Source organism: Aeromonas sp. TECH754, assembly GCF_056279295.1.
In genome coordinates this window covers 1151726-1209396 of record NZ_JBWBRA010000001.1, presented here as the reverse complement: position 1 = coordinate 1209396, position 57671 = coordinate 1151726, and the positions used below count along the sequence as shown (strand labels likewise).

The window sequence follows — 57671 nt, the reverse complement described above, 5'->3', positions numbered from 1 at the left end:
TGCTGATAAGCGGCCCCGGCAAGTACCCGGACTACAACTTCTATCGCATGAGCGGTATGGCTATCGACGGCAAGCCGAAAGGGGATGCCGAGAACGAAGCCAAGCCCATCGATGTCAAGAGCCTGCTGCCCTAGGAGTCAATCATGGAACTGGCATTTTATGCCGCGGCCCTGGTCGCCATTTACAGCACGCTGCGGGTGATAAGCACCAGCAACCCGATGCACGCGCTGCTCAATCTCATCATCTCGCTCATCGCCGTGGCCATGATCTTCTTCTGCCTTGGCGCCTCCTTCGCGGGTGCCCTGCAGGTGATCGTCTACGCCGGCGCCATCATGGTGCTGTTCGTGTTCGTGGTGATGATGCTGAACCTAGGCTCGGCCCAGGATCAGGAACGCAACTGGCTCACCCCCACTACCTGGGGCGGACCAGCCTTGCTCTCCCTCATCCTGCTCGCCTTCCTGGCCTACGGCATCCTCGGCGTCACCGGGGGTGAACTCGGTCTGACCGACGTCAGTGCCAAGGAAGTCGGCATCGCCCTGTTCGGCCCCTATGTGCTGGCGGTGGAGCTCGCCTCCATCCTGCTGCTGGCGGGCCTGGTCACCGCCTATCACCTCGGCCGTGAGGACAAGAACGGAGAAGTGCTCTCCGTGCCCAAAACCGCCGTGCGCCCATCTCAAGAAGGAGGTCAGCAATGAGTGGCATTCCCATGGTGAGTCATGACGCCTTGTTGCTGGCCGCCTGCACCACCTTCACTCTCATCCGGCAAGGAGGTCAGTCATGAGTGGAATTCCAATGGAACACGGCTTGCTGCTGGCCGCCATCCTGTTCTGTATCGGCCTGTGCGGTCTGTTAATTCGCCGTAACTTGCTGTTTATCCTCATGAGTATCGAAATCATGATGAATGCGTCCGCGCTGGCGTTCGTGGTGGCTGGCAGCCGCTGGGCCCAGGCTGACGGCCAGATCATGTACATACTGGTGATTTCTCTGGCGGCAGCGGAAGCCAGCATTGGCCTGGCCCTGTTACTGCTGCTCTATCGTCGTTACCACACCCTCAGCGTGGACACTGTGAGCGAGATGCGCGGATGAGCCTCCTATTCCTGACTTTCCTGTTCCCGCTGCTGGGATGGCTGGTACTGGCCTTCTCCATCGGCCGCTTCGGCGAGCGCACCTCGGCGCTCATCGGCGTCGGCAGCATAGGCCTGTCGGCCCTGACCACCCTCTGGGTTGGCATCGACTTCCTCGGCAATATGCCCCAGGGTGGCGTCTACACCCAGACCCTGTGGCAATGGATGGCGGTGGGTGAATTCACCCCCAGCTTCCGCCTGGCGCTGGACGGCCTGTCGCTGACCATGTTGGGAGTAGTGACCGGGGTGGGTTTCTTCATCCACCTGTTCGCCTCCTGGTACATGCGTGGGGAAGAGGGCTATTCGCGCTTCTTCACCTACACCAACCTGTTCATCGCCAGCATGGTGTTCCTGGTGCTGGCCGATGACCTGCTGTTCGTCTACCTCGGCTGGGAAGGCGTGGGCCTGTGCAGCTACCTGCTGATCGGCTTCTACTACCGCAACCCCGCCAACGGGGCGGCTGCCCTCAAGGCGTTCGTGGTGACCCGGGTCGGTGACGTCTTCCTCGCCATCGGTCTGTTCGTCCTGTACCGGGAGCTAGGTACCCTCAACATCCACGAGTTGCTGGTACGTGCGCCGGCGATGTTTGCAGAGGGCTCCCCTGCCCTGTCGTTCGCCTGCCTGATGCTGCTCGGTGGCGCGGTCGGTAAATCCGCCCAGCTGCCGCTGCAGACCTGGCTGGCTGACGCCATGGCGGGTCCGACCCCGGTCTCTGCCTTGATCCACGCGGCCACCATGGTGACCGCAGGTGTCTACCTCATCGCCCGGACCCACGGCCTGTTCCTGCTGGCCCCCGAGATCCTGCATCTGGTGGCGCTGGTCGGTGCCATCACCCTGGTGCTGGCGGGCTTCGCGGCCCTGGTACAAACCGACATCAAGCGGATCCTGGCCTACTCCACCATGAGCCAGATTGGCTACATGTTCCTGGCCCTCGGGGTCGGTGCCTGGGATGGGGCCATCTTCCACCTGATGACCCACGCCTTCTTCAAGGCGCTGTTGTTCCTCTCCGCCGGTGCCGTCATCGTCGCGACCCACCACGAGCAGAACATCTTCAAGATGGGGGGCCTGCGCAAGAGCCTGCCGCTGGTCTATGCCTGCTTCCTGGTCGGGGGCTCGGCACTGGCCGCGCTGCCGCTGGTGACCGCCGGTTTCTACAGCAAGGACGCCATCCTCTGGCAGGTGCAGGCCAGTGGCCAGAACACCCTGCTGTGGGCCGGTCTGGTGGGTGCCTTCCTGACCTCCCTCTACACCTTCCGCCTGATCTTCATCGCCTTCCACGGCAAGCCGCAAACCGAGGCCCATGCCGGTCACGGCCTGGCGCACAAGCTGCCGCTGCTGGTGCTGCTGGTGCTCTCCACCGCCATCGGCGCCTGGATCACGCCGCCACTGGCGGGCGTGCTGCCGGCGGGCCCCGGCGATCACATCGAAGAGGGCCGTCACAGCCTGGAGATCCTGTCCGGCCTCATCGCCGTGGCAGGGATAGCGCTCGCCGCCTTCCTGTTCCTTGGCGAGCGTCGCCTGGCAAGAAGCATCGCCGAGAGCGCCCCTGGCCGTCTGCTCAGCACCCTCTGGTTCAACGCCTGGGGCTTTGACTGGTTGTATGACCAACTCTGGGTCAAACCCTACCTGCTGGTGACCCGCTTGCTTGGCAAGGACCCGCTGGACTGGATGATGAACCTGCCCGCCGTACTGGCATACAGTGGCCATCAGCTGCTGGCCTGGACTGTCACCGGCAAGTTGCGCTGGTACGCAGCCTCCATGGGGATGGGCGCCGTCCTGATCCTGGCGTTGCTGCTGCTCGGTTGATCTCGATGCGGCCCCTGAATTCACTGCAGGCCTGCGGGCCTGCACAGCGACTAGAACCTATGAGAGAGCTGATATCGTGACCTTACTCTGGATCTTGTTAATTCCGTTTATCGGCGGCGTGATCTGCTGGCAGATGGAGCGCCTCGGTGGACAGTTCGTCCGCTGGGTAGCCCTGCTGTCCATGAGCGCCTGCCTGTTGCTCTCCGGCGCCATCTGGCTCGGTGGCGATTTCTCCCTTGCCAATCCCGGCATCCCCGTCTGGGCGGCCGAGTGGCAATTGCCCTGGATCCCGCGCTTTGGCATCTCACTGCACCTGGCGGTGGACGGCCTCTCCCTGCTGATGGTGATGCTCACCAGCTTCATCGGCGTGCTGGCCATCCTCTGTTCCTGGAAAGAAATCGTGCAGCGCATCGGCTTCTTCCACCTGAACCTGCTGTGGATCCTGGGCGGCGTGCTTGGCGTCTTCATGGCGGTGGATCTGTTCCTGTTCTTCTTCTTCTGGGAGATGATGCTGGTGCCGATGTACTTCCTGATCGCGCTCTGGGGTCACTCCGTCACCGACGGTAAATCCCGTATCAACGCGGCCACCAAGTTCTTCATCTACACCCAGGCGAGCGGCCTCATCATGCTGGTCGCCATCCTGGGGCTGGTGCTGACTCACCACGCTGCCACCGGCGTCTTCACCTTCAACTACCTGGATCTGCTCAACACCCCGATGAGCACCACGGTGCAGTGGTTGCTGATGCTGGGCTTCTTCATCGCCTTCGCGGTCAAGATGCCGCTGGTGCCGCTGCACGGCTGGCTGCCGGATGCCCACAGTCAGGCACCGACCGCGGGTTCCGTGGATCTGGCGGGCATCTTGCTCAAGACCGCCGCCTATGGCCTGCTGCGCTTCACCCTGCCGCTGTTCCCCGAGGCGTCCGCCCAGTTCGCGCCCTATGCCATGGGGCTGGGTCTGTTCGGTATCGTCTACGGCGCCCTGCTGGCCTTTGCCCAGACCGACATCAAGCGACTGGTGGCCTACACCAGCATCTCCCACATGGGCTTCGTGATGATCGCCATCTACTCGGGTAGCGAGCTGGCCTTGCAGGGCGCCGTGGTGCAGATGATCGCCCACGGTCTCTCCGCCGCCGGCCTGTTCATCCTGTGCGGCCAGCTCTACGAGCGTCTGCACACCCGGGATCTGCGCCAGATGGGCGGCCTGTGGGGACGCCTGCGCTACCTGCCAGGGGTGATGCTGTTCTTCTCGGTCGCCTCATTGGGGATGCCGGGCACCGGCAACTTCATCGGCGAGTTCCTGATCCTCATCGGCAGCTTCCAGGTGGCCCCCATCATGACCGTCATCGCTACCTTCGGGCTGGTGTTGGCCTCGGTCTACTCCCTCATCATGTTGCAACGTGCCTGCTTCGGAGCCCCCAAGGATGACAAAATCCTCAAGGGGCTGGACGGTCGCGAGCTGGCCATGATGCTGACCATCGCCGGCCTGCTGGTACTGCTCGGGCTCTATCCCCAGCCGGTACTGGATACCGCCAGCAGCAGCCTGTTGAGCGTGTTGCACTGGTATGCGCTGCCGAGCACAGGAGCACTGTAATGATCTTCTCTCTCTCTCAACGGCTGGCCCTGCTGCCTTCCTTGTCCACTCACGATAGGGGCACTGCAATGGCATCGTCTTCCTCTCAACGACTGGCCCTGTTGCCCTCCTTGTCCACGACAGGAGCACTGTCATGACGTTTACTGCCGCTCAACTATTGGCCCTGCTGCCGCTGTTGCTGACCACAGGGGCCATGGTGGCCCTGATGCTGGCCATCGCCTGGAAACGCTGCGATGACACCGCCTTCGTGGTGACCATCACCGGCCTGAACCTGGCCCTCTTCTCCCTGCCCATCGTCATGGCGCAGGGGGATCAGGGCGTCACTCCCCTGCTGCAAGTGGACGCTTACGCCGTCTTCTACATGGGGCTGGTGCTCATCGGTGCCCTGGCGACCTGTACCTTCGGTCGCTCCTGGCTCAAGGGCTATCCGGACAACCGGGAAGAGTTCTACCTGCTGCTGCTGATCGCCACCGCCGGTGGCCTGGTACTGGCTGGCTCCCGCCACCTCGCCTCCCTGTTCATCGGGATCGAGATGCTGACCCTGCCGATGTTCGGCCTGGTGGGTTACGCCTACCGCGAACGCCATTCCCTGGAAGCCAGCATCAAGTACATGGTGCTCTCCGCCGCCGCCACCGCCTTCCTGCTGTTTGGCATGGCGCTGCTCTACGCCCAGGCCGGCAGCCTGAGCTTCAGCGATCTCGGTCTGACCCTGGCCCAGAGCCCGGCTCACCATCCGCTGCTGATGGGCGGTCTGGGTCTGATGCTGGTCGGCTTCGCCTTCAAGCTCTCCCTGGCGCCGTTCCACCTCTGGACCCCGGACGTGTACGAAGGGGCCCCGGCGCCGGTCGCCACCTTCCTCGCCACCGTCAGCAAGATCGCGGTGTTCTGCGTGCTGCTGCGCTTCTATCTGGCGGTCCCTGCCACCAGCGACCCCACGTTCCACTGGCTGCTGGCGGCCATTGCGGTCGTGTCCATCGTCGTCGGTAACCTGCTGGCGCTGATCCAGACCAACATCAAGCGGATGATGGGTTACTCCTCCATCTCCCACTTCGGCTATCTGCTGGCAGTGGTGGTGGCGAGCCGCCTCGGCCAGATGCCGGTGGAAGCGGCCGGCGTCTACCTGCTGATGTACCTGTTCACCAGCCTGGGCGCCTTCGGCGTCATCAGCATGATGTCCAGCCCCTATCGCGGCAAGGATGCGGACTCCCTGCACAGCTACCGCGGTCTGTTCTGGCACAGGCCCTACCTGACCGCCGTCATGACGGTGATGATGTTGTCCCTCGCGGGCATCCCCATGACCCTGGGCTTCATCGGCAAGTTCTACCTCATCGGCGTCACCGTCGATGCCAAGCTGTGGTGGCTCTCCGGCGCCATCGTGCTCGGCAGTGCACTGGGGCTTTACTACTACCTGCGGGTCATGGTCACCCTCTACCTGCGCGAGCCCGGCATGCAGCTGCGCGATGCCAAGGCCGACTGGGCCTTCTCCTCCGGGGGACTGGTGGTGCTGCTCTCCGCCATCCTGGTGGTGGCGCTGGGTATCTATCCCCAGCCGGTCATCAGCCTGGTGCAGGGCTTCCAGCACGTTGTTCTGCAATAAGCGCTGCGTTAACGCGCAGGCGCGCAATAAAAAACCGGCCGATTGGCCGGTTTTTTATTAGGGCAACGAGTGCAACCGCGCCTGACTATTTTATCCGGGTATTATTGACCCAACATTTATATCCGGATATAAATATCTCCTCGTCTTCTTTTTCTGCACCCTGAGGCATCACTATGACCCCCCTTCTCTATACGGCATTTGACGGCCATCGCCGCATCGCATCCGGCCCCCTGCCAGAGGTCGCCCTGGCGGTGAGGCAGGCAAACGACGCAGGCGCCAACGGCCCCGTCCTGATCTTCGACGACGCCAGCGGTCGCTCGGTGGACATCGACATGCGAGGATCCGACGAAGAGCTGGTTGCACGGTTGACACCACCGAGTCGCGAACCGGTCACCTCTCCCCCAGAGGCCAGTCAGACCGAAGAGAGCAGCGAGGCAATGGCGCCACGGGGGCGTGGTCGCCCCAAACTGGGCGTCATACCCCGGGAGGTCACTCTGCTGCCCCGTCATTGGGAATGGCTGGCGTCACAGCCTGGCGGCGCCTCAGTGGTGCTGCGCAAGCTGGTTGAGGAGGCGCGGCGTGCCAGCGCGGAGAAGGACAGGTGTCGCCGGGCACAAGAGCGTGCCTACCACTTCATGTCGGCGCTGGCGGGAGACCTGCCAGGCTTTGAAGAGGCGGCCCGTGCGCTCTTCGCAAACGATCTGCCACGCCTGCGCGCATTGATGGCCCCCTGGCCAGAGGATGTGCGCAACCACGGGCTCAGACTCGCCTGCGGGGAGGGTCAATCAACAGCTTGAGGCAAAGACGGCCATGCCCCACCGATGCCGCCCATGAACTGAATAAAAAAAACCGGCCACGTGGGCCGGTTTTTCATTGCCGCAGACTCTGTGCCGGGGATTAACCCAGTCGCACGCGGGCGTTGCGGAACATCCGCATCCAGGCGCCGTCCTCGCCCCAGTTGTCCGGGTGCCAGGAGTTCGCCACGGTGCGGAACACCCGCTCCGGGTGCGGCATCATGATGGTGGCGCGACCATCGATGGTGGTCACGGCCGTGATGCCGTCCGGTGCGCCGTTCGGGTTGGCCGGGTACTGCTCGGTTACCTGACCGCGGTTGTCGACGAAACGCAGCCCCACCAGACCGCTGGCTTGCAGCGCGCTCAAGTGAGCGGCGTCACGCACCTCGACTCGCCCTTCGCCGTGAGAGACGGCGATGGGCATGACAGACCCTTCCATGCCGGCGAAGAAGGCGGAGGGCGACTCCTGCACCTGCACCAGGCTGAAGCGCGCCTCGAAGCGCTCGGAGCGGTTGCGCACGAAACGTGGCCAGAGATCGGCTCCCGGGATCAAGTCGCGCAGGTTGGACATCATCTGGCAACCGTTGCAGACGCCGAGCGACAGGGTGTCGCCACGCGCGAAGAAGCGCTGGAACTGCTCGCGGGCGCCGTCGTTGAACAGGATGGACTTGGCCCAGCCCTCGCCCGCCCCCAGCACGTCACCGTAGGAGAAACCGCCGCAGGCAACCAGGGTCTGGAACTGGTTGAGCTCGATGCGGCCGGACAGGATGTCGCTCATGTGCACGTCCACCGCGCTGAAGCCGGCACGATCGAACGCCGCGGCCATCTCCACGTGGGAGTTGACCCCCTGCTCGCGCAGCACCGCCAGTCGTGGTGATACACCCCGGGCTATGTAGGGCGCGGCCACGTCTTCACTCGGGTTGAAGCTCAAGGTTGCGTGCAGACCCGGATCGGTCGCATCCTGGCGGGCAGCGTGCTCGCTGTCGGCGCACTCGGGGTTGTCACGCAAACGCTGCATCTGCCAGCTGGTCTCGCCCCAAATGGTGCGCAGGGCGGTGCGGCTGGCGCGATAGACTTCTGTACCTGCACGCTGCAGGGTAATGAGATCCCCCTCACGCACAGTCCCCAGCACGTGGGAGCAGGCCGCCAGGCCGTGACCGGCCAGCAGGGTCAGCACCGCTTCTTTGTCGTCGCGGCGAACCTGAATGACGGCACCCAGCTCCTCGTTGAACAGCGCCGGCAGCAACTCGCCGCCGATGCGATCGAGCTGGATATCGAGGCCGCAGTGACCGGCGAACGCCATCTCGGTCAGGGTGACGAAGAGGCCACCGTCGGATCTGTCGTGGTAGGCGATGAGTTTTCTGTCCGCCACCAGCGTCTGGACGGCGTTGAAGAAGCCCTTGAGCTGTACCGGATTGTCGAGATCCGGTGCGCTGTCGCCGAGCTGGCGATAGACCTGGGCCAGGGCCGAGGCGCCGAGGCGCTGCTTGCCGTTACCCAGATCGATGAGGATAAGGTCGGTCTCACCGAGATCGGTACGCAGCTGCGGGGTGACGGTGTTGCGCACATCCTCCACCCGGGCAAAGGCGGTGATCAGCAGGGAAAGCGGCGAGGTGACGCTGCGCTCCTCACCCTCTTGTTGCCAGCGGGTCTTCATGGACATGGAGTCCTTGCCGACCGGAATGGTGATGCCAAGGGCCGGGCAGAGCTCCTCGCCCACCGCCTTGACCGCCTCATAGAGGCCGGCATCTTCACCAGGGTGACCGGCGGCGGCCATCCAGTTGGCGGAGAGCTTGACCCGCTTGAGGGAACCGATGTGAGCCGGTGCCAGGTTGGTCAGGGCCTCTGCCACCGCCATGCGGGCGGAGGCGGCGTGGGAGAGCAGCGCCACCGGGGTGCGTTCACCCAAAGACATGGCCTCGCCGTGGTAGCCATCATAGGTGGCCGCGGTGACGGCGCAATCCGCCACCGGGATCTGCCAGGGGCCGACCATCTGGTCGCGGTTGACCAAGCCGGTCACGCTGCGATCGCCGATGGTGATGAGGAAGGACTTCTCCGCCACCGTCGGCAGGCGCAGCACCCGCTCGGCCGCCTCGCTCAAGGTGATGCCGTCGAATGCAAGAGGCTTGCCCTGGGCCGGCAGGCTGGCGACATCGCGGTGCATCTTGGGCGCCTTGCCGAGCAGCACGTCCAGCGGCAGATCGATGGGCTGATTGTCAAAATGCGCATCGCTGAGGGTCAGATGCTTCTCTTCGGTGGCGGTGCCGATGACGGCATAGGGAGCGCGTTCACGCTCGCACAGCGCCTTGAACTGCGGCAGCTTGTCCTGAGCCACCGCCAGCACGTAGCGCTCCTGGGATTCGTTGCACCAGATCTCCAGCGGGCTCATGCCCGGCTCGTCGCACTGGATGGCACGTAAGGAGAACTTGCCGCCACGCTCGCCGTCGTTGACCAGCTCGGGCATCGCGTTGGAGAGGCCACCGGCGCCCACGTCGTGGATGAAGACGATGGGGTTGTCGTCCCCCAGCTGCCAGCAGCGGTCGATCACCTCCTGACAGCGGCGCTCCATCTCGGGGTTGTCCCGCTGCACCGAGGCGAAGTCCAGATCCTCGGCGGACTGGCCGGACGTCATGGAAGATGCCGCGCCGCCACCGAGGCCGATGTTCATGGCCGGGCCACCCAGCACGATGAGGGCGGCTCCGACCGGGATCTCCCCCTTCTGGACGTGCTCGGTGCGGATGTTGCCGATGCCGCCCGCCAGCATGATGGGCTTGTGATAGCCGCGCACCTCGACGCCGTTGTGGCTCGGCACCTGCTCTTCGAAGGTGCGGAAGTAACCGAGAATGGCCGGACGACCGAATTCGTTGTTGAAGGCGGCGCCGCCGAGCGGCCCCTCCTGCATGATGTCAAAGGCGCTGACTATGCGGCTCGGCTTGCCGAAATCCTGCTCCCAGGGCTGCTCGAAGCCGGGGATCCGCAGGTTGGAGACGGAGAAGCCCACCAACCCCGCCTTGGGCTTGGCACCACGACCGGTCGCGCCCTCGTCACGAATTTCGCCGCCGGAGCCGGTGGCCGCCCCCGGGAAGGGGGAGATGGCGGTCGGGTGGTTGTGGGTCTCCACCTTCATCAGGATGTCGACCCGCTCCTGGTGATACTGATACTCGCCATTGGCGGGGCTCGGGAAGAAGCGGCCCCCCTCGCTGCCTTCCATCACGGCGGCGTTGTCTTTATAGGCAGACAGGACATGGTCTGGCGTCTGCACGAAGGTGTTCTTGATCATCTTGAACAGCGACTTGTGTTGCTGTTCGCCGTCTATGGTCCAGTCGGCGTTGAAAATCTTGTGACGGCAGTGCTCGGAGTTCGCCTGGGCAAACATGTAGAGCTCGATGTCATTCGGGTTGCGGCCAAGCTTGGTGAAATTCGCCACCAGATAGTCGATTTCGTCCTCGGCCAGGGCCAGACCCAGGCTGATGTTGGCGGAGGCCAGGGCGGCGCGCCCACCACCCAGCACATCGACCTGAGTGAAGGGGCGCGGCGTTTGATGGGCAAACAGCGTGCTGGCCTGACTCATCTCGTCAAACACCACCTCCATCATGCGATCGTGCAACAGGGCGGCGATCTCGGCACGCTGGGCCGCACTCAGGCTGGCCTTGGGCTCGACATAGTAGGCAACGCCGCGCTCCAGCCGCTTGACCTGGTTCAGGCCGCAGTTGTGGGCGATGTCGGTTGCTTTGGAAGACCAGGGGGAGATAGTGCCAGGACGGGGGGTAACGAGAAACAGCTGACCGCTGGGGGTGTGTTCCGGGATTGTCGGGCCGTAGCGCAAGAGCTGGCCCAAGGTCGCTCGCTCCGGTGGCGACAAGGGGCTTGCAAGCTCGGCGAAGTGCACATATTCGGCATAGACGCTCTCTATCTCTACTCCTCTCTGCGCACAGCTTTGCAGCAGCTTGTGGACACGAAACTCAGACAGTGCAGGGGCACCACGCAAGATTTCCATATACCTTTCTCACCAAGTTTTAGAGTGTGGGGGGATTTGAGACGCGCGTATTATAGGGATCAGGCCGATAACGGACAAACGTTTTTCTCATCGAGCGCGATGTGACTCCCTCCACACTCTCTGGTATAAAGGAGCCTCTTTTTTGACAAGTGCCGATTTTTTCAACAAGGGTACTCACCTACTTGCGCTGCATTTTTCGACTGTTCATCGGGATGCTGTTGACGCTGGCCCTCGCCGGTTGTGACTTCTATTCCCCCTCCAGCCAGCTGGAGCAGATCCGCCAGCGTGGCGAGATCCGGGTTGGCACCCTCTATGGCCCTACCTCCTATTACCAGCGTGACGACGCCCCCCAGGGGTTCGACTACGAGCTGGCGAAAGACTACGCCGACTGGCTGGGGGTCAAGCTGACCATAGTCCCCACCTACAGCACCGCCGAACTGGTGGAGCTGCTGGAGAAGAAGAAGCTGGATATCGCGGCTGCCGCCATCGTGGTCACACCGGAGCGGCGCAAGCTGTTTCGCTTCGGCCCTGGCTTCTACCAGGTCTCCCCCAAGCTGGTCTATCGCAACGGCTCCCCCAAACCCAAGGATATTGGCGATCTGAAGGGCTCCATCGTGGTACCCGCCGGCTCCACCGGTGAAGATCTGATGAAGGAGCTCAGCAAGCAGAACCCCAATCTGAACTGGAGCGTCAACCGGGACGCGGACGTGGAGGAGCTGCTCAAGCAGGTCGTCGACGGCAAGGTGGACTACACGGTGGTACAAGATACCGTGCTGGCCCGCACCCAGCGTTACTATCCCGAGCTCACCGAGGGGCTGACGCTGGCCAAGAAGCAGGCCGTGGCCTGGGCCATGACCAAGCTGCCCGATGACAGCCTCTACGCCAGCATCATCGACTTCTTCGGCCAACGCTTCATGGATGGCTCCATCGCCAAGCTGGACGAAAAATACTTCGGCCATGTGCAAAACTTCGACTTCGTCGATACCCGCACCTTCCTGCAGCGGGCCAAGAGCCTGCTGCCCAAGTATCAGGAGCTGTTCCAGACCCACGCCAAGGAGATCGACTGGCGTCTGCTGGCCGCCATCAGCTATCAGGAATCCCACTGGGACCCACAGGCGAAATCCTACACCGGGGTACGCGGCATGATGATGCTGACCGAGCCCACCGCCAAGGCGATGGGGGTCAGCAACCGGCTGCACCCGGAGGAGAGCATCAAGGGCGGTGCCCGCTATCTGCAGGAGATGATGGAGAAGGTGCCGGACTCGGTGCCGGATGACGAGAAGGTGTGGTTTGCTCTCACCGCCTATAACATCGGCTACGGCCACATGATGGATGCCCGCCGCCTGACCAAGGCGCTTGGCAAGAATCCCGATGCCTGGAGCGACGTGAAGGAGGTGCTGCCGCTGCTGCAACAGTCGCGCTGGCATCGCAAGGTGCGCTACGGCTACGCCCGGGGCGGCGAGGCGCGCAACTACGTCAACAACGTGCGCCAGTACTACCAGAGTCTGCTCTGGCTCGACAACGAGCAGCGCAAGGCCCATCGCCGGGAAGAGCTGGACGAGGATGACAACAGCGACCCAGCCTTGCCGGTCGCCAGTACCGGGCAGCCCACCATCATCGCCGAGGTGGTCAAGCAGATCATTCCCTAAACCCTGCCCGGGTTTGTTTTCGAGGGGGAGTATCTGTTACCATCCCATCAGACCTGTGCCTGCTTGAGAGGTGCTTATCGCAATATATTCATCACCTTGCGATACCGATGGAAGAATGCACCGCCACACTCTCGACAGCGCCAGGATGACCAGGGAGGAAACAAGATGAGAACACGCAGAAGAGCTACCTTGACCAGGAAGAGCAAGTGCGCCTGGAGCCCCAGACGCAAGCTCAAGCTGGCCGACATGAAACGCAAGATCTGGCGCAGAAACCGCTCCTACAGCTTGCTGATTGCAGAGCACACAGAATAAACCCGGCCAAGGCCGGGTTTTTTTAATGCCTCATTGCGCCGCCAGCGGCGTCACCTCGAACGCCACCGTACGCTTGGAGACCAGGCTGTTGCAGTGGTTGCAAAAATAATCCACCGCGCCGCAGGCCCGCAGCCGCTCCAGCTCCTGCTGGCAAGTCGGGCACCGGGCGCGGATCCGGTAGTGCGCACCACAATGGCCACAGCTCGTCTCGGCACTGCGGCCGTCAAGGTTGGCCTCGCAGGCCGGACAGATCAGAGAACTCATCTCCGTACTCCTCTCAAAGTGAATGTGCTCAAGGTGGGCCCTGAGCAGACCCCCCTCTCCCCCTTCATTGGACAACACGCCCAAAGCAAAACGGCTGCCGCAGGGGCAGCCGTTCGGGCTTATTTCTTGGTTTTGTTTCTCGCCTTGAGCAGGCGATCCCGTTGCCGCTCCTGGCTCAGGGTCAGGGTATTCTTCCTGCCCTCGAACGGGTTGGCTGACTCCTGGAACTCGACCCGGATCGGGGTACCCATGATCTTCAACGACTTGCGGAAGTAGTTCATGAGGTAGCGCTTGTAGGAATCCGGCAGATCGTTCAACTGGTTACCGTGGATCACGATGCGCGGCGGATTGTAGCCACCGGCGTGAGCGTACTTCAGCTTGACCCGGCGACCGTTCACCATGGGCGGCTGGTGATCTTCCTGGGCCATCTGCATGATGCGGGTCAGCATGGCGGTACTGGTCCGACGGGTGGCGGACTGGTACGCCTCCTGGATGGACTCGAACAGGTGGCCAACGCCGCTGCCGTGCAGGGCGGAGATGAAGTGCACCCGAGCGAAGTCGATGAAACCGAGGCGACGGTCCAGCTCGTTCTTCACGTCCTCTTTGATCTTCTGATCCAGGCCATCCCACTTGTTCACTACCAGCACCACGGAACGGCCGGAGTTGAGCACGAAGCCGAGGATGCTGAGATCCTGATCGGTGATGGTCTCGCGGGCGTCGATCACCAGCAGACAGACGTTGGCATCTTCGATGGCCTTGAGGGTCTTGATGACGGAGAACTTCTCCACCGTCTCGTGCACCTTGCCGCGGCGACGCACGCCGGCGGTGTCGATGATCACGTACTTCTGCTCGTCACGCTCCATCGGGATATAGACGGAGTCGCGAGTGGTACCCGGCATGTCATAGACGATGACGCGGTCTTCACCCAGCATTCGGTTGGTCAGGGTCGACTTGCCGACGTTGGGACGACCGACGATGGCGAACTTGATGGGCAAGTCGGCGAACGGCGTCTCCTTGGTGTCTTCGCGGGTATCCAGATCACCGGCAGCCACCATGCGCAGCAAGGCTTCTTCGTCGAAGTCCTCATCCAGTTCGTGCTGGGCATCGTCTTCGGTGCCAGCGGCCGCTTCGACCAGCTCTTCCAGGTGGGGTGCCAGGGCCAGCTCCAGCAGGCTCAATACACCACGGCCGTGGGCCGCCGCGATCTGGTAAACCTCGCCCAGCGCCAGTGCATAGAACTCGGACACGGCGGAATCGCCGTCGATGCCGTCGGTCTTATTGGCAACCAGGAATACTTTCTTGTGGGTCTTGCGCAAGTGCTCGGCGATGGCCTGATCCGCGGCAGTCAAACCGGCACGGGCATCCACCATGAACAGCACCACATCGGCTTCTTCAATGGCCAGCAGGGATTGCTCGGCCATCTTCAGCTCGATCCCCTCTTCGCTGCCATCGATACCGCCGGTATCGACCACGATAAATTCCAGCTCGCCCAACTTCGCCTGGCCGTATTTGCGATCCCGGGTCAGGCCGGGGAAATCGGCGACCAAGGCATCCCGGGTACGGGTCAGGCGGTTAAACAGGGTGGATTTCCCCACGTTGGGGCGGCCCACCAGGGCTACTACAGGAGTCATAAAAGCCTCATTCTCAAGACGACAAAGGCTCCGGGTCCGAAGACCAGGAGCCGGATATTCACATTGAAGGGTGATCAGGGACGCGCGAGCGCGTACAACTTGCCACCACGGCTCTGCACATACAGGGTGTCACCGTCCACCAGAGGGGCGGCGTAGAGACCACTGCTGTCGAGCTGCTGCATGGACTTGATGGTACCATCGGTACGATCCAGCCAATACAGGTAACCTTCCACATCGCCGACCACCACATAGTCGCCAAGGACGACGGGGGCAGTCACCGACCGGTTTTCCAGCTGGGTGTTGGACCACAGCTCCAGGCCGTTACGACGGTCCACCGCAAACAAGTGACCACGGCTGTCGGTCAGTACGATGGCGTTACCGGTCACTGCCATGTCGCGATAGCCGGAATACTTGCGCTTCCACACCTCGTCGCCGGTCATCAGTTTGCGGGCCATCAACTGGCCATTGTAGGCGATGGCATAGAGCTCATCGCCGGCGATGAGCGGAGTCGCATCCACGTCCACCATGCGATCCAGCTCGGTCGCACCGCGCGGATCCGCCACCTTGGACTGGCGCACGGGTTGACCGTTGCTCAGCAAGGCGATACCCACCTTGCCATCGGCACGACCGTAGATCACGGCGCCGTTGGTGATGACGGGTGCACCGGCACTGCGCAGAGTCAGCGGCGGCTGTTCTTCGCTGAGGGACCACTGTTGCTTACCCTCGTCGGTATCGAGCGCGATCAGTCGGCCCGAGGTGGTCAGCACCACCACCCGGCCATCCTCGACCGCGGGGCTCGCTACCACTTCACCGGGCACCGTGGTCTGCCACAGCACTTCCCCGTTTGCCTCGTTCAGGGCGTAAACCACCCCGTTCTCGGAACCGAGGAACAACTTGCCGTAACGGGACACCAGGCCACCGGAGAGGCGGGCGCTGCGTTTGTCGGCGTTGACCGGCAGGTCAGCCAGATCCACGCTCCACAGCACCTTGCCATTGGCACGATCGAAGGCCGTCACATCGCCATCACGGGCGGCGGCATAGACGTGGTCCTCTTCCACCACCGGCTGCAGCTGGGAGTAGAAGTCACCGATGCCATCGCCGACGGAGGAGGACCAGCGGGTGTCGGCACTGAAGCTGGAGGTGACCACCGGCAGCGGCGCCATCGGGGTCAGATCCTCTTCCGAGCTGAACAGGGAGCAGCCCTGCAAGGCCAGGGCGACGGCAGCCCCGAGCGCCATTCGCTTGTAGCTGTTACGCATCCGGTGCCTCATTTGCAGTCACGGCTGGCAGCGCCAGATCGTCCATCTTCAGCTTGAGTTCGCTGCTCGCCTGCAGACCGCCGGCATCGGCCGCCGCCTGGTAGGCATCGCGCGCCTCTTCCGGCTTGCCCTGCTTGAGCAGCACATCACCCCGGGCTTCGGCAACCTGGGCCTTGAAGGCCTCGTTGTTGATCTTGCCAAGCTGAGCCAGAGCCTCGTCGGCCTTGCCCAGATCGTTGAGCACCCGGGCCAGACGCAGGGCGGCGATGGGACGAATGCTCTCATCCCCGTTGGCGGCAACCTGGGTCAGTTGCTCGGCAGCCAGATCCAGTTTGTTGGCCTTGACCGCGGCCGCGGCCAGCTGCAGGGCGGCCAGCTCGGCGTAGGAGTCACCCTGATGAGCGCTGATGAAGCTCTTGGCCTGCTCCAGCGCAGCGTCATCGCCCTTGGCAAGCTGTGCTGTCATCTCGTTGTAAGCCTGAGAGGCCGTTTCCTGGCCAACCTGCTGCTGCTCGTTGTAATAGCGCCAGCCAAAGAGGCCGACCAGACCGATCACAGTCCCTGCAAGCACCGAGGTCCCGTTCTCTTTCCACCAGCTCTTGATGACCTCAACCTGTTGTTCTTCGGTGGTATAAACTTCCACAGCTTACTCTCCTTTAGCTGCCAGCAGGGCGATGGCGGCATCGACCGCGAGGGTCTGTTGCTCGGCCTGGCCACGCAAATATTTGAGGGTGATCTCCCCGTTTTGCACCTCGGTCTCACCGAGGATCAGGGCAATGGCCGCGCCGCTCTTGTCGGCACGCTTAAGTTGTTTCTTGAAGTTGCCGCCACCGCAGTGACTCATCAGGCGCATGTCAGGCAGCGCATCACGCAGCCGCTCGGCCAGCTGGAAGCCGGCTTGCTCAGTCCCCTCGCCCACCATGCACAGGTAGACATCCACCGCCGGGCGGATATCGGCATTGAGCTCCAGGGTTTCGAGCATCAGCACCAGTCGCTCCATGCCCATGGCGAAGCCTACCGCCGGGGTCGGTTGACCGCCGAGCTGCTCCACCAGACCATCGTAACGACCACCGGCGCAGACAGTGCCCTGGGCACCCAGGCTGCTGGTGACCCACTCGAACACGGTGAGGTTGTAGTAATCGAGACCACGAACCAGCCGCTCGTTCACCTCGAACTGGATGCCGGCGGAGGTGAGCAGACGCTTGAGCCCCTCGAAGTGAGCCAGGCTCTCCTCCCCTAGGTGATCGAACAGACGCGGCGCATTGACCAGGATGGCCTGCACCTTCTCGTCCTTGGAGTCGAGCACCCGCAGCGGGTTGCTGACCATGCGGCGTTGGCTCTCTTCGTCCAGCTGATCCTTGTACTGCTCCAGGTAGGCCACCAGCGCATCGCGGTAGGCGGCACGCTCGGCGCTCTGGCCCAGGGTGTTGAGCTGCAGGGTCACGTGATCGCTGATGCCGAACAAACGCCACAAGCGATGAGTCAGCATGATGAGCTCGGCGTCGATGTCCGGCCCGTTGATGCCAAACAGCTCGACCCCGAACTGATGGAACTGGCGGTAACGGCCCTTCTGGGGACGCTCGTGACGGAACATGGGACCCATGTACCACATCCGGCGTTCCTGGTTGTAGAGCAGACCGTGCTCGATGCCGGCACGCACGCAGCTGGCGGTGCCTTCGGGGCGCAGGCTCAGACTGTCGCCGTTGCGATCGTCGAAGCTGTACATCTCTTTTTCGACCACGTCGGTCACTTCACCGATGGCACGTTTGAACAGATGGGTCTGCTCGACGATCGGCATGCGGATTTCGCTGTAGCCATAGCTGGCCACGACCTGGCGCAGGATCTGTTCCACTTTCTGCCATACCGGGCTCTGCTCCGGCAGGCAATCATTCATACCGCGAATTGCTTGGATCTGTTTTGCCACGTTGATACTCGAGAAAAAGACGTGAAATTTGGCCGCATTATAGGGATTTTCGGCCCCAAGGTAAAATCAGGGTGACCGGATGCGGGATGTAAAATCAACTACCTAAAGCCGGGGCCACGCTCGTGGCCCCGCTGTGATCCCATGTTTGGCGATTCAACCCTTGTCCAGCGCGATCTGGTTGGCCGGATCCAGCATGGCCGCCCGGGCGCGTATACGGCGCTCCAGGATCGGAATGAGATCCTTGTTGTCGAGCCGGTCGACCCGCTGGCCACCCTCGTAGAAGGCGCTCTTGTTGGCCGCCCCCGCCAGTCCCAAATCCGAAACCAGCGCCTCGCCCGGGCCATTGACCACGCAGCCGATGATGGAGACATCCATCGGCGTGATGATGTCTTCCAGCCGCTCTTCCAGCGCATTGACGGTGCTGATCACGTCGAACTCCTGACGGGAACAGGAGGGACAGGCAATGAAGTTGATGCCGCGGGCGCGAATGCGCAGGGATTTGAGGATATCGAAGCCCACCTTCACCTCTTCCACCGGATCGGCGGCGAGGGAAATGCGCAGGGTGTCGCCTATGCCGTCGGCCAGCAACATACCGAGGCCAATCGCCGACTTCACCGCGCCGGCGCGAAAGCCGCCCGCCTCAGTGATGCCGAGGTGCAGTGGCTGCTCGATCTGCTTGGCCAGCAGGCGATAGGCGCCGACGGCGAGGAAGACGTCGGATGCCTTGACGCTCACCTTGAAGTTCTCGAAGTTGAGACGGTCCAGATAATCCACGTGGCGCATGGCCGACTCGAGCAAGGCCTCAGGCGTCGGCTCACCGTATTTTTCCTGGATGTCCCGCTCCAGCGAGCCGCCGTTGACACCGATGCGGATCGGGATGTTGTAGTGACGGGCGCAGTCGACCACGGCACGAACCCGCTCCTCGTTGCCGATGTTGCCCGGGTTGATGCGCAGGCAGTCGGCACCGTACTCGGCCACTTTCAGGGCGATGCGGTAGTCAAAGTGGATGTCGGCAACGATGGGAATGCGGGTCTGCTGCTTGATGAGCTTGAAGGCTTCGGCCGCCTCCATGGTCGGCACCGAGACCCGGACTATGTCCGCCCCCACCCGCTCGATCCGCTGGATCTGCTCGACGGTAGCGGCCACGTCCGTGGTCTTGGTGTTGGTCATGGTCTGCACCGTGATGGGGGCATCGCCCCCAACCGGTACATTGCCGACCATGATCTGCCTGGATTTGCGACGAACAATTGGGGATTCGTGTGCGGACATGGCGGACAGATTACTCCTGCGGCAGTGAGAAGCGAGCAGTCCGGCCGTTGTTGTAACGGCTCATGTCGAAGGACTTGCCCTGGTATTCGAGGTTGACCGCCATGGGCGCACCAACGGTGAATTTGAGTGGCTCGGGTCCTTCCAGCACAAGTACATCGTTCGCCTTCTTCAGACCGCTGAACAGGGTCTTGCCGTTGGCATCCTTGATATCCAGCCAGCAGTCGGCGGTGAAGCTCAACTTGAGCTGATGCACCTTGGTTGACTCGGTGGCGGCAGTATCGACCGGCGCAGTCGCGACGGCGGCAGAGGCATCGCCCGCCACGGCAGCACTGACGGCAGGCAGCGGTTGTGCGGTCGAAACAGACTCGCTCACTACTGGCTCGAGCGCAGTGGCTGCGGCATCGGAAACAATGGGCAGCACCGGATCGGCGACGTCCACAGCCGGCGCGGCATTGGCAGCGGCGAGGCCGTCGGTCGGACTCATCTCGGTTGCCGCGAGGGCTTCTTCACCGGCGGAGCGACGCGCGGTGCTCTGCCACCACCAGGCGATGGAGAGGGCGATCAGCACCAGGATCACCAGCCAGGTCACGACCTTGAGACGACTGTCGTTGGCTTGCTGGCGTGAGCGGCGGGAGAAGCTCTGCATGTCGATGTTGTCGGGCGGCGTCAATCCCAGCTTGTCGTAAGCGGCGAGAATGGTCTCCTCGGGGATACCGACCAGCTTGGCATAGGTACGCAAATACCCGCGAATGAAGGTGTGGGACGTATTCTTGTCGTAGGTATCCGCTTCAATCGCGGCGATCAGAGTCAGACGAAGGTGAATGCGGGACGCAACCTGCTCGCGTGTCCAGCCGAGCTGCTCACGGGCGTTACGCAGCAGTTGGCCTGGGCCCACTGCCTGGGAGTCGTCTTGGAAATCGTGTGGCTGTTCAGTAGTCATTGGCTAAGTAACGCTTGGCTTGTTGCGAAGTGGGATATTGCCTTACCAGCTCTGTCCCGAATTGGTGTAATAGTGCCGGCTTGTCCATGGCTTGCGCCAGCCGTAGCCTCAACCAGAGGCTATCCTCATTCTCGTCTGCCACCTCGGCATAACGAACGAGGTAGGACTGCACATCAGGCAGCTTGCCATCTTTCATGGAAAGCTCGGCCATGTCCAGCAATAACCTTGGGTTGCGGGGATTATACCCCAAGGCCAGACGATAGTACTCGTTGGCCTTGTCATTTCTGTGATTTTGCAGCGAACAGAGCGCCGCATTCTCGTAGGTATCGGCGATCTTGACGTAATTGGGCTGGCTGACGGCCTGCAGGAACGCCTTGTCCGCTTCGTCGAAGCGGCCCCGGTTGCAGAGGAAGGCGCCGTAGTTGTTCATTGCGTCAGCATTGGTCGGATCTATCTCCAGCGCTTTCTGGTAGTTCGCTTCGGACGCCTTGAAATCCCCTACGTGCTGATAGAAGTAGGCGAAGCCAATATAGACTTGGGAATTGCTCGGATCGTACTTCAGGGCACGGTCAAGATTGAACTTGGCCTGCTCGGCATTGCCCTGCCGCAGATATTGAAGACCCAGATCGAGGCGGGTTTGGGCAGCCGCCTCGAGGTCGGGTCCCACTTCACGCTGAGTCGAATTCTGACCCGCGTAAGTGGTCTCGGTAACACAGCCTGGCAGCGCACAAAGCGCCGCCACCACGATCAATGTATGTGTATTCATTCCCTGACTATACAATGGCTTAGCACGTTAAACCATTTTGACGGAAATCCCGTCTTGTTGCATCCGTTTTTTCATGGTGCGCTTGGTGCGATCGATCACCTCCCCCACCAGCTGACCACAGGCCGCATCGATGTCTTCGCCACGGGTTTTGCGGACGATGACGGTGAAGCCGTACTCCATCAGCACCTTGGAGAAACGGTCGATGCGACTGTTGCTCGGCTTGCCGAAGGGGTTGCCCGGGAAGGGGTTGAACGGGATCAGGTTGATCTTGCACGGGGTGTCTTTGAGCACCTTGGCCAGCTCGTGAGCCTGCTGCATGTCGTCATTGATATGATCGAGCAGCACATATTCCACGGTCACCCGGCCGCCGTTGGCATTGGACTTGGCGAGATAACGACGCACACCGGCGAGGAACTCCTCGATGTTGTATTTGTCGTTGATCGGCATGATCTCGGAGCGCAGCTTGTCGTTCGGTGCGTGCAGGGAGATGGCCAGCGCCACGTCAATCTGATCACCCAGCATGTCCAGCGCAGGGACCACACCAGAGGTGGAGAGGGTGACCCGGCGCTTGGAGATGCTGAAACCGAAGTCATCCATCATCAGGCTCATGGCCGGAACCACGTTGGCCAGGTTGAGCAACGGCTCGCCCATGCCCATCATTACCACGTTGGTGATGGGACGCTTGCCACCGACAACCTTGGCGGCACGCCAGACCTGACCGATGATCTCGGACACTTTCAGGTTGCGGTTGAAGCCTTGCTGCGCCGTCGAGCAGAAGGTGCAGGCCAGCGCACAGCCGACCTGGGACGAAACGCACAGGGTGGCACGATCCGCTTCCGGGATGTAGACGGTCTCCACTTCCTGATCACCCACCTGCAGGGCCCACTTGATGGTGCCATCAGAGGAACGCTGCTCGCGGCTGATCTCCGGGGCACGGATCTCGGCGATCTCCTTGAGACGCTCACGCAACGCCTTGTTGACGTTGCTCATCTGATCGAAGTCATCACAACCGTTGTGGTAGATCCACTTCATTATCTGATCTGCCCGGAATGGCTTCTCGCCCAATTCGACGAAGAAGGCACGCATGGCATCCCGATCGAGATCCAGCAGGTTGGTTTTTGTTGCGCTCATCAGGGGCCTCGGCTCACACACTTCATAAATTTATTGGCTGACCTACGTCAGGGGGCGGCATTGTACAAATAATGGGTCTGCCTTTCCACCTGGAGAATAAGGGGAGATAGGCCAAAAGACCAAAAAACAAAAGGGAGCCGAGGCTCCCTTGATGATCACCGGGTGAAAATCAGCCGCGCGGGCAGATCTCGTCGTCGGAGAAGAAGTAGGCAATCTCGCGGGCGGCGGAGGCCGGGGCGTCGGAGCCATGCACGGCGTTGCGATCGATGCTCTCGGCGTAGCAGGCACGCAGGGTACCGGCCAGGGCTTCTTTCGGATTGGTGGCGCCCATGATTTCGCGATGACGGCGAATGGCCTCTTCCCCTTCCAGCACCTGTACCATGACGGGGCCTGAGGTCATGAAGGAGACCAGACCGTCATAGAACGGCTTGCCCTGGTGCTCGGCGTAAAAGCCGGCGGCCTGTTCGCTGCTCAGGTGCAGCATCTTGGCGGCGATCACTTTCAGACCGGCGCTTTCGAAGCGACCGTAGATGGCACCGATCAGGTTCTTGCTGACAGCATCCGGCTTGACGATAGAGAAGGTACGTTCGATAGCCATTGAGTTCTTTCCTTAACTACAGAGTTTTATTGTAGGAATCCATGTTCGGCGGCGATTATACGTAAACAAAAACCGAAATAACACACAAAAAAGCAACTTTTTATTAAACAAAAACATCCTTGAAACAACATGGTGACTCATCTTGTCCCATGACTGCAGGAAAAAACGTGCGCTTGTGCACGATAGCAGTCCTAACCCCTTAAAACTCCACCTATTGCTCATTTATCCAGCACCATGAAAAAGGGCACCCGCAGGTGCCCTCGTCGCTCAGCGCGTCTCCGCCAACAGGGTGTGCGCTATGGTGCGCATCCCCAGAGTGTTGGCACCCGGTGCCCAGAGGTTGTCGCCGTTCTCGCTGAAGCAGGCGGCCAGATCGACGTGCAGCCAGCCCTGCCCCTCGTTGGCAACGAAACGGGAGAGGAAGCCCGCCGCGTTAGAGGCACCGCCCGGACCACCGCCCGGTACGGGGCGGCTGTTGGCGGTGTCGGCGTAGTGGGACGGGCACTGCTGACGATGCCAGGGCTCCAGCGGCAGGGGCCAGGCGGCCTCCTGCTCGGCATCCGCATAGGCCATGGCGCGGCTCACCAGCCCCTTGTCCAGCCCGAACAACGCGTTGTAACGCCCTCCCAGCGCCATCACGGCCGCTCCGGTGAGGGTCGCGGCGTCGATGACCAGCGGCGCCCCGGATTCGCCGGCGAGCTGCAGGCCGTCGGCCAGCACCAGCCGGCCCTCGGCGTCGGTGTTGACGATCTCGACCGTGGTACCGTTCTTGTAGGTGAGGATGTCACCCAGCTTGTAGGCATGGCCGGAGACCAGGTTCTCGGCGCAGCAGAGGATGAGCTTCACCCGCTTGTCGAGGCCACGCAGTATGGCCAGCGCCAATGCCCCGGTCACGATGGCGGCGCCCCCCATGTCATGCTTCATGGTAAGCATGCCCTGGGAGGTCTTCATGGAGTAGCCACCGGAGTCGAAGGTGATCCCCTTGCCCACCAGAGCGGCGGCCACCGGTGCTCTCGGATCCCGGCTCGGATTGAAGTCCAGCTCCAGCATCACCGGCTCGCGATCGCTGCCACGGCCGACCTGATAGAGGCCGACCCAGCCCGCCTGCTGCAACGCCTCCCCCTTGAGGATGCGGTGGCTGATCCTGTCCGGCGCCAGCTCGGTGATGAAGGCGGCGGCCTCCACCGCCAAGTCCAGCGGACCCAGCTGCTCCGGGGTGGCATTGGTCATCTCGCGTACCCAGCGGCCGCACAGCCAGCGCGCCTCCAGCTCCTCCCTGTCCTCTTCCGATGAGGTGGCCCACTGCAGCTCGACCTCGGCCTTGGGGGTCTGCAAGCCCTGGGCGAAGGCCCACTGCTGCTCGCGCTCCCAGTGTCCACACAGGGCCACCTTCTGGATCCCCTGCCCGCACAGGCGACGCGCCGCCTGCTGGATGTCCAGCAAGGGGCTGGCGGTGACCAGGTGGATCACCATGCCATCGGGGCGATGGGACAGCAGCGCCCCCTCGCCCCACTCGGGCGCGGCAAATTCTCGGCTCAGCCAGACGTTCATACCGCCACCTCCTGCAACCAGCGGGCGATGGTACGAAGACCATGGCCCTTGGCACCGGTCGCCCAGAGATCATTGCCGGATTTTTGGTAGGAAGCCGCCAGATCCAGGTGTACCCAGCCCTTGCCCTCATCGCGCACGAAGCGCGACAGGAAGGCGGCGGCCGTGGTGGCACCGGCGGTCCCTTCGGCAGAGGCAACGTTGCCCAGCTCGGCGAAGGCCGAGGTGAGCTGGCCCGCATGCCAGGATTCCAGCGGCAGCGGCCAGGCCTTCTCGTTTTCCGCCTTGGCGGCGGCCAGAGCGCGCGCTTGCTCGGTTTCATCGAGGGCAAACACGGCGTTGTAGTCGCGGCCGAGCGCCATCTTGGCGGCGCCGGTCAGGGTGGCGGCATCGAGGATGTAAGCGGCGCCGCTTTCGCTCGCGGCCAGCAGGCCGTCGGCCAGCACCAGGCGGCCTTCCGCATCGGTGTTCTGGATCTCGACCGAGATGCCGTTTTTGTAGGTGAGGATGTCACCGAGCTTGAAGGCGTGGCCGGAGACCAGGTTCTCGGCGCAGCAGAGGATGAGCTTCACTCGCTTGTTAAGGCCACGGCTGATGGCCAACGCCAAGGCACCGGTCACCATGGCGGCGCCCCCCATGTCGGACTTCATCGGCAGCATGTTGTCAGAGGACTTCATGGAGTAGCCACCGGAGTCGAAGGTGATGCCCTTGCCCACCAGGGCCGCGACCACAGGGGCGTTGCTGTCCCCGGTCGGATTGTAATCGAGCTCCAGCAGCACGGGTTCCCGCTCGCTGCCCCGGCCCACCGACCAGATCCCGATGTGGCCCGCTTCGCGCAGCGCCTCGCCGGCGGTGATGCGGGCAGTCACCTGCTCCCCCGCCAGACCGCGAATGAGCAGCAAGGCGGATTCCGCCAGGCTCATGGGGTAAATCTCTTCCGGGCAACCGTTGGTCACCTCGCGCACCCAGCGGCTCGCCTTCTGCAGCGCATCCAGCTCGCGGGCATCCGCGGCACTCTGCTCGCCGAACTCCAGCTCGCGCTGCCCCTTGGCGGCATAGAAGCCCTGGGCGAAGGCGTAGCGGCGCTCCAGATCCCAGCCCTCGCCGTCCAGCTTGACGCGCTTGATGCCGCTGGATTCGAGCCGACGCGCGGCGCGCTGGATGGCGCGCAGGGCATCTTGCTCCTGGCGAACGAGGCCCAGGTGGATCAGCGCCTGTTCACCACTGAAACTGAGCAGGGCCCCTTCGCCCCAATGGGCGGCGGCTGCCTGGGTGGATAACAATACCTTCATCATCTCAGCCATCTTCTCTTGCTTCCTTTTTTATGGGCTCTTTTCATTAACAAACACGGGAATGACGAATACAAAAAAGGCCGTCCCCCGAGGGGTCGGCCTTCACCATATCATCACTGCACCGCTGGATGCTGCACGTGCAATTCACTCATGTGTAATTACCGCACCATCAATGCCGTTCGGAGGCGAGGTTGATGGTGTACTTGGGCAGCTCCACCACCAGATCCTCGTCCGCCAGACGGGCCTGGCAGCTCAAGCGGGATTCCGGCTCGAGCCCCCATGCCTTGTCCAGCATGTCATCTTCCAGCTCGTCGCTCGGCTCGAGGGAGTCGAAGCCTTCACGCACCACGCAGTGGCAGGTGGTGCAGGCACAGGACTTCTCGCAGGCGTGCTCGATCTCGATGCCGTTGCGCAGCGCGATATCCAGAATGGTCTCACCGCTGGCGCCCTCGAGGGCGGCGCCATCCGGACAGAGTTCGGGGTGAGGCAGAATGATCAGTTTTGGCATATTACACCTTGTTGACGTTTTGACCGGTCAGCACCTTGCGAATGGAGGCATCCATGCGACGGGCCGCAAACTCGCCACTGACGGCATCCGCCGCCTCGATGGCATCTTTGATTTGATTGGTGGTACCTGCGGCGCGCATGGCCAGCAGATGGGCAATGGCGGCATCTATCTCGGCGCGCTCGGCGACGCTCAGCAGCGCCTCGCCATCGGCGGCCAGGGCGGCATTGAGGCTCTCAACCACGCGATCGGCCTCGACCTGTTGCTCCGCCAGCATGCGGGCCTCCATGTCTTGCTGGGCATTGGCGATGGAGGCACTCAACATGCTTAGAATGTCCTCTTCCGCCAACCCATAAGAGGGTTTTATCTGGATTTCGGCCTGCACACCGGAGGATTTTTCCATGGCACTGACCGACAACAGACCGTCCGCATCCACCTGGAAGGTGACGCGAATGTGAGCGGCACCGGCCGCCATGGGCGGAATACCGGTCAGGGTGAAGCGCGCGAGGGAGCGGCAATCCGCCACCAGCTCGCGTTCCCCCTGCACCACGTGGATCGCCATCGCGGTCTGGCCATCCTTGAAGGTGGTGAACTCCTGGGCGCGGGCCACCGGGATGGTGGTATTGCGCGGGATCACCTTCTCGGCGAGGCCGCCCATGGTCTCGAGCCCCAGCGATAACGGAATGACGTCCAGCAGCAGCATCTCGGCATCGGGCTTGTTGCCCACCAGGATGTCGGCCTGGATGGCGGCGCCGATGGCCACCACCTTGTCCGGGTCGATGCTGGTGAGCGGGGTGCGCTGGAAGAACTCGCCCACCAGCTCGCGTACCAGCGGCACCCGGGTGGAGCCACCGACCATCACCACTTCCAGCACGTCCAGCTGCTCCAGCCCCGCATCGCGCAGAGCGCGGCGGCAGGCCAGCAGGGTGCGCTTGACCAGAGGCGTAATGAGCGCGTCAAACTGGGCACGGGTCACCTCCCCCTGCCAACCGGCGAAGGTGCAAGTCACGCATTCGGCGTCGGTCAGACCGTGCTTGACGGCAGCCGCCGCGTCCAGCAATTCGCGCTGGGTACGGGCATCAAGCTGGCCATTCAGACCGGCTTGCGCCTTGATCCAGTCCGCCAACAGGTGATCGAAGTCATCGCCGCCGAGCGCCGAATCGCCGCCGGTGGCCATCACCTCGAACACGCCGCGATGCAGGCGCAGGATGGAGATATCGAAGGTGCCGCCACCGAGATCGTACACCGCGATCACCCCTTCCTGACCGGAGTCGAGGCCGTAGGCGATGGCGGCGGCGGTCGGCTCGTTGAGCAGCCGCAGCACGTGCAGACCGGCCAGACGGGCCGCGTCCTTGGTGCCCTGACGCTGGGCATCATCGAAATAGGCAGGGACCGTGATGACCACGCCGTCGAGCTCGCCGCCCAGGGAGGCAACGCCACGCGCGGCCAGGGCTTTGAGGATCTCGGCGGAGACCTGCACCGGATTGACCAGGCCCTGGCGGGTCTGCAACTGGGGCATGCCGCTGTCGCTGGCCACAAATTCATAGGGCTGCTGGCGGGTATCGATGTCCGCCAACGCCTTGCCCATCATCCGCTTGACCGAGACGATGGTGTTATGGGGATCGAGGGCTGCTTCCCGTTTGGCGTCGAAGCCAACCCGGACAGCACTCTCTTGGTAGTGCACCACTGAGGGCAGCAGATCCCGCCCCGACGCGTCACACAGGGTATCGGCCCGACCGCTGCGCACGGCGGCGACCAGCGAGTTGGTGGTACCGAGATCGATGCCAACGGCGCGTTTATGCTGATGAGGTGCGGCGCTCTGGCCGGGCTCGGCGATTTGCAATAATGCCATGGATAATCAAACTTCCAGCGTTAGAGGATCAAGACTCGAACAGCGAGTCTTCGAATCGTTCCAGCTCCTCGAGGAGCTTGTCGACAAACTTGAGTTTGCGCACGCAATCGGCGGCGACCAGATCCTCGCCAGCGGCGAGACTGGTGGTTAGCCGTTGCATCAGCGACTGGTGATCATGCCTGATTTCGCGGCGAAAATCTTCGATGGCACGCTCAGGTGCGGCCTCTCCTTTCAGATCGGCCAGACGCTCGCGCCACTCCAACTGTTGCATCAGAAAGGCGGTGTCTTGCAGAGTCTGTTGTTCACCACGGATGTCGGTACCGCGCAGGGAGAGCAGGTACTCGGCCCGGCGCAGGGGCGCCTTGAGGGTGGTGAAGGCATCGTTGATCTGGGCGGCACGCTGCACCGCAGCCAATTGCTCTCGCTCGGGAGCGGTGGCGAAACGATCGGGGTGGAACTGGGTTTGCAACCGGCGGTAGGTATCGGCCAGCTGGCGGGTATCGAGCTCGAAGCCCTCTGCCAGCCCGAACAGCTCGAAATGATTCATCGTACGTCCTTAGACTCGAAGGCTTGCGCCCTGCTCGCCATCAACCTAGAAAGGGTCGAACCGGCGGCACACCGCCAGTTCGACCCCTTTCATTTTGCCTGCACCTCAGACACTGAAGCTTTCGCCACAACCGCACTCGCCCTTGGCGTTGGGGTTGTTGAACTGGAAGCCCTCGTTGAGGCCCTCCTTGACGAAGTCCAGCTCGGTGCCATCCAGATGGATCAGGCTCTTGGCATCGACGATGATCTTGACACCGTTTTGCTCGAACACCTGATCCTCAGCGGCCAGCTCATCCACGAACTCGAGCACATAGGCAAGACCGGAACAGCCGGTGGTCTTGACGCCGAGGCGCAGGCCAATGCCCTTGCCCCGGTTGGTTATAAAAGAGGAAACCCGCGCCGCTGCGGCATCTGTCATGGTAATGGCCATACTGCTCTCCGGACCTTAGAGACCTTTCTTCTGCTTGTAATCGGCGATGGCGGCCTTGATGGCATCCTCCGCCAGAATGGAGCAGTGGATCTTCACCGGTGGCAGTGCCAGCTCTTCGGCGATATCGGTGTTCTTGATACCGGCCGCTTCGTCCAGAGTCTTGCCCTTGACCCATTCGGTCACCAGGGAGCTGGAGGCGATGGCGGAGCCACAGCCGTAGGTCTTGAACTTGGCATCTTCGATGATGCCGTCGTCGCTGATCTTCAGCTGCAGTTTCATCACGTCGCCACAAGCCGGGGCGCCGACCATGCCGGTCGCGATGCTGGGATCGTTCTTGTCAAAACCACCGACGTTACGGGGATTCTCGTAGTGGTCTATTACTTTTTCACTGTAAGCCATATCTAACTCCTGCTAATTCCGTTGTTCACCAAACACTTGCCTCTTGGGCCGTGATCAGTGATGAGCCCATTCGACCGTGTTCAGATCGACGCCGTCCTTGAACATCTCCCACAGGGGGGACATCTCGCGCAGGCGGCCGATGGAGTCGCAGATGAGCTTGATTGCGTAGTCGATTTCTTCCTCGGTGGTGAAGCGACCGATGCTGAAACGGATGGAGCTGTGTGCCAGCTCGTCGTTCAGGCCAAGGGCGCGCAGCACATAGGAAGGCTCCAGGCTGGCAGAGGTACAGGCCGAGCCGGAAGAGACCGCCAGATCCTTCAGCGCCATGATCAGGGATTCCCCTTCCACATAGGCGAAACTGACGTTCAGGTTACCCGGGACGCGGTGGTCCAGGTCGCCATTGATATAGACTTCTTCGATGTTCTTGATGCCGTTCCACAGACGCTGACGCAGGGCCATGATGTGCTGGCTCTCGCTCGCCATCTCTTCCTTGGCGATGCGGAAGGCTTCGCCCATGCCGACGATCTGGTGAGTCGGCAGGGTGCCGGAGCGCATGCCGCGCTCGTGACCGCCACCGTGCATCTGGGCTTCCAGACGCACACGGGGTTTGCGACGCACGAACAGGGCGCCGATCCCCTTGGGACCGTATACCTTGTGAGCGGACATGGAGAGCAGATCAACCTTGAGCGCCTCCACGTCGACCGGGAGCTTGCCTACGCTCTGGACCGCGTCCACGTGCAGCAGGATCTTGCGGGAGCGGCACAGCTCGCCGATGGCGGCGATGTCTTGCACCACACCGATCTCGTTGTTGACGTGCATGATGCTTACTAGGATGGTGTCATCGCGCAGGGCGCCTTCGATCTGCTCGATGGTGAACAGGCCGTTTGGCATCGGCTCGAGGTAGGTCACCTCATAGCCTTCACGCTCCAGCTGGCGGCAGGTATCGAGAACTGCCTTGTGCTCGGTCTTGGAGGTGATGATGTGCTTGCCCTTGCCAGCGTAGAAATGGGCAACGCCCTTGATGGCCAGGTTGTTGGATTCGGTCGCGCCTGAGGTGAAGACGATCTCGCGAGGATCTGCACCAATCAGCTCTGCCACTTGATTACGGGCCAGATCCACCGCCTCTTCGGCCTGCCAGCCAAAGCGGTGCGAGCGGGAAGCAGGATTGCCAAACAGGCCGTCCATGGTGAGGCACTGCATCATTTTTTCTGCGACCCGCGGGTCCACCGGGCAGGTTGCCGAATAATCAAGGTAAATAGGCAGTTTCATGTTTTTCTCCGTTACGACGAGTCACACAGCGAGTCGTCGTGGAAAGCACGTTTGTTTATAGTTGGACTTTCAAGCTCACATCACCGCGTTCAGCCCGTTCAACCAGGGACAACACAGTCTTCATTTGTTCATCTTGCTTGCCGGCGATGCGTCGTACATCGGCCTGGCCAACCAGTTCAGCCAGGGTGATGTTCCCCAGGAAACTGGAAATACGCTCGCTGAGATCACGCCACAGGGAGTGGGTCAGACACTGGGTACCACCGTGGCAGCCCCCCTTGCCCAGACACTTGGTCGCATCGACCGACTCATCAACCGCGGTGATCACCTGACCTACCGAGATCTCGCCAGGCGCCAGTCCGAGGCGGTAACCCCCCCCCGGGCCGCGCACGCTGCTCACCAGGCCATGCTTGCGCAGGCGGGCAAACAGCTGCTCCAGATAGGACAAGGAGATGCCCTGGCGCTCTGAAATATCAGCCAGGGGCACGGGCCCCTGCTCTGCATGCAACGCCACGTCGAGCATGGCTGTCACTGCGTAACGTCCTTTTGAGGTCAGTCTCATATGCCTTACCGTTTGCGAACAAATCAATATGGGCACATGGTCACATACCCGACTAATTCAGTCAAGTATATGGTTGAGCAATTTAGTCGGGATTAGTCTTGCGGCCGGGGTTTGTGCACCGAGGTGAGAATGCCGCGCAATATGTTCAGTTCAACCGTCTCCGGTCGAGCCCGATTGAAAAGGCGACGCAGCTTGCTCATCACATGGCCGGGGTGATCTTCGGTGATGAAGCCCGTCTTTTGCAGCGTCCGCTCCAGATGCTGATAGAAGCCTTCCAGCTGCTCGGCACTGGGATAATCCACCCGCTCCTCTTCTGGCTCGGACGCTTGGCCCTGCAACCAGCGCATGCGCACCTCGTAGCAGAGGGTTTGCACCGCCATGGCCAGGTTGAGGGAGCTGTACTCGGGATTGGCCGGGATGGCCACGTGGTAGTGGCACTTTTGCAGCTCATCGTTGGTGAGGCCGGTACGCTCACGGCCAAACACCAGGGCAACCGGGTGGATCACCCCCTCGCTCACCAGCTTCTCGGCGGCTTCGCGGGGATCCAGCATGGGCCAGCTCAGGGTGCGGGAGCGGGCGCTGGTACCGATGACCAGACCGCAGTCGGCGATGGCATCCTCCAGAGTCGACACTATACGGGCATTGGCCAGGATGTCGCTGGCCCCTGCCGCCAGGGCAATGGCGTTGTCATCGGGCAACGCCTGGGGATCGACCAATACCAGCTGGGTCAACCCCATGGTCTTCATGGCCCGCGCCGCGGACCCCATGTTGCCGGGGTGGGAAGTATTTACCAACACGATACGAATCTGATCCAGCATGCCCTGTCAATCTTCAGTCAAAAATGGCGCGCAATTGTAACATAACCAATCGCTATTTTGGCACCGCTTCTGACCCTGCATTTCAGAACAAAAATGGACATGTGTATAACCAGGCAGCATGAGGGCAAGACGAGGAGCGGGCTAACCTTAAAAGAGTCCACACCGCCCTATCCGGAGTCGCCATCCCATGCTTCCCTCCTGGCTCTACGAGCAACTGCCCGGCCTTTATCTGCTGCTGTCGGCGGGGATGGTGCTCTTCGTCCACTCCCCGCTGCTGTGGCTCGCGGCGGCCCTGCTGTTCGGGGTGGGCGCCTTCATCTGGATGATGCGATCCAACTACCGGCGCACCGATCTGGTCATCTTTCCGGCCAAACGCTGGCTGCAACCCGAGTGGTCCTATGAGGCGCTGCCGTTTGTCTGGCTGGCGCTGGCGCTGCTGTTGCTGCGCCTGCCGGACACCACGGCGCTGCTCGCCCTGCTACCCGGCCTGTGGGGCTGTCACTGCCTGTGGGCCCGTCGGCGCCATCGCCATCATGCCCAGGGTCTGGCACGGCACCTGAGACGCAGCTCAGGCCACCGGCGCGGGCACCGGATCCTGCGCTGAGCGGGCACGCTCGACCAGGGTCGCGAGATCCATCAGCGGGTACTTCATCAGCCTGGGCAAGCCGTCGAGATCCAGGCTGTCCATCAGGTTCTTCACTTCGAGTCCGAGCTCGGTATCCCCCTCTATCTTCAGCTTGCGCTGGAAGAAGAGCGAGTCCGGATCTTCCCGGCGCGCGGCAATCAGGATGAGATCCTGGCTGCAACCGCTGAAGCTGACATCCACATGCTCGCAGTCACGGGCCACCACCAGTTTTCCCGCCTGTTCGCTGATGAACCAGTGCAGATCGAGATCGGTGACCTCGACCTTCAGCCACTTGTCCGCCAGGAATGCGAAGTCGCCATCCTCGATGGCTTCCCTGAACACCTGGGCCAGCAGCCCCTCCATCAGGTTCTGCTGAAGGGAGAAGGGCACCAGCTTGAGAGGATGGCGCAAGAGACGAGGTGCCTGTTCGACCAGGCGACGTTGCAGTTGTTGAAACACGATAATCTCCCAATTTTTTGCGCATTCAAGCACAGCACCGTGAGCGGGATCCTGTTGAAAATCAAACTTGTGCCCACTTACCTCTAGAAGGGTAAAGCCACCTAAAGCTGCCTCAGGTCAAAAAACGGGAGCGCGCCGGTGCATACAATCGGGCCACTTTTTGCTTTTTTGCCCTCTCGGAGCGTACCCGATGGAATTACTCTGCCCGGCAGGCAGCCTGCCGGCACTGAAAACAGCCGTGGATAACGGCGCCGATGCGGTCTATATCGGCTTCAAGGATGACACCAATGCCCGCCACTTTGCCGGTCTCAACTTCACCGACAGCAAGCTGGCCAAGGCGGTGGATTATGTGCATCAGCACGGCCGCAAGCTGCACATCGCCATCAACACCTTCGCTCACCCGGGATCCGATGCCAGATGGAAGCAGGCGGTCGATCGCGGGGTAGCGCTCGGCGCCGATGCGCTGATCATCGCCGATCTGGCGGTGCTCGATTACGCCAGCCGCCAGTATCCGGACATGGAGCTGCACGTCTCGGTGCAGGCCAGCGCCACCAATGCCGCCGCCATTCGCTTCTACCAGCAGCACTTCAACGTCGCCCGGGTGGTGTTGCCGCGGGTGCTCTCCATGCATCAGGTCAGGCAGCTCGCCCGCGAGACCGACGTCGGCCTCGAGGTGTTCGCCTTCGGCAGCCTCTGCATCATGGCGGAGGGGCGTTGCTACCTCTCCTCCTACATGACCGGCGAGAGTCCCAACACCGTGGGCGCCTGTTCGCCGGCCAAGTTTGTGCGATGGGAAGAGACCCCGAGCGGCCTCGAATCCCGCCTCAACGAGGTGCTGATCGATCGCTACGGCCCCGGTGAGAACGCCGGCTACCCGACCCTGTGCAAGGGGCGCTTCGAGGTGGATGGGCAGACCTATCACGCCCTGGAGGAACCCACCAGCCTCAACACGCTCGGCTTGTTGCCCGAGCTGTTCCAGACCGGGATCCAGTCGGTCAAGATCGAGGGCCGCCAGCGCAGCCCCGCCTACGTGGAGCAGGTGACCCGAGTCTGGCGCGCCGCCATCGACAGCTATAAGGCCAATCCCGACGCCTATAGCGTCAAGGCCGAATGGGATGCCCAGCTCGCCCGCGTCTCGGAGGGGAGCCAGACCACCCTCGGCGCCTACCATCGCCAGTGGCAATAGACGCCGCCATGCGGCGCGTGCCCGAACAAGACGGCAACATCTTCCACTGCCAGCATGATGGCAAGGAGCACAACTAATGCAATTTTCTCTCGGGCCCATTCTCTTCTACTGGCCCAAGGCAGACACCCAGGCCTTCTACGAAGCCGCGGCGCAGAGCCAGGCCGACATCATCTATCTGGGGGAGACGGTGTGCAGCAAGCGCCGTGAACTCAAGGTGGACGACTGGATTGCCCTGGCGCGCCAGCTGGCCACCTCGGGCAAACAGGCCGTGCTCTCCACCCTGGCGCTGATCTCAGCGCCGTCCGAGCTCAAGGAGGTCAAGCGACTGGTCGACAACGGCGACCTGCTGATCGAGGCCAACGATCTGGGCACCTCCCAGCTCGCCTGGGAAGCGGGTCTGCCCTTCGTGTGCGGGCCGGCCATCAACGCCTACAACGCCGACGTGCTGCGCATGCTGCTCAAACAGGGGATGCAGCGCTGGGTCATGCCGGTGGAGCTGTCTCGCGACTGGCTGGTGCAGCTAGAGCAGGATCTGGGCCCGGCCCGCCGCCAGTTCGAGGTGGAGGTGTTCGCCTACGGCCACCTGCCACTCGCCTACTCGGCGCGCTGCTTCACCGCCCGCTCCCTCGACAAGCCCAAGGACAACTGCGAGCTTGCCTGCATCCACTACCCCACCGGCCGGCTAGCCAGCAGCCGGGAGGGACAGAAGGTGTTCAACCTCAATGGTATTCAGACCCAGTCCGGCTACTGCTACAACCTCGGCAACGAGCTCAAGATGATGGAAGGTCTGGTGGATGTGGTGCGCCTCTCCCCCGAAGGGATGGAGACGCTGGAGATGCTGGCCAGCTTCAAGGCCAATGTGCAGGGGCTGGCCCCCCTCCCCCTGCAACAGGCGCATGACTGCAACGGTTACTGGCGCCAGATCCCCGGCATGAGCCTGGTGGAATAAACCGGCGGACAACGCGGCAGTCGCGGCGAAGGGACGGCGACAGAGTCCGAACCTGCTATCCCCGGTATAGACTCGGTGGAGTAAAACCCCGAAACGCAGACAGCAAAAAGGCCTCATCGTGAGGCCTTTTTTACATCTGGCAGAGCGGGCTTATCAGACCTTGCTGCTCTTGCCCTGGGCACTCGGCGGCAAGGGTTTGCGCGCCATCAGCTCCAGTTCGAGCAGGGCATAGCGGTGCTCGATGAAGTCGTAGACGTTGTTGGCGAGCGCCAGCTTGAAGTAGCTGATGGCTTCCTTGCGGTTGCCCTTGGCCAGTTCAAACTTGCCGAGGTAGAAGTAGGTTTCACACAGGCGCTCGGCCAGCTCCCGGTTATCCTTCACCCCTTTCACCACGTTGGCCATCAGCTGGGTGGCATTGATCTCGCCGGTGTAGAGGCGAACCAGATCCCAGTTCCAGGCGTCGTCATCGTACTTGTTCAACCGATCGCGCATCCGGCTCATGGCCGCAGGGGCATTGAGCTTCTGCTCGGCCAGATAGAGCCAGATCACCCGATAAGGATCTTCCGGCTGCGCCTCGTAGAAGCGCTTCATGTCGGCCACCGCCAGCTCTGGACGGTTGCCGTAATAGAGCGCTATGCCACGGTTGAGGTAGGCGTAGTCGTAATCCGGGGCGAGTTCGAGGGCGGAGTCGAATGCCTCATAGGCTTCGTCATAGTTCTGTTGCTGAACCAGATAGACGCCGATGAAGTTATAGGCCTCGGCGAAATCGGGTTTCTCCCGCAGGGCGCGGTTGAAATCCAATCTGGCAAGGGAACGCAACCCGACCCGGTCAAACACCACGGCACGCTCATAAAACAGCTCGGCCCGTTGTTCCGTCGTCAATTCCATTTCACTGAGCATCTGCCCGAGTCGCGCCAGCGCCAACTCGCTCTGGTAAGAGACCTGCAAAGGGGTCGCCAATACCAGTGAAGCGGGTTGCGGCTTGGGAACTTGAGGCGCTTCAACCTGACTGCTACTGCTGCATCCCCACATGGGGAGCAACAACAGGATACCCGTGAGGTACCCAATCCCTATCCTGACGTTCAATGAACACTCCGACGCTTACGCTTGACCCGGCATATGGTAAAGGTCAACCGGCAGTTTGTCATGTGGCGCAACTCCTATCCCTCAAATAAATCAGGATTCGACAGGGTATCCGGCGTCACTCCAACCCCGAAAGCCTCCATCGACGCTGACCACTCGGGAATAACCCATCTTCTGCAGGTTGGCGGCCACTAAAATGGAACGAAAGCCCCCACCACAATAGAGGTAGAGCTCGGTTGAGGCATCGGGATAACGGGTCTCGATGTCGCGCTCGATCACCCCGCGCCCCAGGTATTCGGCGCCCGGCAGATGACCCCTGGCCCACTCGCTCTCTTCCCGCACGTCGATGAGATGAAAGGTACGCCCCTCATCCTGCCAGCGCTTGATCTGATGCACGTCGGTCTCTTTCACCTGAGGGCGAACGGCCTCTACCAGGGCCAGAAAACGGGGATTGTGTTGCATGACTCGCTCCTTGTGCTCGCGCATGTTGCCCACCATTGATGAGCATAATGACTCACTTGAACCATAAGAGAAAGGGCGCCTTGTGGCGCCCTTGTCGATTACGGCAGGATCTCTTGCTGATCCGCGCCCTCTTTTTCCACCTGGGTCGGCAGCATGTGCTCCCGCTTGACCCCGAAGAACATGGCCGAGGCACTCGCCACATAGATGGAGGAGTAGGTCCCGAAGGCCACCCCGATCACCATGGCGATGGCAAAGCCGTGAATGAGCGGCCCGCCCTTGAGCAGCAGCGCCACCACCACCACGAAGGTCAAGCCCGAGGTGATGATGGTCCGGCTCAGGGTCTCGGTCATGGAGAGATCCATGATGTAGGCGGTATCCCCCTTGCGCACCTTGCGGAAGTTCTCCCGCAGGCGGTCGAACACCACGATAGTGTCGTTCAGGGAGTAGCCCACCAGGGTCATCAGCGCCGCCAGCACGGTCAGGTCGAACTCGTACTGGAAGTAGGCGAAGATGCCGAGGGTGATGATTACGTCGTGCGCCAGGGAGAGGATGCCCCCCATGGCCAGACGCCATTCGAAGCGCACCGCCACGTAGACCAGGATACAGAGGATCGAGGCCAGCATGGCCAGGGCACCGTCTGTCGCCAGCTCGTCACCCACGGAGGGGCCGACGAACTCGACGCGCTTGAGCACGGCGTCCTGATCGATGAGCTTGGCCGCGGCCAGCACCTCGTTCCCCTGCTGTTCCACCTTGACCCCTTCTTTTGGGGTCATGCGCACCAGTACGTCACGGCTGGAGCCGAAGAATTGCAGGGTCGCCCCTTCAATCTTCTGCTGATCCAGCGCCTCGTGCATCTTGTCCAGGCTCACCGACTGCTGGAACCCCACCTCGATGGTGGTACCACCGGTGAAGTCCAGTCCCCAGTTCAGGCCCCGATCGAACAGGCAGAACAGGGCGAGTATCGTCAGCAGGGCAGAGAACACCATCCCCGGCTTGGCGAAGCGCATGAAGGGGATCGGTTTTTCAAAATGTAAAATCTGAAACATGTCTCTTCCTTAGATCGGCAGCTTGTCGATGCGCCGTCCACCCCAGGCCAGGTTGATAATGGCGCGGGATACCGTGATGGCCGTAAACATGGAGGCGGTCAGACCGATCCCGAGCGTCAGGGCAAAGCCCTTGATGGCGCCGGTGCCGATACCAAACAGGATCACGCAGGTGATGAGCGAGGTGACGTTGGAGTCGGCGATGGTCGAGAAGGCGCGGTCAAAGCCCATGTGGATGGCTTGCTGCACCCCGCGACCGTTGCGGATCTCTTCACGAATACGCTCGTAGATCAGCACGTTGGCATCCACCGCCATGCCCAGCGTCAAGACGATACCGGCGATGCCCGGCAGGGTCATGGTGGCCCCCGGGATCATCGACATGATACCGACGATCAGCACCAGGTTCATGGTCAGCGCCAGGTTGGCCACCCAGCCGAACGCACGGTAGTAGATCCCCATGAACAGCACGATCACCAGCATGGCCCAACCGATGGCTTCCATACCGCTGTCGATGTTCTGCTGACCGAGGCTCGGACCTATGGTGCGCTCTTCCACGATCTGGATGGGCGCGATCAGGGCACCGGCACGCAGCAGCAGCGCCAGGTTGTGAGCTTCGTTGGCGTTGTCGATACCGGTGATGCGGAACTGGCTGCCAAGGCGCGACTGGATAGTGGCGACGTTGATCACCTCTTCCTGTTTGCGGAACTTGCGCTTGCCATCCGGACCCGGTTGGCCGACCGGCTTGTACTCGATGAACACGGTCGCCATGCCTTTACCGACGTTGTCCTTGGTAAAGTTGGCCATCTTGTTGCCACCCTGGCCATCAAGCTTGATGTTGACCTGGGGACGGCTGTATTCATCGAAACCGGACTGGGCACCCACGATGTGGTCACCGGTCAGGATGATGCGCTTTTGCAGCACCACGGGACGACCGTTGCGATCGTTGTACACCTTGGAGCTCGGCGGTACGCGACCATCGGCGGCAGCCTGGATGTCGGCCGTCTCATCGACCATGTGGAATTCCAGGGTCGCGGTCGCGCCCAGGATCTCCTTGGCACGGGCGGTGTCCTGAATACCAGGCAACTCGACCACGATGCGCTCGGCACCTTGCTGTTGCACCAGCGGCTCGGCCACACCCAGCTCGTTCACCCGGTTACGGATGATGGTGATGTTCTGCTCGAGGGCGTACTTCTTCACTTCCTTGATCTTGGCTTCACTCAAGCCCGCCAGCAGGATGAAGTCATCCCCCTTCTGCTCGGTGGTGAAGGTGAGATCCGGGTTCTGACGACGCAGGAAAGAAGCGGCCTTGGACTGATCCGCCTCTTCGCGGAACACCACCTGCACCTGATCGCCCACCCGGCGCACGCCGGAGTAGCGGATCTTCTGGGTGCGCAGCTCGGAGCGGAAATCCTGCACCATCTGCTCTTGCTGCTTGGTCAGCGCCTCGGCCATGTCCACTTCCATCAGGAAGTGCACACCACCGCGCAGGTCCAGACCCAGCTTGAGCGGCGCGGCGCCGATGGCTTCGAGCCAGGCAGGGGTAGAGGGGGCCAGGTTCAGGGCCGTGATGAAATCGTCGCCCAGCTTGCCGGCGACGACATCACGCGCCTTGAGCTGATCTTCGGTGTTCTTGAAACGGATCAGAATGAAACCGTGCTCGAACGCAGCATGCTTGACCGGGATCTGAGCCGCCTCAAGCGTCTCCTTCACCAGATCGAGGGTCTCTAGCTTGACTTCGGCACCACGGCTGGCAGACACCTGCAAGGCCGGGTCTTCGCCGTAAAGATTGGGGGCTGCATATAGAAAACCGATGGCGATCACGAAGACCACCATCAGGTATTTCCACAGCGGATAGCGATTTAACACGCTGTGCTCCTCGGGAGATTAAAGGGACTGGATAGAACCCTTGGGCAGAACGGCAGAGACGAAGTCACGCTTGATGGTGACTTGGGTCTGATCGTTCAGGGCCAGCACCAGGTATTCGCTATCGGCGGACACCTTGGCAATCTTGCCGACCAGGCCACCGGAGGTGAGCACTTCGTCACCCTTGGCCAGGGAGCTCATCAGGTCGCGATGAGTCTTGGCACGTTTGGCCTGGGGACGATAGATCATGAAATAGAAGATAAGGCCGAACACGGCCAGCATGATGATCATTTCCATGCCGCCACCCTGTGCACCCGGAACCGCGCCTTCTGCATATGCCTTGGAGATAATGCTCATTTAACAACCTCTTGATTGATGTAGATTTGATAACTAGCTTATATATCGTTGTTATTTCACGTCATTTTCAGCTAGTGGAGGCACAGGCTTCCCTTGCCGACGGTAGAACTCAGTTACAAAGTCGTCTAATTTACCCTGCTCGATCGCGTCCCGCAAACCCTGCATCACCCGCTGGTAATAACGCAGGTTATGAATGGTATTCAGACGAGCGCCGAGGATCTCGTTGCACTTGTCCAGATGGTACAGATAACTGCGGGTGTAGTTCTTGCAGGTGTAGCAATCGCAGTCCGCATCCAGGGTGCTGGTGTCCTCGCGATACTTGGCGTTGCGGATCTTGACCACCCCATCGGTGGTGAACAGATGGCCGTTGCGGGCGTTGCGAGTCGGCATCACACAGTCGAACATGTCGACGCCGCGGCGCACCCCTTCCACCAGATCCTCCGGCTTGCCCACGCCCATCAGGTAGCGCGGCTTGTCGGCCGGAATTTTCGGGCAGACATGCTCGAGGATGCGGTGCATGTCTTCCTTGGGCTCGCCCACGGCCAGGCCGCCGACCGCATAGCCGTCAAAGCCGATCTCCAGCAGGCCGTTGAGGGAGACATCCCGCAACTCTTCATAGACCGAGCCCTGGATGATGCCAAACAGGGCGTTCTTGTTGCCGAGTGCATCGAACTTGTCGCGGGAACGCTTGCCCCAGCGCAGGGACATCTCCATGGACTTGCGCGCCTCTTCGTAAGTGGCCGGATAAGGCGTGCACTCGTCGAAGATCATGACGATGTCGGAGCCCAGATCGTACTGGATCTCCATGGATTTCTCGGGGTCGAGGAAGATCTTCTCGCCGTTGATGGGGTGACGGAAGTGCACCCCCGCCTCGGTGATCTTGCGGATGTGGCCCAGGCTGAACACCTGGAAGCCGCCGGAGTCGGTCAGGATCGGGCCCTGCCAGTTCATGAAGTCGTGCAGATCGCCGTGGGCGCGCATCACCGCCTGACCCGGCCGCAGCCAGAGGTGGAAGGTGTTGCCGAGCAGGATCTGGGCGCCGGTCTCACGGACCTCTTCCGGGGTCATCCCTTTGACGGTGCCGTAGGTGCCGACCGGCATGAAGGCCGGGGTCTGCACCACGCCACGCTCGAACACCAGCTGACCGCGACGGGCGCGGCCATCGGTGGTTTTCAGTTCAAATTTCATTGCTACCTCGATTCAGTCAGAGAAACAGTCCGACAACAGCGGGCCCTCAAGGACCCAGAGAAGAAGTTGCGCGCGATCTTACCCGAAGATCGTGAACAAGTTCTGAAGAGCGAGGCGTCAAGCCTCTGCCCGGCGACGGGTGATGAACATGGCATCCCCGTAGCTGAAGAAACGGTACTGCTCGGCCACCGCCGCCTGATAGGCCGCCATCACGTGATCGTAACCGGCGAAGGCACTGATCAGCATGATCAGGGTCGATTCCGGCAGGTGGAAGTTGGTGACCATGGCATCCACTATCTGGAACTCATAGCCCGGGAAGATGAAGATGTCGGTGTCGCTGAAAAATGGCGCAAGGGGTTTACCCTCTGCCAGGGTCACCTTGGCGGCGCTCTCGAGGGAGCGCACCGAGGTGGTGCCGACGGCGATGACGCGACCACCACGGGCGCGGGTTGTGTTGATCGCATCCACCACCTCTTGCGGCACCTCGGCATATTCGGAGTGCATGTGGTGATCTTCAATTTTGTCCACCCGCACCGGCTGGAAGGTGCCCGCCCCCACGTGCAGGGTGACGAAGGCCAGCTCCACGCCCTTGGCCTTGATCCGCTCGAGCAACGGCTCATCGAAGTGCAGACCGGCAGTCGGTGCCGCTACCGCGCCCGGCTTCTGGTTGTAGACGGTCTGGTAGCGCTCCTTGTCGGCGTCCTCATCGGGGCGGTCGATATAGGGGGGCAACGGCATATGGCCGATGGCGTCCAAAATCTCCAGCACCGGACGTGGGTCCAGGAAATGGATCTCGAACAGGGCGTCGTGGCGGGCGCGCATCTCAGCCTCCACGTTTTCGCCATTCGGACCACCATTCAGGATGAGACGGGTGCCGGGCTTGGGCGACTTGGAGGAGCGCACGTGGGCCAGCACGCTGTGCTCGTCCAGAATACGCTCCACCAGCACCTCCAGCTTGCCGCCGCTGGCCTTCTGGCCAAACATGCGCGCCGGAATGACGCGGGTGTTGTTGAACACCAGCAGATCGCCGGGATTGAGCTGGTCCAGCACATCCACAAATTGACCGTGGCGCAGGGCGCCGCTTTGACCATCGAGCTGCAACAGACGACTGGCGGTACGTTCCGTCATGGGATAGCGGGCAATCAGCTCGTCTGGCAGATCAAAATGAAAATCGGATACTTGCATCTTTCACCTCGGGGGAATCGGCGGCTAGTCTAGTTATCCCCTTCTTCCAAGGCAACCCAAAAGACCAAAAACCCAAGGCAGACAAGGGATAGCGGACGTTTTTGTGAGCGGTTGCGCGTTAATAGGTCTTTAACGATCTGGATTGACCCCGATCATGTTTCGGCGCAGGAGGCTGGGCTAGGGTGAAGGCAGAGACACAAGGAGGCCCACCATGATGACCCTGTCCGAAATCATGACCAAACATCCCTTCACTTTGGGTCCGCACAACAGCGTCAAGCAGGCGATGGAGCTGATGCAGCAAGAGCGGATCCGCCACATCCCCATCGTCGACGATCACCATCAACTGCTGGGACTGGTCACCCTCTCCGACATCCTGGCCACCCGCGAGTCCAAGCTGCTGCTCATCGATCCCGAGCGGGAGGCCGAGTTCACCGACAGCGTCCAGCTCGACGAGATCATGACCCGCCAGGTGGCCAGCGTGGATCCCCATGCGGGCATCAAGGAGGCCGCCCTCTACCTGCAGCGCCACAAATATGGCTGCCTGCCGGTCGTGCGCAATCGCAAACTGGTGGGCATAGTCACCGAGTCGGATTTCATCTCCGTCGCCATCAATCTGTTGGAACTGATGGAGGAGCAAGAACCCCTTTCGGATTTCTGATCGCCAAAAACTGTAATTAAATTACAATAAAAGCGTTTTCAGCCTATAGAATCAGCCTAAAAGCTGAAACACTTTCATTTTGAATGGAAAATTACACCAATAAGTTGCTTTGTGATCTGCATCACACTATGATGCTCGTCATGCAATTATTGCCGAAGGGGAGATGAGGGATTGTGCACCCGATGTCTTCTCTTCATATGTCTGCAAGTTTGCACACCCCGTAGTAAGTCTTTGCTGTAAAGCATTTGTTATATCGCCATTCCTTGTTTGATGACCCGGCCCTCTCTTCACGATAGCGCCGGGATTTTTTTATCCGCCGCTTTTGTCCCCTCTTCCCCGCCACAGCACGATTACCACCCCACTCCCCCTCGGTTCATAAAACAAGATCCCATCCGGGCCTTGAAAATGTGACCTGCAGGACAGAAATTGAACTTCGACAATGAGTTATCTCGCAAGGCCTGAGATATTCATGTTGGGTACAGTTGTGATGGACTATCTAATAACTAGATTTAAGTGATTCAAAATTGTGGCTTTGACCGATTAGCGAAAAGCCCTATGATGACCCCATCGAAAGTTAAACGCCTCGTCTGGCACGACTCTTCACCAGACAGGCAATGTGTATCACCAAGGAGCAAATACATGTCTACCTATATCAACACTGAAATCAAGCCGTTCAATGCTACCGCCTACCACAATGGCAAATTCGTTCAGGTGTCTGACGCTGACCTGAAAGGCAAGTGGTCCGTGGTGTTCTTCTACCCGGCTGACTTCACCTTCGTTTGCCCGACCGAGCTGGGTGACCTGGCCGACAACTACGCTGCTTTCAAGAAGCTGGGCGTCGAGATCTACGCCGTGTCCACTGACACCCACTTCACTCACAAGGCCTGGCACGACACTTCTGACACCATCAAGAAGATCCAGTACCCGATGATCGGCGACCCGACTGGCGCCATCACCCGCAACTTCGGCGTGATGATCGAAGAAGCTGGCCTGGCTGACCGTGGTACCTTCGTGATCGACCCGCAGGGCGTCATCCAGATCGTTGAAATCAACGCTGGCGGCATCGGCCGTGACGCGCTGGAGCTGCTGCGCAAAGTCAAAGCTGCCCAGTACGTTGCCGCTCACCCGGGTGAAGTGTGCCCGGCCAAGTGGCAAGAAGGCGATGCCACCCTGGCCCCGTCCCTGGATCTGGTAGGCAAAATCTAAGCCTCCCTCCTCCAAGACCGGCCCATTCAAGGGCCGGTCTGCTTTCCGGCCCCCTAATTTTCTGTGTTCAGTGCTTTCTGTATCCAGTAATGGCGCCGACCCGCAATCAGCAAGAAGGAATTCGACCATGTTAGATACCAACCTCAAACAACAACTCAACGGTTACTTGCAGTACATCGTCAATCCCATCGAGATCAGCGTGTCCGGCAATGACAGCGACAAATCTGCAGAGCTGCTGGCCCTGGCCACCGAAATCAGCGAGATGTCCCCCAAAATTTCCATGACCGATGGCAGCAATGCCCGCAAGCCTTCCATGAGCATCGCGCCACAGGGCCAGGCCCCGCGTGTTCATTTTGCCGGCATCCCCATGGGTCATGAATTCACCTCCCTGGTACTCGCCCTGCTGCAAAGCGGCGGTCACCCCTCCAAGGCCGATCCGGCCGTGCTGGAGCAAATCAAGAACCTGAAGGGCGAGTTCCACTTCGAGACCTATATCTCTCTGTCCTGCCACAACTGCCCGGACGTGGTACAGGCCCTGAACCTGATGGCGACCCTGAACCCCGGCATCACCCACACCATGATCGACGGCGCCCTGTTCCAGGATGAGGTGAACGAGCGTCAGATCATGGCCGTGCCGAACGTCTATATGAACGGTCAGCCGTTCAGCCAGGGCCGCATTTCGCTCGAAGAAGTGCTCGCCAAGCTCGACACCGGCGCTGCCGAGCGCAAAGCCGCCGAGCTCAGTGAGAAAGCCCCCTACGACGTGCTGGTGGTCGGCGGTGGCCCGGCTGGCGCCGCCGCCGCCATCTATGCCGCCCGTAAAGGGATCCGCACCGCCATCGTCGCCGAGCGTTTCGGTGGCCAGGTGATGGACACCGTCGGCATCGAGAACTTCATCTCCGTGCCCTACACCGAGGGACCCAAGCTGGCCGCCAGCCTGGAGCAACACGTCAAGCAGTACGGCGTGGAAGTGATCACCGAGCAGCGTGCCGCCGCCATCAGCAAAGACGGCTATGTGAACGTGGAGCTCGCCTCCGGCGCCACCTTGCAGAGCCGCGCCGTGATCCTGGCCACCGGTGCCCGCTGGCGCGATCTGAACGTACCGGGTGAAGTGGAATACCGCACCAAGGGCGTGGCCTACTGCCCGCACTGCGACGGCCCCTTCTTCAAGGGCAAGCGCGTCGCGGTGATCGGTGGCGGTAACTCCGGCATCGAGGCCGCCATCGACTTGGCCGGCATCGTCGAGCACGTCACCGTGGTGGAGTTCGCCGACACCCTGCGCGCCGACGAGGTGCTGCAGAAGAAGGCTCGCTCCATGGGCAACATCGACATCATCATGAGCGCCCGCACCACCGAAGTGATAGGTGACGGCAGCAAGGTGGTAGGCATGGATTACGAAGACCGCACCACCGGCGAGATCAAACACCTGGCGGTGGCCGGCATCTTTGTGCAGATCGGGCTGGTGCCGAACACCGAGTTCCTGAAAGGGAGCGAGGTCGCCCTGACCCGCTTCGGCGAAATAGAGATCGACGCCAAGGGCGCCACTTCCCTGCCCGGTGTCTATGCCGCCGGCGACGCCACTACGGTGCCGTTCAAGCAGATCATCATCTCCATGGGGGCCGGTGCCACCGCCGCACTGGGTGCGTTTGATTACCTCATCCGCAATGCGGCGCCCGAAGCGCCCGCCGTCAAGGCCGAGGCCATGACCGCCTGACAGGCTCATCGCCAACCAAAAAGCCGACTCCCTGGAGTCGGCTTTTTCATGGGCGCGTTCCACTTAACGCGTCCATCTGCCCGAGCGCTATCCTTGATAAGCATCCACCACACAGGAATGTGAACATGAAAGTGATGTTGTTACTGGCTGGCCTGCTCTTCGCCGGCAGCGCACTGGCCTTCCACTGCCCCATGGACATGAAGAAGATCGACGATGTGCTGGCCACCGGCCCTGCCCTCAGCGCCGAAAAACTGGCCGAGGTAAAACAGCTGCGGGCCGAAGGGGAAACCCTGCACAAGGCGGGCAAACACCAGGAATCCGTCGACACCCTGGCCAAGGCCATGACCCTGCTGGGCATCGACAAGGGCTGACGCCCGCTGAGCCGGGTCACAATGCAAAGCCCCCGTTCATTGACGGGGGCTTTTTGCTGCCATCTTTTGCCGCAATCGCAATAAAGGGCTCTGGTCTCGATGACCGTCTAGACGTGGCCGCTGTAGACCAGGGTGCTGTAGTTGAAGGCTATCCGGCCATCGATCGCATGGCGCGCGAACTCGCGGCGAATGAGCGCCGTCAGCTGCTCATAGGCCGGGGTGCCGATGGCGGGTGCATAGGAAGAGGAGTTGAGCCGCCCCAACACCCCCTCGAGATCGAACCACTGGCAATTCTCGAAACGATCGAGGCGATACTCCCCCTCGAAGAAGGCGTTGAAGTCGGCCTCGCCGAGATTGCGGTGATTGACCTCCTCATAGTCCCCCGAATAGGCGCGCAATCCCGCCTCATAGGCCTCGAGAAACGGGGTGTCCATCAGTCTGTCGTTCCAGATGAGTGCAACCTGGCCATCGGGTTTCAGCCGCTGGCGACACTCGGCCTTGAAGGCGACCCGGTCGAACCAGTGAAAGGCCTGGGCGACGGTGACGAAGTCTATCTCCCCCGTCGGCAGCCCCGTCGCCTCCGCGTTGCCGCTCAGCCAGTGGATATTGTCGGCGCCCGCCAGCAGCCGCTCGGCGGCCCCGCGCATCTCGCTATTGGGCTCCACCGCCCACAGCTGCCGTACCCTGGGAGCAAGCAAGGCGGTCAGGATGCCGGTGCCCGCCCCGATGTCGGCGACCACCGCATCGGGTCCCATGCCGAGCTCCCCGGCCAGGAAGTCCAGCATGGCCGCCGGATACCCCGGCCGGTACTTCACATAGGCCTCGACCCGGGCCGAGAATCGCTGGGTACTGTCCATACTTTCACTCCCATCTAGATAATTGAGCTGAATTCGGGCTGTTTATCCCAATCTTATCAATAGACAGTGTGAGGAGCAGCCCCTTACACTGTGACCGCCATCACGTTACCAGGGGGCCATCTTGCACGGGATTGTAAAACTACTGATTTTGCTGACATTTTTGACCGTTCGTTGTGTGTTGGCCGAGGTGCCTGCACCCTATGCCCTGCGCCTCGATCCCGGCCAGCAGGAGTGGCTGCGCGACAAGCAGACCCTGGTGATCGGCATGCCCGCCTACGACTGGCCTCCCTACAGCTACTACTCGGGCGAGGATCACTATGAGGGCCTGCTGCACGACTACCTGCAGACCGTCAGCCAGCGCCTCGGACTCATCCTCAGCTACCGCGCCTATCCCACTTTCAACGATGCCCAGCAGGCCCTGCGCAGTGGTGAAGTCGATGCCCTGGCCGGCGTGGCCCTGACCCCCCAGCGCCAGACCTGGATGCACTTCACCGCTCCGCTCATCGAGGTGCCCCGCGCCGTGCTGCTCGGCAAACCGGGGGCTCCCCCCAGCCCGGCCCAGGCCGCGCAGATGCAGTGGGTCTGCGAGTATGGCTACGACAGTTGCGATCTGCTCGAACACCTCGGCTTCAAGAAGATCAAGTACGTGGATGCCAACACCGAGGCGCTGTTTATGATCAAGTACGGGTTGGCGGACGCCTACCTCTCCGATCGCCCCTATCTGGAGAGCAGCCTCCCGAGCCAGAGCATCCAGTCCCATCATCTGGTCGATGTGCCCTGGATAGACCCCGCCCAGCTCGCCCTGACGACCACGGACAGCAATGTGCGCCTCGGGGAGTTGCTGAGCCTGGCGGTGGACAGCCTCACCCCCCAGGACAAGCACGATCTCATCCAGTTGGCCGAGACCTACAAGGTGCCGGAAGAGAAACGTCGGGAGTTCATCCCGCTCACCCCCGAAGAGTCGGCCTGGATCGCCGCTCACCCCGAGGTGACCTTCGCACCGGGTCCCTGGGTCGGCCTCGGTCAGATAGACAAGCACGGTCATTTCAGCGGTCTGGTAGCAGATCTGCTCACCCTGCTCGAGCGGCGCAGCGGATTGCGCTTCAAGTTGCAGCCAACCCGGGGTCAAAACTCCCTGGTGATGGTGGAAGAGGGCAAACTGGATCTGGCTCCCTCCGCGGTCAACCTGCCCGAGCGGCGCCAGCGCCTGCTCTTCACTCCCGATTATCTGACCCTCAAACGACTGCTCGTTTCCCGCCGCGAGCAAAAAGAACTGAGCTCACTCAAGGAGCTCAAAGGGGCCAAGGTGGCCGCAAGCAACGCCTCGGCCGATTTTGCGATCATCAACGCCTGGCAGGCCGAACCCGTTCCCTTCGCCTCCTTCGATGAGCAGCTGACTGCCCTCGCCACGGGCAAGGTGGACTACATCCTGACCAGCGAGGGCATCAACGAACAGCTCTTGCGCAAAGAACCAGGCCTGGAGCTGCACATCGCCTACCGGGGTCACGAGCTCGATGTCCCCATGGCGATGGCGGTGACCCAGGGCAACCCCGTGCTGGCCAGCATCCTCGGCAAGGCCCTGGGCTCTGTCAGCCCACAGGAGATCCAACTGCTGCAAGACAAGTGGTACACCCTGAAGATCGAGACCGGTATCAACCGCGACCAGTTGCTGCGAGTCGTGCTCGGGATGATCGGCGGCATCCTGCTGGTGGTGCTGCTGGGCTATCTGTGGAACCGCTCCCTGAGCCGCGAGGTGCGCCAGCGCCAGCGGGCAGAGGAGCAGCTCTCGCACCAGCTGCAACTGGTCGAGACCCTGCTCGACACCATGCCCAACATGGTGGTGCTCACCAACGAGCGGCAGGAGATCACCCTCACCAACCGGGCCTATCGACGCCTCTATCTCGGCGGCGAAGATTTGCACGGACACTATGACAAGCTGCTCGGGGAGCAACTCTCCGAGGAGGTCCGTCAACACATCATGCGCGAGGATGCCGAGGTGTGGGCCACCGGCCGCGAGCTGAACGCCAGGGAGCACTCAGACCCGGAACAGGAGATCATGTACCAGAAGCGGCTGTTCTGCGATCGGGATGGCAACAAGCTCGGCATCCTCACCGTGCTGACCGACATGACCGAGCTGCTGCACGCCCAGGCCCGCGCCCGGGAGGCCGAGGCCCGGCTGGCCAGACTGACCGACAACATTCCCGGTTTCGTGTTCCAGCTCCAGTATCTCGGCAAGGGTCAGGGCCACTTCCAATATGTCAGCGCCGGTTACCAGCAGATGAATCTGCGCAGCCGTGAAGAGCTGCTCGCCAGCCAGTGCCATGAGGTGTTTCCCCATCTGGACGAGCAACTGCGCGCCCCCCTCCTCACCGAGCTGGAGCGCCAGCTCGGTGAGGAGGGGCGGGTCGACCTCACCTTCCCCTCCCGCCCCGTGGGCGACGAGGTACGTACCCTGCAGGTGCGTGGCAACGTCACCCGCCAGCCCGATGGCAGCACGGTGCTCTATGGCATGGTGCAGGACATCACGGCGATGAATGCCCAGCAACGGGCACTCGAGGAGGCGCGCCAGAAAGCCGAGGCGGCGACCCAGGCCCGGGATCGCTTCCTGGCCACCATGAGTCACGAGCTGCGCACCCCCATCGCCGGCATGCACGGCATGCTGGAGCTGCTACGGCTGGGCCAGCTCAGCGAGGATCAGCACTACCTGGTGCGCAACGTGGTCAGCTCGGCCGACAACCTGCTCTATCTGGTCAACGACATCCTCGACTACTCCAAGATGGAGGCCGGTCAGTTGCACCTGGATCCACACCCGGTGCGCCTGGCCGAGGTGTTGTGCGCCGTGGTGCGCAGCAACGTGGCCGCGGCGCGCCAGAAGGGGTTGCAGGTCCGGCTGCAGTGGGATGCCGCCTTGCCGGACCGGGTCGAGATCGACGCGAAACGATTGGGGCAAATCTTCTCCAACCTGCTGCACAATGCCATCAAGTTCACCGAGCGGGGCAGCATCACCATCGCCCTGCTCTATCTGGATCAGCAATTATTGTGGCTGCGGGTAGAGGACACTGGCATCGGCATCTCTCCCGAGCAGCTGACCCGTCTCTTCAATCCCTTCGAGCAGGGGGAGACCAGCATCAGCCGCCGCTTCGGGGGGTCCGGGCTGGGGCTGGCCATCAGCCGCAACCTGGCCGAGCGGATGGGGGGCCAACTCGGGCTCGAGAGCGACCTCGGCCAGGGCACCCGGGCCATCTTGTCGCTGCCCCTGTCCGAGCCACGCTGGGAGGCGAAGCCGCTGGCGGGCAGCTGTTGGCAGGTGTCGGCGTCCCTGCACGAAGGTGCGGCCCTGCTGCGCAGCTTCGGGGCCGAGGTGCGCCACTGCGAGCAAGGCGGATCACTCAAACCTGGACTGCTGCTGCTCGACGAGGCCGATATGCACCGGCTCTGCCCACCGGAAAACCTGAGCAGGAGGGAGCTGTCGGATATTCCCGAGCTGCACGGCCATCGCATCATCTTCCTATCCGAGCAGGAGAACCTGCGCACCAGCCTGCATCAACGGCATTGTCTGCGTCTTGGCAGCCAGCCGCTCTACCCCGATCTGCTGCTGGAGAGCTGCCTCGAATTGATCAGCCCTCAACGGGGCGCTCCTGTGGTCGCAGCGACCATCAACCGCTTGAGCGGCCGGGTGCTGGTCGCCGAGGATCATCCCGTCAACCGGGCCCTGCTGCAGCGCCAGCTCGGCCTGCTGGGGCTGGAGTTCGAACTCTGTGAAAACGGACGCCTGGCGCTGGATGCCTGGCAGGAAGGGGGCTTCGATCTGCTGCTGACCGACTGCCACATGCCCGTGCTCGATGGCTACCGCCTGACCGCAACCCTGCGTGAGCAAGGGGTGACGGCTCCCATCATCGGCATCACGGCCGATGCCTCCGGGGAGGTGAGCCAGCAGAGCAGCCAGGCGGGCATGACCCGGATGCTCTACAAGCCCTACACCCTGGAGGATCTCGGGCGGGTACTGGGACCCTATCTGAGATCCACGCCCGAGCCTGCGGTACCGGCGAACAGCACCATGCGGGAGCGCTGGGTCACCCTGTTTGGCGATGAAACCGTGGCCAGAACCCTGGCAGCCGAATATGTGGCCAGCAACCGGAGCGATCTGGCGAACCTGCAAGGCTCGCTGTCAGTACTGGAGTGGAACCGCTTGTTCAATGCGGCCCACAGCATCAAGGGAGCGGCCCAGATGATAGGCGAGAGCGAACTGGCCGAGCTGGCTCAGGCCGTGGAGCACTGCTGCAAACTGCAGCAACCGGCGCCATTGGCCGAGCTGGTGCGCCAGTTGCAAGGCAGGATCCAGATAATCGGCGACGAGATAGAGGCATGGCTCGATGAACAGCGCCTTGTTTGACCTTCTCCTACGGGGGGGTAGACAAGCACACCTGATCCCGGGACCTGCCTCGCAGGTCTGGTGCAGAAGCAGAGCAACAAGACGCCGATCCGATGATCGGCGTTTTTATTGCCCGACCATCCGCGCTGGCCGCAAGAAAATGACCGGCGCTAGCGACCCAGTGCCACAGAGCCCCCACAGAACGACTCACCTCCCCGCGTCCGAACCATCGATTGCCGCAGATGCGGCCCGGAAGGAGCCAAACCTGCACTGAACCGAGTTTCCTCATCTCCCCGACATCTTGCCAAACCGATGGCCGACTTCACTCTGCCGCTACACTCAAACCTTGGGTGGCGCCATTGAGCACGAGGCGCCGATGATCAAACTGCGGGCCTGACGGGAGACCCCATGTCGACAGCCAGATACCTGTTACCCCTCATCGCCGTGCTGCTCGGCGGCTGCGGCCCCGCACTGGTCGGCACCGCAGCCACCACGGGCCAGCTCCAGGCAGAGCAGGCCCAACAAGCCAAGGCGCAGCTGGATCAATTCAAGCAGGAGATCAGCGCCGCCCAGCAAATCACCGAGGCTGCGGCCTCTGCTGCGGCAGCCTCGGCCCAATAGCCGGGTGGCATTTCGTCGCCAAGTGACACACCGCCATGGCTACCTGATCCGGTCCCATGATGTGGGAGCTGCATCCACCTCGGCGCGGCCGGATCCGCTTAACGACAGGAGTGTTTCCATGAGAAGACTCATCGTCTCGGCCTTCGTCTCCCTCGACGGCATCATCCAGGCCCCCGGCGGGTCAGAGGAAGATCCCACCGATGGCTTCGCCCTCGGTGGCTGGATGGCAGGCTACGCGGATCCCGGCATGGACATCTCGTCCGCGGGGTTTGACGGCAAGGATCGCGAACTGGTGCTCGGGCGCAGAACCTATCAGATCTTCGAGGCCTACTGGCCCTATCAACCGGCCGATCACCCGATCGCCAGAACCCTCAATGGGGCAAAGAAACATGTGGCCTCGCGCACCCTGACAAGGCTCCACTGGCACAACGCGAGCCTGCTGCAGGGGAATGTCGTGGCGGCCGTTACCGCGCTCAAGGCTCAAGATGGCCCCGATCTGCAGATAATCGGCAGCAGCCAGCTGATCCAGGCACTCCAGGCCGCAGCCCCCGGCTCGTCAGCGGGCGTGCCATTCGTATCACTCATAGACGAATACAACCTCTGGACCTTCCCTCTGGTGCTCGGGCGAGGCAAGCGCCTCTTCGGCGAACACGCCGCCCCCTCGGCGCTGCGGCTGGTGCGCCACAAGGTGTCGGCCACAGGCGTGGTGATGAGCACCTATGTACCTGACGGCCATATCCAGCCCGGATCCTTCCCGGGCAGCGACCCGAGCGAGCGGGAGCTGGCAAGGCGCCAGCAGATGGCCGATGGGCAGTGGTGATTCATTGACAAGAGTGCGCCCCCTTGAGGGCAGCGCACACCGAACCATCAACGGAGCAATGAGATGATACAACCAGCGAAGAACAGGATTTGCCTCTGGTACGACGGCGATGCCGAAGCGGCGGCGCAATTTTACGCCAGCACCTTCCCCGACTCCTGCGTCGGTGCGCGATTCAACGCCCCGACGGACTACCCGTCGGGCAAGCGCGGGGATCTGCTGACCATCGAATTCACCCTGATGGGCATACCCTGTCTCGGGCTCAATGGCGGGCCCATGTTCAAACACAGCGAGGCGTTCTCGTTTCAGATCGCCACCGACACTCAGGCCGAAACAGACCGCTACTGGCACGCGATCATCGATAACGGCGGCCAGGCGAGCGAGTGCGGCTGGTGCAGGGATAAATGGGGGCTGTCCTGGCAGATCACGCCAACCGTTCTGACTCAGGCCATTGCCGACCCCGATCCCGCCGTCGCCCGGCGCGCATTCGAGGCCATGATGCAGATGAGCAAGATAGACATCGCCACCATCGAGGCGGCGCGGCGAGGTTGAGGCCGCTATCGGCATAAAAAAGGCCTTGCTGATGCAAGGCCTGCTGGTTTTCCACTCGATTGACCTGATCGTATCGTCTTCTCGTTCAGAGGGCCCGATAGAGGCGGTTTCTGCCACCCTCTTTGGCACGATACAGCGCCTGATCGACCACCTCCAATAATGACTCAACGCTCCGCCCTTCCGCGGCGCCGATGCCAGCACTGAAGGTCACGATGAGACCCTCTTCCCGCCACTCCAATTCACTGACTCCGAGCCGCCATCGTTCTATCTGCCATTCAGCATCCTCCAGCGTGCCCTGCTCGAAGATGACCGCCAGCTCTTCACCGCCATAACGGCACAGGGTGGCAGAGGAATCCAGCAGCTCCTGACCCAGGGCGGAGACCCGGCGCAGCACCTTGTCTCCGATCGCGTGACCATGGGTGTCATTGATGGACTTGAACTTGTCCAGATCGATCAGCGCAAATACAAAGGGGGCCTCCTCTGCTTGCAACCTAGCCAGGGCCTCGTCCAGATAACGCCGGTTATGAAGGCCGGTCAGGCTGTCCTGACGTGAGCGGTTATAAGTCTGCAACATCTGATCCGACACCAGATTAAGCTCGGTCCGTAACTCGGCTATTTCGGGAAGATTCGGTAGAACCAGACTCTTCAGATCCTTCTCCGAGCTGAAACGCAGCAGGCGGATCATCTGGGTCAGGGTGCTGATCACCCCCTCCAGCCGCGAGCGGAAGAAGACCGCAGTGACGATGAAGAGACCGCTCGAGAGGACCAGCAGCAGCAGGGCTATGATGCTGATTTGCTGGGCGATGTTATCCCGCTTGCTCTGTACCGTGATGGCCAGCCACTGCGGCCGGCGCTCCATCGTCTCATAGGCGACAAACTCCCCGTCATCCGCCGAGTAGAAGGAGCCGGACTGGGCGATGAGTTCCGACTGCCAGCTCCCTTTGACCGGCATGCCGACACGGGTGATATCGGAGTGCATCAGAACCTGACCCGTCGTACGATCGATCAACATGTGGCGCACGGCATTGTTCCCCAAGACCATCTCCCTCAACCACTGGGACCAGATCGTCAGGTCAATATCGACACCGATGAGGCGTTCATCAACGCCACGGGAAGACGGTAGCCGACGGATGATGGTCAGCGTCGGGTTTCTGCTAAAGCGATCCTGATAAACCGGGGTTGAGAAAAAGGAGGCGGGTGAATCCATCGCCTGACGAAACAGCTTGCGCCCTGTGGCCGAACGCTCCCGATAGGTTGGATCACGGGCCTGCGCGCTGTCCCGCTCCGCATCGCTGGAAAATGACTGTCCATTCTTGTCAGTAAAAAACAGCAGGCTCAACATGCCGGTAAGACGCACTTTTTCCGACCAGATCTTGCGCACCTGCGCCTTGTGATCCTCAGACGAATCGACGGGCGCCATGCGATCGAGCGACTCCTCGAGGGAGAGCAACTGCTCTATCTGATCCAGCGCCTCACGCTCGGCGACGGCCAGGGTGTGGTTCAGGGAGCTCACATTCTGCTCCATGGCCGAGCGATGGGAGAGCACGGAAAAAGCGAACATGCTGCCCACCGCCAATAACATCGGCAGAGCCAACAGCACGAGATACTTGGTAATGAAGCGATACGCTTTCGTCGGTTTGTTCTCGTGCATTGCAGCATCGCCTCGGTCGTTCAATACAGCCCCCTTGCCCCACCGTCACCCAGGCCCAGCGCTCGGTCACAGCATCCGGTACCCGAACACGCCCAATCTCTGGATGGCTGTCCGTCATTGCTAGTGACCGAGGGCACTGCCTCCATTTAAGGAATGCATCATCGGCAATCTGAATCAAAAAGGCCTTGCACTGTGCAAGGCCTCCGCATTTCCAACGTAATGTCGGTTTTCATCAAGATTATCGCGATTCCCCACTTAATTGACCCTGAACACGATCAGCCATAACCGTTTAATTGCGCAGTCAAGCCCCTTTGACTGGTGGCATTCACGCCGCTTTGTGCTTTCCCACATCATTGGGGTGGATAGTCCAGCCGCCTGCGCGGCTGTATCTTTTCCCTCATCGCACTTCTTGCGGCTTCGCGTCCTGGTAACGGCGCCACCAGACGAAGGGCAGCGCCAACAGCATCAGCCAGAACGCACTACCACCACCGTCCTCGCTGACCTCATAGTTTTCGGGCGTGTTGCCCTCGTAATCTTTCTCGACCGGGACCAGTCTGACGCTGACCACTGTCTCGTTGATGCGTTCGTTGAGATCACTCTCGCTGTTGTAGCGGTGGGCCGTGGCGGCCACGGTGCCATCGCGGCTGATGCCGACGGCATTGGCGATCTGGTAATAGAAGCCGTTCTGCTGGCATAGCCTCTCGCCATCGTCGTCCAACCCGCAGATCAGATCGTTGATGTACCAGTTGTTGCCGGTCGAGGCGTCGAGCAAGAAAGCCTCCTGCAGGCGATTAGCGCTGCCATCGACCACCTCGTCATCCTGGCCGCGGGCATCCCGCCAGCCCACCACCATGTCGTGATCGTTGATCGCCGCTGCCTCAGAGCCGGCACCTTCGATGGGATCGTCTTGCAGGGGGACCACCGCGGCCACTTCGGGGGTAGCCAGATTGAAGACAAACATCTCCACCGGGCGGTTTCCCCCCTTCTCGGTCTCCCACTTCTGGTTACCGACCACATAGCCATTCTCATTGATGCCGACCGCCCAGGAATGGCGCAGAGCGCCGCCCGGCTTCCCTTCGGGCAGTGGAATGACGGCAGTCTCGTGCACCTTGCCATCGCCTTCCAGATCCAGTTGCCAGTAACTAGCCAGGTTGCGTCCCCGCAGGGCCACCTGTTCCTCATTTCCTGTAACGACTGTGCTGTAACCCACGCCAAACCAGTCTCTGCCATCGAATACCTCGGCGACGTCCAGGGCGGAAGCGGTCTGCAGCGCCTCGCTCTGGTTGTCACCGGAGGCATACTGCTCGGGCAGCAGCAACTCCTTGAGGCTGCCGTCATTTCTCAGCCACCAGAAGCTGGCCTGGGTATCGACACCCGGGCAATAGCGGTATTCACTGAGCTCCCTGAATGCGTGCTCGTCCTCCTCCTTGTCATCGAGTCCGGCGAAGCAAAATTCATAGAGATCATCGTCCACGCTGTGCGCTTTGTTCCGGCCCGAGGCCGAGGTACCAAAGACCAGGTACTCATCCTCGTCCAGCCGTGTGATGCCGGTCGCCACGCTGAGGCTGTGGGGCTCATGGTTCTCATCGCTGGCCTCATCGAAGAGGAAAATGGGGGCGCCGTCAGCGATGACGGCAAAGGCGGTGCGCAGTTTCATGCCCGTCACCTTGCCCGAGGTCTTTGCTTGGATCTGGTAGCCCACCCGCGTGGACGAGGTATCGCCCAGTGCGGTGATCAGGCCATCGGACTCACTGCCGCGCTCTCCCCCCACATTGCTGCGCTGATCGATGTCATCCAGGAAGTCCGTGCGCCACTGGTGTGCAAAACCGGGCTCATCCTCCCCCCAGGAGTCATCACAGGCGTTGTCGGACAGCATGCACCTGTCGTCAAACTGGAACCGGTCGACGAGGAAGTCGGCAAAACGCACCGTGGAAAAGTAGCCCGCCTGGTTGTTTTTGCTGCTGATCCCGATGAGATGGTTGCCATCATCGCTGATCCCGGTGGCATAACCCTGGGTCTCATCATCGACGATGGTGAAGAAAGGAGACTGTGATGCCTGCACAAGGGGGCAGATGGCGACCAGAATGACGAGCATGGATAATGGCTTTTTCATCGACTTCCTAACGTCCTGTTTCTTCAATGCGTTCCCAATTCTCCTTGCTGGGCACGGCATCTGTCAGTCTCTCCGGCCGCTCTGACCGGCGTTGCTTGGGTGCACTACGGGGTGGATTGCCCCCCATGCACTACCACCAAGTGGGCATAATTACTCATCTATCAATATCCGTCAAATAACCAGCAGACAAAGGCGCTTTATGCATCAACCGGGGTCGGTGTGTGAGCCCATCGGCAGCCATCACACGAGCACCATGAGTGTGATTCATCCCTTAGAGTATCGTCCGATGGCAAACAAAAAAGGCCTTGCTGATGCAAGGCCTTCACGTTTTAGACTCGATTGTCCGAGGGCAAGTCGCCTGATCACGGTAAATTAAGTTGGAAACTCGTGAGTCAAATATTTCAATATCTTAACGATATCCTATGTGACAATTAAGTTGGAAACTCCATAGCAGTTCTCCACCTGTTTC

52 protein-coding genes (1 of these 52 cut by a window edge) are annotated in these 57671 nt (G+C 61.4%); 20 read left to right on the top strand and 32 right to left on the bottom strand.

The window, feature by feature from the left end; genetic code table 11:
• The 7 genes from nuoI to ACZ9IL_RS05180 form a co-directional block, all read left to right on the top strand.
• Positions 1-134, top strand: partial view of an NADH-quinone oxidoreductase subunit NuoI gene (gene nuoI, locus ACZ9IL_RS05210; protein ID WP_033129128.1) — the 3' end only. 409 nt of this gene lie to the left of the window's left edge; 134 of the gene's 543 nt are visible here — the last part of the coding sequence; its start codon lies off the left edge, out of view; it ends in the stop codon at positions 132-134.
• Positions 135-143: 9 nt separating this feature from the next.
• Positions 144-695, top strand: coding sequence for an NADH-quinone oxidoreductase subunit J (gene nuoJ / locus ACZ9IL_RS05205; RefSeq protein ID WP_476002553.1), 552 nt, complete (start codon positions 144-146; stop codon positions 693-695).
• A gap of 82 nt (positions 696-777) precedes the next feature.
• On the top strand, positions 778-1086 hold the full coding sequence (gene nuoK / locus ACZ9IL_RS05200) for an NADH-quinone oxidoreductase subunit NuoK (RefSeq protein ID WP_033129126.1): 309 nt from the start codon (positions 778-780) through the stop codon (positions 1084-1086).
• A complete protein-coding gene (nuoL, locus tag ACZ9IL_RS05195; RefSeq protein WP_476002552.1) occupies positions 1083-2930 on the top strand; it encodes an NADH-quinone oxidoreductase subunit L in 1848 nt (615 codons plus the stop codon). Before nuoK ends, nuoL begins: the two co-directional genes overlap by 4 nt.
• Positions 2931-3006: 76 nt before the next feature.
• On the top strand, positions 3007-4521 hold the full coding sequence (gene nuoM, locus ACZ9IL_RS05190) for an NADH-quinone oxidoreductase subunit M (RefSeq protein ID WP_476002551.1): 1515 nt from the start codon (positions 3007-3009) through the stop codon (positions 4519-4521).
• Positions 4522-4654: 133 nt separating this feature from the next.
• On the top strand, positions 4655-6118 hold the full coding sequence (gene nuoN, locus ACZ9IL_RS05185) for an NADH-quinone oxidoreductase subunit NuoN (protein ID WP_476002550.1): 1464 nt from the start codon (positions 4655-4657) through the stop codon (positions 6116-6118).
• A gap of 173 nt (positions 6119-6291) precedes the next feature.
• Complete coding sequence (locus ACZ9IL_RS05180; protein WP_476002549.1) at positions 6292-6915, top strand: DUF2239 family protein; 624 nt, start codon at positions 6292-6294, stop codon at positions 6913-6915.
• A gap of 100 nt (positions 6916-7015) precedes the next feature.
• Here ACZ9IL_RS05180 and purL read toward each other — a convergent pair whose 3' ends face one another.
• The gene (purL, locus tag ACZ9IL_RS05175; RefSeq protein ID WP_476002548.1) at positions 7016-10909 is read right to left on the bottom strand and encodes a phosphoribosylformylglycinamidine synthase; all 3894 of its coding nucleotides are present in this window, start codon (positions 10907-10909) and stop codon (positions 7016-7018) included.
• A 149-nt stretch (positions 10910-11058) separates the two neighbouring features.
• Here purL and mltF point away from each other — a divergent pair, with 149 nt between their 5' ends.
• Positions 11059-12558: a membrane-bound lytic murein transglycosylase MltF gene (gene mltF, locus ACZ9IL_RS05170; RefSeq protein ID WP_476002547.1), complete on the top strand. Its 1500-nt coding sequence runs from the start codon at positions 11059-11061 to the stop codon at positions 12556-12558.
• Between the two features lie 165 nt (positions 12559-12723).
• Positions 12724-12870 (top strand): hypothetical protein, encoded by a 147-nt coding sequence (locus ACZ9IL_RS05165; RefSeq protein WP_476002546.1) that lies wholly within the window; start codon positions 12724-12726, stop codon positions 12868-12870.
• A gap of 30 nt (positions 12871-12900) precedes the next feature.
• Here the strand turns inward: ACZ9IL_RS05165 and ACZ9IL_RS05160 are convergent, their stop codons facing one another.
• The 20 genes from ACZ9IL_RS05160 to trmJ form a co-directional block, all read right to left on the bottom strand.
• A complete protein-coding gene (locus ACZ9IL_RS05160) occupies positions 12901-13134 on the bottom strand; it encodes a zinc ribbon domain-containing protein (RefSeq protein WP_476002545.1) in 234 nt (77 codons plus the stop codon).
• Positions 13135-13253: 119 nt separating this feature from the next.
• A complete protein-coding gene (der, locus tag ACZ9IL_RS05155) occupies positions 13254-14765 on the bottom strand; it encodes a ribosome biogenesis GTPase Der (protein WP_476002544.1) in 1512 nt (503 codons plus the stop codon).
• 74 nt (positions 14766-14839) lie between these two features.
• On the bottom strand, positions 14840-16024 hold the full coding sequence (bamB, locus tag ACZ9IL_RS05150) for an outer membrane protein assembly factor BamB (protein ID WP_476002543.1): 1185 nt from the start codon (positions 16022-16024) through the stop codon (positions 14840-14842).
• Positions 16017-16667: a YfgM family protein gene (locus ACZ9IL_RS05145; RefSeq protein ID WP_476002542.1), complete on the bottom strand. Its 651-nt coding sequence runs from the start codon at positions 16665-16667 to the stop codon at positions 16017-16019. The genes bamB and ACZ9IL_RS05145 overlap by 8 nt, the downstream gene beginning before the upstream one ends.
• A 3-nt stretch (positions 16668-16670) precedes the next feature.
• A complete protein-coding gene (gene hisS / locus ACZ9IL_RS05140) occupies positions 16671-17948 on the bottom strand; it encodes a histidine--tRNA ligase (RefSeq protein ID WP_476002541.1) in 1278 nt (425 codons plus the stop codon).
• Between the two features lie 153 nt (positions 17949-18101).
• Positions 18102-19217, bottom strand: coding sequence for a flavodoxin-dependent (E)-4-hydroxy-3-methylbut-2-enyl-diphosphate synthase (gene ispG, locus ACZ9IL_RS05135; RefSeq protein ID WP_476002540.1), 1116 nt, complete (start codon positions 19215-19217; stop codon positions 18102-18104).
• 10 nt (positions 19218-19227) lie between these two features.
• On the bottom strand, positions 19228-20157 hold the full coding sequence (locus ACZ9IL_RS05130) for a RodZ domain-containing protein (RefSeq protein ID WP_476002539.1): 930 nt from the start codon (positions 20155-20157) through the stop codon (positions 19228-19230).
• Positions 20147-20938, bottom strand: coding sequence for a PilW family type IVa pilus biogenesis/stability lipoprotein TapF (gene tapF, locus ACZ9IL_RS05125; protein WP_476002538.1), 792 nt, complete (start codon positions 20936-20938; stop codon positions 20147-20149). The genes ACZ9IL_RS05130 and tapF overlap by 11 nt, the downstream gene beginning before the upstream one ends.
• 12 nt (positions 20939-20950) lie before the next feature.
• Complete coding sequence (rlmN, locus tag ACZ9IL_RS05120; RefSeq protein WP_476002537.1) at positions 20951-22054, bottom strand: dual-specificity RNA methyltransferase RlmN; 1104 nt, start codon at positions 22052-22054, stop codon at positions 20951-20953.
• A gap of 169 nt (positions 22055-22223) precedes the next feature.
• Positions 22224-22652, bottom strand: coding sequence for a nucleoside-diphosphate kinase (ndk, locus tag ACZ9IL_RS05115; RefSeq protein WP_476002536.1), 429 nt, complete (start codon positions 22650-22652; stop codon positions 22224-22226).
• 267 nt (positions 22653-22919) lie between these two features.
• Positions 22920-24203: an aminopeptidase PepB gene (gene pepB, locus ACZ9IL_RS05110; RefSeq protein WP_476002535.1), complete on the bottom strand. Its 1284-nt coding sequence runs from the start codon at positions 24201-24203 to the stop codon at positions 22920-22922.
• Positions 24200-25504 carry an aminopeptidase PepB gene (pepB, locus tag ACZ9IL_RS05105; RefSeq protein ID WP_476002534.1) on the bottom strand — a complete coding sequence of 435 codons (1305 nt, stop codon included), beginning with the start codon at positions 25502-25504 and terminating at the stop codon, positions 24200-24202. Before pepB (ACZ9IL_RS05105) ends, pepB (ACZ9IL_RS05110) begins: the two co-directional genes overlap by 4 nt.
• Before the next feature lie 157 nt (positions 25505-25661).
• Positions 25662-26000: an ISC system 2Fe-2S type ferredoxin gene (gene fdx / locus ACZ9IL_RS05100; RefSeq protein WP_033129108.1), complete on the bottom strand. Its 339-nt coding sequence runs from the start codon at positions 25998-26000 to the stop codon at positions 25662-25664.
• A 1-nt stretch (position 26001) separates the two neighbouring features.
• Positions 26002-27849 (bottom strand): Fe-S protein assembly chaperone HscA, encoded by a 1848-nt coding sequence (gene hscA, locus ACZ9IL_RS05095; protein WP_476002533.1) that lies wholly within the window; start codon positions 27847-27849, stop codon positions 26002-26004.
• 28 nt (positions 27850-27877) lie between these two features.
• Positions 27878-28396 (bottom strand): co-chaperone HscB, encoded by a 519-nt coding sequence (gene hscB, locus ACZ9IL_RS05090; RefSeq protein WP_476002532.1) that lies wholly within the window; start codon positions 28394-28396, stop codon positions 27878-27880.
• A 105-nt stretch (positions 28397-28501) separates the two neighbouring features.
• A complete protein-coding gene (iscA, locus tag ACZ9IL_RS05085; RefSeq protein WP_005324290.1) occupies positions 28502-28825 on the bottom strand; it encodes an iron-sulfur cluster assembly protein IscA in 324 nt (107 codons plus the stop codon).
• 15 nt (positions 28826-28840) lie between these two features.
• Positions 28841-29224 (bottom strand): Fe-S cluster assembly scaffold IscU, encoded by a 384-nt coding sequence (iscU, locus tag ACZ9IL_RS05080; protein ID WP_005299770.1) that lies wholly within the window; start codon positions 29222-29224, stop codon positions 28841-28843.
• A 54-nt stretch (positions 29225-29278) separates the two neighbouring features.
• Positions 29279-30493 carry an IscS subfamily cysteine desulfurase gene (locus ACZ9IL_RS05075; RefSeq protein ID WP_476002531.1) on the bottom strand — a complete coding sequence of 405 codons (1215 nt, stop codon included), beginning with the start codon at positions 30491-30493 and terminating at the stop codon, positions 29279-29281.
• 55 nt (positions 30494-30548) lie between these two features.
• Positions 30549-31052, bottom strand: coding sequence for a Fe-S cluster assembly transcriptional regulator IscR (gene iscR / locus ACZ9IL_RS05070; protein ID WP_033129104.1), 504 nt, complete (start codon positions 31050-31052; stop codon positions 30549-30551).
• Between the two features lie 92 nt (positions 31053-31144).
• On the bottom strand, positions 31145-31870 hold the full coding sequence (gene trmJ / locus ACZ9IL_RS05065; RefSeq protein WP_476002530.1) for a tRNA (cytosine(32)/uridine(32)-2'-O)-methyltransferase TrmJ: 726 nt from the start codon (positions 31868-31870) through the stop codon (positions 31145-31147).
• A 187-nt stretch (positions 31871-32057) separates the two neighbouring features.
• Between trmJ and ACZ9IL_RS05060 the strand changes: the two genes are divergently transcribed.
• Positions 32058-32474 (top strand): hypothetical protein, encoded by a 417-nt coding sequence (locus ACZ9IL_RS05060; protein WP_476002529.1) that lies wholly within the window; start codon positions 32058-32060, stop codon positions 32472-32474.
• On the opposite strand, the gene ubiT is transcribed toward ACZ9IL_RS05060, so the two are convergent.
• A complete protein-coding gene (ubiT, locus tag ACZ9IL_RS05055; RefSeq protein WP_476002528.1) occupies positions 32439-32954 on the bottom strand; it encodes a ubiquinone anaerobic biosynthesis accessory factor UbiT in 516 nt (171 codons plus the stop codon). The genes ACZ9IL_RS05060 and ubiT overlap by 36 nt on opposite strands.
• A gap of 190 nt (positions 32955-33144) precedes the next feature.
• Between ubiT and ubiU the strand changes: the two genes are divergently transcribed.
• Both ubiU and ACZ9IL_RS05045 read left to right on the top strand, forming a co-directional pair.
• Positions 33145-34140, top strand: a complete 996-nt coding sequence (gene ubiU, locus ACZ9IL_RS05050) for a ubiquinone anaerobic biosynthesis protein UbiU (RefSeq protein ID WP_476002527.1) — start codon at positions 33145-33147, stop codon at positions 34138-34140.
• A 76-nt stretch (positions 34141-34216) separates the two neighbouring features.
• Positions 34217-35089, top strand: a complete 873-nt coding sequence (locus ACZ9IL_RS05045; protein WP_476002526.1) for a U32 family peptidase — start codon at positions 34217-34219, stop codon at positions 35087-35089.
• Between the two features lie 153 nt (positions 35090-35242).
• Here ACZ9IL_RS05045 and nlpI read toward each other — a convergent pair whose 3' ends face one another.
• The 7 genes from nlpI to queA all read right to left on the bottom strand — a co-directional run bounded on the left by nlpI (position 35243) and on the right by queA (position 42270).
• Positions 35243-36175 carry a lipoprotein NlpI gene (gene nlpI, locus ACZ9IL_RS05040; protein WP_476002525.1) on the bottom strand — a complete coding sequence of 311 codons (933 nt, stop codon included), beginning with the start codon at positions 36173-36175 and terminating at the stop codon, positions 35243-35245.
• A 90-nt stretch (positions 36176-36265) separates the two neighbouring features.
• Positions 36266-36634 (bottom strand): rhodanese-like domain-containing protein, encoded by a 369-nt coding sequence (locus tag ACZ9IL_RS05035; RefSeq protein ID WP_476002524.1) that lies wholly within the window; start codon positions 36632-36634, stop codon positions 36266-36268.
• A gap of 98 nt (positions 36635-36732) precedes the next feature.
• Entirely contained in the window at positions 36733-37680 is a 948-nt protein-coding gene (secF, locus tag ACZ9IL_RS05030) for a protein translocase subunit SecF (RefSeq protein WP_476002523.1), read from the bottom strand.
• Positions 37681-37689: 9 nt separating this feature from the next.
• Complete coding sequence (secD, locus tag ACZ9IL_RS05025) at positions 37690-39543, bottom strand: protein translocase subunit SecD (protein WP_476002522.1); 1854 nt, start codon at positions 39541-39543, stop codon at positions 37690-37692.
• A gap of 18 nt (positions 39544-39561) precedes the next feature.
• Complete coding sequence (gene yajC / locus ACZ9IL_RS05020; protein WP_033129086.1) at positions 39562-39897, bottom strand: preprotein translocase subunit YajC; 336 nt, start codon at positions 39895-39897, stop codon at positions 39562-39564.
• Positions 39898-39948: 51 nt separating this feature from the next.
• On the bottom strand, positions 39949-41085 hold the full coding sequence (gene tgt, locus ACZ9IL_RS05015) for a tRNA guanosine(34) transglycosylase Tgt (protein ID WP_476002521.1): 1137 nt from the start codon (positions 41083-41085) through the stop codon (positions 39949-39951).
• Positions 41086-41202: 117 nt separating this feature from the next.
• Positions 41203-42270 (bottom strand): tRNA preQ1(34) S-adenosylmethionine ribosyltransferase-isomerase QueA, encoded by a 1068-nt coding sequence (queA, locus tag ACZ9IL_RS05010; RefSeq protein WP_476002520.1) that lies wholly within the window; start codon positions 42268-42270, stop codon positions 41203-41205.
• Between the two features lie 211 nt (positions 42271-42481).
• On the opposite strand from queA, the gene ACZ9IL_RS05005 reads away from it, so the two are divergent.
• From ACZ9IL_RS05005 to ACZ9IL_RS04990, 4 genes are all read left to right on the top strand, one after another.
• Complete coding sequence (locus ACZ9IL_RS05005; protein WP_476002519.1) at positions 42482-42928, top strand: CBS domain-containing protein; 447 nt, start codon at positions 42482-42484, stop codon at positions 42926-42928.
• 639 nt (positions 42929-43567) lie between these two features.
• A complete protein-coding gene (gene ahpC, locus ACZ9IL_RS05000; RefSeq protein WP_042652416.1) occupies positions 43568-44134 on the top strand; it encodes an alkyl hydroperoxide reductase subunit C in 567 nt (188 codons plus the stop codon).
• 127 nt (positions 44135-44261) lie between these two features.
• On the top strand, positions 44262-45848 hold the full coding sequence (gene ahpF / locus ACZ9IL_RS04995) for an alkyl hydroperoxide reductase subunit F (RefSeq protein ID WP_476002518.1): 1587 nt from the start codon (positions 44262-44264) through the stop codon (positions 45846-45848).
• A 125-nt stretch (positions 45849-45973) separates the two neighbouring features.
• Positions 45974-46219 carry a hypothetical protein gene (locus tag ACZ9IL_RS04990; RefSeq protein WP_476002517.1) on the top strand — a complete coding sequence of 82 codons (246 nt, stop codon included), beginning with the start codon at positions 45974-45976 and terminating at the stop codon, positions 46217-46219.
• 107 nt (positions 46220-46326) lie between these two features.
• Here the strand turns inward: ACZ9IL_RS04990 and ACZ9IL_RS04985 are convergent, their stop codons facing one another.
• Positions 46327-47076: a class I SAM-dependent methyltransferase gene (locus ACZ9IL_RS04985; RefSeq protein ID WP_476002516.1), complete on the bottom strand. Its 750-nt coding sequence runs from the start codon at positions 47074-47076 to the stop codon at positions 46327-46329.
• Between the two features lie 160 nt (positions 47077-47236).
• On the opposite strand from ACZ9IL_RS04985, the gene ACZ9IL_RS04980 reads away from it, so the two are divergent.
• The 4 genes from ACZ9IL_RS04980 to ACZ9IL_RS04965 all read left to right on the top strand — a co-directional run bounded on the left by ACZ9IL_RS04980 (position 47237) and on the right by ACZ9IL_RS04965 (position 53438).
• A complete protein-coding gene (locus ACZ9IL_RS04980) occupies positions 47237-51469 on the top strand; it encodes an ATP-binding protein (protein WP_476002515.1) in 4233 nt (1410 codons plus the stop codon).
• A gap of 387 nt (positions 51470-51856) precedes the next feature.
• Positions 51857-52069 carry a hypothetical protein gene (locus ACZ9IL_RS04975; protein ID WP_476002514.1) on the top strand — a complete coding sequence of 71 codons (213 nt, stop codon included), beginning with the start codon at positions 51857-51859 and terminating at the stop codon, positions 52067-52069.
• Positions 52070-52187: 118 nt separating this feature from the next.
• Positions 52188-52889, top strand: a complete 702-nt coding sequence (locus ACZ9IL_RS04970) for a dihydrofolate reductase family protein (protein WP_476002513.1) — start codon at positions 52188-52190, stop codon at positions 52887-52889.
• 63 nt (positions 52890-52952) lie between these two features.
• Positions 52953-53438 carry a VOC family protein gene (locus ACZ9IL_RS04965; protein ID WP_476002512.1) on the top strand — a complete coding sequence of 162 codons (486 nt, stop codon included), beginning with the start codon at positions 52953-52955 and terminating at the stop codon, positions 53436-53438.
• An 85-nt stretch (positions 53439-53523) separates the two neighbouring features.
• On the opposite strand, the gene ACZ9IL_RS04960 is transcribed toward ACZ9IL_RS04965, so the two are convergent.
• Positions 53524-55089 (bottom strand): sensor domain-containing diguanylate cyclase, encoded by a 1566-nt coding sequence (locus ACZ9IL_RS04960; protein ID WP_476002511.1) that lies wholly within the window; start codon positions 55087-55089, stop codon positions 53524-53526.
• Positions 55090-55486: 397 nt separating this feature from the next.
• Positions 55487-57202: a DUF3466 family protein gene (locus ACZ9IL_RS04955; RefSeq protein ID WP_476002510.1), complete on the bottom strand. Its 1716-nt coding sequence runs from the start codon at positions 57200-57202 to the stop codon at positions 55487-55489.
• Positions 57203-57671 lie beyond the last annotated feature (469 nt).

Excerpts from the sequence above, each read along its gene's own strand:
- nuoJ (WP_476002553.1), top strand. The coding sequence starts at position 144 with ATGGAACTGGCATTTTATGCCGCGGCCCTGGTCGCCATTTACAGCACG.
- nuoK (WP_033129126.1), top strand. The coding sequence starts at position 778 with ATGAGTGGAATTCCAATGGAACACGGCTTGCTGCTGGCCGCCATCCTG.
- nuoL (WP_476002552.1), top strand. The coding sequence starts at position 1,083 with ATGAGCCTCCTATTCCTGACTTTCCTGTTCCCGCTGCTGGGATGGCTG.
- nuoN (WP_476002550.1), top strand. The coding sequence starts at position 4,655 with ATGACGTTTACTGCCGCTCAACTATTGGCCCTGCTGCCGCTGTTGCTG.
- ACZ9IL_RS05180 (WP_476002549.1), top strand. The coding sequence starts at position 6,292 with ATGACCCCCCTTCTCTATACGGCATTTGACGGCCATCGCCGCATCGCA.
- purL (WP_476002548.1), bottom strand. The coding sequence starts at position 10,909 with ATGGAAATCTTGCGTGGTGCCCCTGCACTGTCTGAGTTTCGTGTCCAC.
- ACZ9IL_RS05165 (WP_476002546.1), top strand. The coding sequence starts at position 12,724 with ATGAGAACACGCAGAAGAGCTACCTTGACCAGGAAGAGCAAGTGCGCC.
- ACZ9IL_RS05160 (WP_476002545.1), bottom strand. The coding sequence starts at position 13,134 with ATGAGTTCTCTGATCTGTCCGGCCTGCGAGGCCAACCTTGACGGCCGC.
- der (WP_476002544.1), bottom strand. The coding sequence starts at position 14,765 with ATGACTCCTGTAGTAGCCCTGGTGGGCCGCCCCAACGTGGGGAAATCC.
- bamB (WP_476002543.1), bottom strand. The coding sequence starts at position 16,024 with ATGCGTAACAGCTACAAGCGAATGGCGCTCGGGGCTGCCGTCGCCCTG.
- ispG (WP_476002540.1), bottom strand. The coding sequence starts at position 19,217 with ATGTCCGCACACGAATCCCCAATTGTTCGTCGCAAATCCAGGCAGATC.
- ACZ9IL_RS05130 (WP_476002539.1), bottom strand. The coding sequence starts at position 20,157 with ATGACTACTGAACAGCCACACGATTTCCAAGACGACTCCCAGGCAGTG.
- rlmN (WP_476002537.1), bottom strand. The coding sequence starts at position 22,054 with ATGAGCGCAACAAAAACCAACCTGCTGGATCTCGATCGGGATGCCATG.
- ndk (WP_476002536.1), bottom strand. The coding sequence starts at position 22,652 with ATGGCTATCGAACGTACCTTCTCTATCGTCAAGCCGGATGCTGTCAGC.
- pepB (WP_476002535.1), bottom strand. The coding sequence starts at position 24,203 with ATGAACGTCTGGCTGAGCCGAGAATTTGCCGCGCCCGAGTGGGGCGAG.
- pepB (WP_476002534.1), bottom strand. The coding sequence starts at position 25,504 with ATGGCTGAGATGATGAAGGTATTGTTATCCACCCAGGCAGCCGCCGCC.
- fdx (WP_033129108.1), bottom strand. The coding sequence starts at position 26,000 with ATGCCAAAACTGATCATTCTGCCTCACCCCGAACTCTGTCCGGATGGC.
- hscA (WP_476002533.1), bottom strand. The coding sequence starts at position 27,849 with ATGGCATTATTGCAAATCGCCGAGCCCGGCCAGAGCGCCGCACCTCAT.
- hscB (WP_476002532.1), bottom strand. The coding sequence starts at position 28,396 with ATGAATCATTTCGAGCTGTTCGGGCTGGCAGAGGGCTTCGAGCTCGAT.
- iscA (WP_005324290.1), bottom strand. The coding sequence starts at position 28,825 with ATGGCCATTACCATGACAGATGCCGCAGCGGCGCGGGTTTCCTCTTTT.
- iscU (WP_005299770.1), bottom strand. The coding sequence starts at position 29,224 with ATGGCTTACAGTGAAAAAGTAATAGACCACTACGAGAATCCCCGTAAC.
- ACZ9IL_RS05075 (WP_476002531.1), bottom strand. The coding sequence starts at position 30,493 with ATGAAACTGCCTATTTACCTTGATTATTCGGCAACCTGCCCGGTGGAC.
- iscR (WP_033129104.1), bottom strand. The coding sequence starts at position 31,052 with ATGAGACTGACCTCAAAAGGACGTTACGCAGTGACAGCCATGCTCGAC.
- trmJ (WP_476002530.1), bottom strand. The coding sequence starts at position 31,870 with ATGCTGGATCAGATTCGTATCGTGTTGGTAAATACTTCCCACCCCGGC.
- ACZ9IL_RS05060 (WP_476002529.1), top strand. The coding sequence starts at position 32,058 with ATGCTTCCCTCCTGGCTCTACGAGCAACTGCCCGGCCTTTATCTGCTG.
- ubiU (WP_476002527.1), top strand. The coding sequence starts at position 33,145 with ATGGAATTACTCTGCCCGGCAGGCAGCCTGCCGGCACTGAAAACAGCC.
- ACZ9IL_RS05045 (WP_476002526.1), top strand. The coding sequence starts at position 34,217 with ATGCAATTTTCTCTCGGGCCCATTCTCTTCTACTGGCCCAAGGCAGAC.
- ACZ9IL_RS05035 (WP_476002524.1), bottom strand. The coding sequence starts at position 36,634 with ATGCAACACAATCCCCGTTTTCTGGCCCTGGTAGAGGCCGTTCGCCCT.
- secF (WP_476002523.1), bottom strand. The coding sequence starts at position 37,680 with ATGTTTCAGATTTTACATTTTGAAAAACCGATCCCCTTCATGCGCTTC.
- yajC (WP_033129086.1), bottom strand. The coding sequence starts at position 39,897 with ATGAGCATTATCTCCAAGGCATATGCAGAAGGCGCGGTTCCGGGTGCA.
- tgt (WP_476002521.1), bottom strand. The coding sequence starts at position 41,085 with ATGAAATTTGAACTGAAAACCACCGATGGCCGCGCCCGTCGCGGTCAG.
- queA (WP_476002520.1), bottom strand. The coding sequence starts at position 42,270 with ATGCAAGTATCCGATTTTCATTTTGATCTGCCAGACGAGCTGATTGCC.
- ACZ9IL_RS05005 (WP_476002519.1), top strand. The coding sequence starts at position 42,482 with ATGATGACCCTGTCCGAAATCATGACCAAACATCCCTTCACTTTGGGT.
- ahpC (WP_042652416.1), top strand. The coding sequence starts at position 43,568 with ATGTCTACCTATATCAACACTGAAATCAAGCCGTTCAATGCTACCGCC.
- ahpF (WP_476002518.1), top strand. The coding sequence starts at position 44,262 with ATGTTAGATACCAACCTCAAACAACAACTCAACGGTTACTTGCAGTAC.
- ACZ9IL_RS04990 (WP_476002517.1), top strand. The coding sequence starts at position 45,974 with ATGAAAGTGATGTTGTTACTGGCTGGCCTGCTCTTCGCCGGCAGCGCA.
- ACZ9IL_RS04985 (WP_476002516.1), bottom strand. The coding sequence starts at position 47,076 with ATGGACAGTACCCAGCGATTCTCGGCCCGGGTCGAGGCCTATGTGAAG.
- ACZ9IL_RS04975 (WP_476002514.1), top strand. The coding sequence starts at position 51,857 with ATGTCGACAGCCAGATACCTGTTACCCCTCATCGCCGTGCTGCTCGGC.
- ACZ9IL_RS04970 (WP_476002513.1), top strand. The coding sequence starts at position 52,188 with ATGAGAAGACTCATCGTCTCGGCCTTCGTCTCCCTCGACGGCATCATC.
- ACZ9IL_RS04965 (WP_476002512.1), top strand. The coding sequence starts at position 52,953 with ATGATACAACCAGCGAAGAACAGGATTTGCCTCTGGTACGACGGCGAT.
- ACZ9IL_RS04960 (WP_476002511.1), bottom strand. The coding sequence starts at position 55,089 with ATGCACGAGAACAAACCGACGAAAGCGTATCGCTTCATTACCAAGTAT.
- ACZ9IL_RS04955 (WP_476002510.1), bottom strand. The coding sequence starts at position 57,202 with ATGAAAAAGCCATTATCCATGCTCGTCATTCTGGTCGCCATCTGCCCC.